This is a genomic window from Sulfuriferula multivorans, assembly GCF_003851125.1.
Taxonomy (GTDB): Bacteria; Pseudomonadota; Gammaproteobacteria; order Burkholderiales; family Sulfuriferulaceae; genus Sulfuriferula; species Sulfuriferula multivorans.
The window spans coordinates 57672-113397 of record NZ_BGOW01000010.1; the positions used below are offsets into that span (position 1 = coordinate 57672).

The following is a 55726-nucleotide window of genomic DNA, read 5'->3' on the forward strand; positions in this document are numbered from 1 at the left end:
ATGCATGGCTGCGCCGGACGCTGGATCCGCTGGTAATGCGCATCCGTGACCATAAAACCCAGCTGGAACTGCGCGTCGATAACATACGCAAGGTGCACGACAATCTGGATAACCTGCAGGCCAAAGTCGCAGAGTTAAAACAGCAATTCGACGACCTGGGAAAACAGCATCAGGAAATCAATTCGATTCTCCGGACATTTTCACGCCATGCGGGCAGTGCAGTGAAGACGGCTTCCCCTCCCTCATTGCATATAGTGCAGGCAGTTGCATGAGACGGGATAAATATCCACAGCCTAAATATCTGGCCCCGCGCTTGTTGGCTGCGGCCTTGCTGGGTATGGGTATCGGGTCATTCAGTCTGTCCGGTCATGCGCTCGGCCTTGGGCCGGCGCAGGTACGTTCCGGTATTGGCCAGCCCCTGCGTGTGAAGGTCCCCGTATTGGCGGATTCGTCCGAGATGGCTGGAGGGGAAGAGTGCTTCCGTTTGGTGCAAGGGCCGCACCAAGGTGGCGCCGACTTGCCCACGCTCAGGCGTGCCGTTGTCAAGCTTGTACAAGGCGCGCAGGGTAAGTATTTGCTGTTGACCACCGCTTACCCTGTCAACGATCCGGTGCTGGATTTCAGCCTGGAGTCGGTGTGTGATAACTCGTTGCGTCGCGATTACACTGTACTGATAGACGTCGTTCCGAATTTGGCTGAAGAATCCAGCTTTGCACCCGTGACGGCAGCCGCCTCTATAGCGAAGCAACCGGTGGTGCGTGAGGGAAGTAATGCTGCGGTCATGCCATCCTCCAGGCGTGAGCATAAGGATGTGGCTGCGCGGCATCGCTCTTCCCGGTTACTGTCTGTGAACAATACCGCGAAGCAGGCAGAAAAAACCATCTCGGCGGCGCCTCGGAAAGCTGTTCCAATATCCGCTGGTCATGCCCCGGCAAGCTCGGGCGATCACTTTGCTTTGCACATCAGCACCAGCCTGAGTGCTTGGCCGGGGCAGCGCGGGCAGATATCCGATGCCAGCCAGACTGCACAACCGCTTGATAACGGCGCCAGGCTTGTTCAGGCAGATGCTTTGCAAGATGATATGGTTGCGTTGCAAAAGCAATTGGCCGAAACTAGGGCGACCGTGGCGATACTCCGCAAACAAATTGCTGCCATGACAGCCGCCCCCATGCCTGCAGCATTACCTTCCGGGTCATTGAAACAAGATTCGGCGAGTTGGCCAGCCTGGTATATGTATCTGGTGGGTGCGTTGACCGCGGGCGCTGCGGGTCTGTATTTACTACGCAGGCAGCGTCGTTCAAATCCCCCGGTCGTTACTGATGTATTGCCTGATGCCGTTGCTGTTAACATCACCGATCCCTGGACGGAAGCCTTCTGGGAGAAGCCGGAAGCTCGACAGCCCATTAGCGGCGACATCGACGGGCAGGCTCAGCCAGGCGTCGATACACCTCGGCGTGCAACCACTGAGCGGTTCGCGTCGCAGTCAGGTCGCAAGGAAGATGATTTCCTGGTGTCGACGGTAAATCAAATCACCGAAGAGGCTGCTGTGTTCGTGCACCTTGGCTATCCCGAACGCGCCATGACGTTGTTGACGGAACATATTGCCAGCCATGAGCGCAGCCACCCAGCTGTGTGGTACCTGCTCTTCGATCTGTATCGCGATAACGGCCAGCGGGCGGAATTTGAACTGGCGCAGATGAGGTTCAGGGGGCGTTTCAATCTTGTTGCGCCGCAATGGCAAAACAGCCCGGAGAGTGAAGCTGATTCTGTAGGCATACTGTCGTTCCCCCATGTGCTGGAATGCACAGCCAGACTGTGGCCGACTAGCGCCTGCCGGACGTATCTGGAAGGTTTGTTGTACGATAACCGGGGCGGTGAGCGTATGGGATTCAGTCACCAGACTTACCAGGACCTGGTGTTTCTGATTGGCTTGCTTGAACATGAGCTTGAACTTGTGCAAGCACCCGGGGCACAGGAAGCGCAGCCGGAATCGGCGGCTCCAGAGGGGCGCCTGCGCTTGATTCAAGGCGGGTCTGCCTGACCGGGCAGGTATTTAAATCAGAATCACGTCGTATTGTTCCTGGGTATACAAGCTTTCTACCTGTAGCGATACCGGCTTGCCGATGAAATCGCCGAGTTGCGCCAGGCTTTGCGATTCTTCATCCAGGAACTGATCGATCACTTGCTGTGATGCCAGTATCCTGAATTCGCGCGCATTGAACTGGCGTGCCTCGCGCACAATTTCGCGCAGGATCTCATAGCACACGGTTTGTGCAGTTTTGACTTCGCCGCGTCCCTGGCAGGTTGGGCAGGGCTGACACAACACATGAGCCAGGCTTTCGCGGGTACGCTTGCGCGTCATTTCCACCAGACCCAGCGATGAAAAATCATTCACCGTCATGCGCGTATGGTCGCGTGCCAGCGCCTTCTTGAATTCGGAAAATACTTCGTTGCGGTGACCGTGATTATCCATGTCGATAAAGTCGACGATGATGATGCCGCCCAGGTTGCGCAGCCGCAATTGACGCGCGATGGATTGCGCGGCCTCCAGGTTGGTCTTGAAAATGGTATCGTCGAAATTGCGTACACCGACGAAACCGCCGGTGTTTACGTCCACAGTGGTCAGCGCTTCGGTCTGGTCGATAATCAGATAGCCACCGGATTTCAGATCCACACGTCGCGCCAACGCTTTTTCGATCTCATCTTCAATGGCATACAAGTCAAACAGCGGGCGTTCGGCGGCATAATGGTTGAGTTTATCGACCACGCCACCACTATAATTCTCGGCAAAACTCATCATCTTCTGATAGGTTTCGCGTGAATCCACCAGAATACGGTCGGTTTCATCGTTGGCAAAATCACGCAACACGCGCAGCGACAGATTCAGTTCCTGATACAGCAGCGATTTCAATGGCGCGGTTCGAGCCTGCTGTTGAATATCTGCCCACAATTTGCGCAAGTATTCAATATCCGCCTGCAATTCGCGTTCTTCAGCCTGTTCCGCCATGGTGCGGATGATAAAACCGCCGTGTTCATCCTCTGGCAACAACTGTTGCAGCTTCTGGCGCAGCGATTCGCGTTCGGCTTCATCTTCGATTTTTTGCGAGATGCCGATGTGCGTTTCCTGCGGGAGATACACCAGAAAGCGCCCGGCAAAACTCACTTGGGTAGACAGTCGCGCGCCCTTGGTGCCGATCGGATCCTTGATGACTTGAACCAGCACACCCTGCCCTTCGAACAGAATGCGCTCAATCGGGCGTTCCTCGCCCCCGGCATGGCGTTCTTCCCAGATATCGGCGACATGCAGAAACGCGGCACGTTCCAGGCCGATGTCGATAAATGCGGACTGCATCCCCGGCAATACCCGGCACACCTTGCCGAAGTAAATGTTGCCGACCAGGCCAAGCTGACTGATGCGCTCGATGTGGAGTTCCTGCACTACACCCAGATGCATCACTGCGACGCGGGTCTCCTGGGGGGTAACGTTGATGAGAATTTCTTCACTCATGATGCGCGTTTACCTTGGGGCTTATTCGAAAAATTTCATGTTGAAGCGTTCCAGCAGCTGCGCTGTTTCAAACAGCGGCAGGCCCATTACGCCGGAATAGCTGCCCTCCAGATGTTCAATGAAAGTCGCTGCGCGCCCCTGTATGGCATATCCTCCCGCCTTGTCAAAGGGCTCGCCGCTACTGGTATAGGCGAGAATTTCACGTTCGCTGAGCGGTTTGAATTTGACTGTCGACGTGCTCAGTAGCGCCTCGCATCGATCTTCATATGTCACTGAGACCGCAGTGACAACCTGATGACTGCGACCAGCCAGTTTGCCCAGCATGTCAATCGCCGCATTCAGGCCCAGTGGCTTGCCGAGAATTTCGTCATCCAGGATTACCGTGGTGTCAGCGCCGAGTACTGGATAGTGCGGAATATGGCGTTCTATGACGCGCTGCCAGCCAACGTCGGCCTTGGCGCATGCGATGCGCTGTGCATAATCCTGTGGCGATTCGCCAGGTCGCGGTGTTTCATTGACGTCGAGGCGGCCGCCGGATTCACGTAACAGCAACACTTCGTGACGCACGCCAATCTGACGCAGCAACTCGCGGCGGCGCGGCGAACGGGAGGCGAGATAAATGCGTGAATCAATATGCGCCATGTTAGGTCTTATTCCCGGTGGTAAGGGTGGTTTTGTGTCACGCTCCAGGCGCGATATAGCTGTTCCGCCAGCATCACCCGCACCAGTCCGTGCGGCAGGGTAAAGCGTGACAGCGCAACCAGTTTATCGGCACGTTGCTTGATATCTTGATGCAAGCCGTCAGCGCCCCCTATGACGAAAGCCGTGTCGCGCCCGGCGCCTTGCCATTCACGCAGCGCGTCGGCCAGTTCCAGTGTGGTGAGCTGACTGCCATGCTCATCCAGTGCCCACGCTGTGGCGTCTCGCGGCAGCGCAGCGAGGATACGGTCGCGCTCGGCTTCCTTGATCTGCTCATCGGTCTTGCCGCCGGCGCGTTTCTCCGGCTTGAGTTCAATCAGCTCGATGCTGTTCTCGCGCGGCATGCGCTTGGCATATTCGGCAAACCCGGTCTCGATCCACGCCGGCATTTTCTGTCCCACCGCGATGATGCGCAGCTTCATGGAAAGGTTCAGCCGGCTGCGTTGCGTTTATTGCGCTGATCCTGCGCCGCGCTCCAGAGTTCTTCCAGGTTGTAGTACTGGCGTACGGCAGGTTGCATCACATGCACGACGACACTGCCCAGATCGAGTAGCACCCACTCACCTGACTCCATGCCTTCAATGCCCTGGTCGGGGATGCCTTTTTCCTTGAGTTTTTCCTGCACGTTGTGTGCCAGTGCCTTGGTTTGACGCGTGGAATCTGCGCTGGCGATGACCATGCGCTCAAACATGGCAGTGAGTTGGCTGGTGTCGAGTACCACAATGTCCTGGCCTTTGATGTCTTCCAGTGCGTCGACGACTGCAGCAGTGATTTCGTTGATATCCATTAATTTTCCGGTAAATATAGTTGGTTGGCCTGAATATAGTCGAGAACCACGTTAGGCAGCAAATAACGTGGGCTGCGTGCGGCACGCAAAGTGTCACGGATGTGCGTGGCGGAGATATCCAGCGCGGTGATCGGACGCGTAACCAGCAGCCCCGCCGCAGCGCTGGTCAGGTCTTGCGGGTGCGCCATGCGCGCTTCCAGTTCGGCGCGCAGCACCTCGGGCATGGCGTCTTTCCAGGTGCTTTGCGGAAAGCCGGGACGATGCGCCACTGCGATGTGCGCCAGTGCGAACAAGTCCTGCCAGCGGTGCCAGGTGGTCAAGCCCAGGAACGCATCAGCACCCAGCAGCAGGCACAAGGGCTGTGTGGTGCCCAGTTCGTCACGCAATGAGGCGAGCGTCTCCACCGTGAAAGACAAACGCGGCAACCCGACTTCGCGGTTGTCCAGCACAAAACGCGGATTGCCGGCAATTGCCAGCTGCACCATCTGCAGCCGGTGATGCGCGTCGGTGCGCGGACGAGTGCGATGCGGCGGTGTACCCGCCGGGATGAAATGCACCGTGGCGAGTTCCAGCGCCTCGGCCATTTCCTCCGCCAGACGTAAATGACCGAAGTGGATCGGGTCGAAAGTGCCGCCGAAAATGCCGATGGGTTTCAATGGCTGTGCGTGAGGCTATGCATCTAAAGGCGATTTGCCACAGAGAGCACAGAGGGCACCGAGCGTGATGTAGGCAGCTGTTCTCTGTGAGCTCTGTGTCCTCCGTGGCATGAAGTGCTTTGGGTTTTTATTCGCGCACATGGCCATCGCCCAGCACCACCCATTTCTGCGAAGTCAGCCCTTCCAGTCCGACCGGCCCGCGCGCGTGGATTTTGTCGGTGGAAATGCCGATTTCAGCACCCAGGCCGTATTCGAAGCCGTCGGCGAAACGGGTGGAGGCGTTCACCATCACGCTGCTGGAATCCACTTCGCGCAGGAAGCGGCGCGCGCGCGTGTAGTCCTCGGTGACAATCGCATCGGTATGCTGCGAACCATACGTGTTGATGTGCTCAATTGCCGTGTCCATGCCGTCCACCACGCGGATGGAGATGATGGGGGCGAGATATTCGGTGACCCAGTCCTCATCCGTCGCCGCATTCATCGCCACAATCCGGCGCGATGCCTCGCAGCCGCGCATTTCCACGCCCTTGGCGGCGTAGATGGCGGCGATCTTTGGCAATACCGTGGTTGCTACTCCTTGAGCCACCAGCAGCGTTTCCGTCGTATTGCAGGTGCCATAACGGCTGGTTTTGGCGTTGTCGGCAATGCGCACCGCCTTGTCGGGGTCGGCGCGGTCGTCGATATACACATGGCACACGCCATGCAAATGCTTGATCACCGGAATGCGTGCATCGTTCATCAGGCGCTCGATCAACCCCTTGCCGCCGCGCGGCACGATCACGTCTACATAATCCCTCATGGTAATGAGTTCGCCCACTGCTGCGCGATCGGTGGTTTCGATGACCTGGACTGTAGTTTCCGGCAATCCGGCGGCGGCGAGTCCTTCGCGCACGCAGGCGGCAATCGCCTGGTTGGAGCGGATTGCTTCGGAACCGCCGCGCAGGATGGCGGCGTTGCCGGATTTCAGGCACAGCCCGGCGGCATCGGCGGTCACATTGGGCCGCGCTTCATAAATGATCCCGATCACCCCCAGCGGCACGCGCATTTTGCCCACCTGGATGCCGGAAGGGCGGTATTTGAGGTCGCTGATTTCGCCTACCGGGTCGGGCAATGCGGCGATTTGCAACAGACCTTCCACCATGCCGGCCACTGATTTGGCATTCAGCGCCAGGCGGTCGAGTAACGCCTCGTCCAGCCCCTGGGCACGCGCAGCGGCCATATCCTCGGCATTGGCGGCGAGCAGTTTGTCGGCGTCGCGCTGGATGGCTTGCGCCATGACGGTGAGCGCCTTGTTTTTGGTATTGGTATCGGCGCGAGCTACAGCGCGCGAAGCGGCGCGGGCAGCACGTCCCATATCCTGCATGTAGGTTTTGATGTACATATCAAATCCAGAGGTAAATGTCGAACCCGGATTTTAACCCGGAACCGCAATACGGTGCTTGGGTGACTTGGGCAGGGGCTGCGCAGTGACCGCTGAATGATTATGGAAAAGCAGTTAGTCCACGAAAAACACGAAAGGCACGAAATAAATCAATAGCTTGTACAGGCTTGGTCATTCACCCATCGGGTAACGATCTACGGCCTGATATTTCGTTGAATATTTTGCGAGCTTTGGTCTAACGGCGAAATGCCTGCTTACCTCATTTCGTGCCTTTCGTGTTTTTCTTGGACCAATAGCCGTTTTTAGGATGATGGCTCACTCAAGCAAAAATACGGGTTCCTGATCGGCAGGCATCTGCGCCAGTTCCCCCGGGGTGAGCCGCGCATAAATCTCGATCAGATAGCCACTCGGGTCGCGCAGCCACAGTTCATGCAGCGGTGTGCCGCGCCAGGTGGTGCGCGGCGGTTTGACGATTTCGGCGCCGGCTTGCCGGGCGCTGTGGGCAGCCGCAATCACCGCAGCCTTGTCGGCCACGCCCAGCCCCAGATGATACAGGCTATAGGTGTCCAGTGCCTCGCCCCGGTCATTCACCAGCAGCACCATGTTCAGGTGCAGATGCGGCACGATGAAGGTGCTGAATCGGGCCGTACGGTCTTTCGGCTCGACGCCGAAAAACGCAGTATAAAATTTCGTGCTGTGTTCCAGATCGGCGACGCGCAGGCTGAGATGGAACTCATGTGCGGAGGGAAACCGGCTCGTGTCAGGCATGTGATTGACCTCTACTAATGGGCAGGGGAGAGACGCGCGGATCTGGTTGGCGGCGCGATTTTCAACGCCAGTTGACCGAGCGCATCCCACACATCGCCGCTTTGCAAACCTTTGATGGTGCGGTCTATCGCGGCGGCATCGTGCAGCGCCTGGGTGAGCGTGGCCAGACTGACGCGGGCGAGCGCCTTGTCCACCAGCGCTTGGCGCGACTCCCATACCCCGGCTTCGCGCATCAGTTGGGCGGCGGGCTGGCCGCTGGCGTGGCCGGCCTTGATGCGGGTCAGGATGCGCAGTTCACGGGTGAGAGTCCACAGGATCAGCACCGGCGTTTCACCTTCATTGCGCAGGCCGTCGAGCATGCGCATCAGGCGCGGCACATCGCCCGCCAGCAGCGCATCGGAAAGCTTGAAAACATCGTAACGCGCCACATCGAGCACGGCTTCGCGCACGTTCTCGAAAGTGATGTTGCCGGGCGGAAACAGCAGCGCAAGCTTGCGGATTTCCTGTTGGGCGGCGAGCAGGTTACCTTCCACACGTTCGGTCAGAAAACGCAGCGTCTGGCTATCGGCTTGCAGGTTTTGCGCGGCCAGCCGCGTACCGATCCAGCGCGGCAGTTGGTCGATGGTTACCGGGTTCACGCCGACCACGACACCGCTGGCATCCAGCGCAGTGAACCATTTGGCGTTGGTGGACTGGCGGTCGAGCTTGGGCAGCGTGATGAGCGTGATGGTGTCTGCAGGCAGCCTGGCGCAATAGGCTTGCAGGGCCTTGCCGCCTTCCAGACCGGGCTTGCCGGAGGGAATGCGGATATCGGCCAAGCGCAGGCTGCCGAACAGGGAGAGATTGTCGCCGGCGGAAAGCAGGTCGTTCCAGTTGAAACGGCCTTCCACGGTGTGCACTTCACGTTCGCTGTAGCCAGCGGAACGGGCGCTCGCACGCACCATGTCCGCGGCCTCCAGCGCCAGCAGCGGCTCGTCGCCGTATACCGTATAAAGCGGCTGGAGGCCGCGTGCCAGGTGCTGGGCGAGTTGCTCCGCCTTGACGCGCATGCTTATTTGGCGCTGGCGATACGCTGCATGATCTGCTGTGCAGCGTCTTTCTGCATGTCGCGGTAAAGCAGTTGCTCTTCTGCGGCCTTGGCTAGAACCTGGGCATCGTTATAAGTCATGTCGCGCGCCAGCAACAGACTGGCGGGCGCCAGGATAACTTTGCCCTTGGGCGTGATGAGCTGGTATTGCACGCGGTATTGCAGCTGGAATTCGCGCACCCGGCCGATGCCGGACAGGGCCACGATCACCTTGCTGTTCTGCACCGACATGATATCGATCACGCTTTCCGCCTTTTCCGCACTGGGCGCCAGGCGACCGGCATGGCCGAGGCGCAAGGCGGCTTGCAGCGCAGCCGCCAATCCATCCTGCCCGCCCTGCACGTAAACGGATCGATATGGCAGTTCTATTTGCCCGCGCAGATGAAAGCCGCAGCCGGCGATGAATATGACGCTAAGGACCACCAGCCATAGCCGGCCGGGAAGAATGTTTTTCATGTTGTCTCCAATTGAGTTCAGACTACGATATTGACCAGTCGTCCCGGAACCACCACCACTTTTTTCGGAGCTTGCCCGGCCATGAATTTTTGTGCTGCCTCGTGCGCCAGCGCCAGTTGTTCGATGACCTCGCGGCTGGTGGATTTGGCGACTGTGATCTCGCCGCGCAGCTTGCCATTGACTTGCAGCACCAGGGTGATTTCATCCTGCTCCAGCGCGGATTCGTCCACTTTCGGCCAGGCCTGATCGAGTAACCGGGTGCCCGGTTGCAGTGCTGTCCACAACGCTTCGCATGCATGCGGCACGATGGGCGTGAGCATCAGCACTGCGCCTTCCAGTACTTCCTGCGCCACGCTGTGTGCAGCCGAACTGGCATCAGTCATTTTACTCAATGCATTGAGCAATTCCATGACTGCGGCGATGGCGGTGTTGAACGTCTGGCGCCGGCCGTAATCATCGCTGATTTTTTTGATTGCACTGTGCAGCTGGAATCGCAGCGCTTTCAGTTCGGCGGATAATTCACCGCCGGTATAGGCTGGCACTACCCCGGTGCTGACGTGATCATGCACCAGCTTCCACAGCCGTTTCAAAAAGCGGAATGCACCTTCCACGCCTGCATCCGACCATTCCAGGCTTTGCTCCGGCGGCGCGGCAAACATCATGAACAGACGCGCGGTATCCGCACCGTAGCTGTCGATCAGCAGTTGCGGATCGACGCCGTTGTTTTTTGATTTGGCCATTTTTTCGGTGCCGCCGATGACCACCGGCAGGCCGTCGGCCTTGAGCACGGCATCCAGCGGACGGCCGCGCTCATCCATGCGCACGTCCACCTCGGTCGGATTGATCCAGTCCTTTTTGCCGTCGCCGGCGTCGCGGTAAAAGGTCGGCGCGATGACCATGCCCTGGGTGAGCAGGCGCGTAAACGGTTCGCTCGATTGCACCAGGCCCTCATCGCGCATCAGCTTGTGGAAAAAGCGCGCATACAGCAGATGCAGAATGGCGTGTTCAATGCCGCCGATGTACTGATCCACCGGCAGCCATTTGTCGGCACGCGCATCCAGCATGGCGTTGCCGCAATCGTAGCTGGCGTAGCGCGCGTAATACCAGCTCGACTCGACGAAGGTGTCCATGGTGTCGGTTTCGCGCCGCGCCGGCTGGCCGCATTTCGGGCAGGCGCATTGGTAAAACTCGGGCATTTTCGCCAGCGGCGAGCCCGCGCCGGTGACTACCACATCTTCCGGCAGCACCACCGGCAACTGGTCGTCGGGCACCGGCACATCGCCGCAGGTGGCGCAGTGAATGATCGGGATCGGGCAGCCCCAGTAGCGCTGGCGCGAGATGCCCCAGTCGCGCAGGCGGAACTGGGTGCGTTTGCTGCCCAGCCCTTTGGCCTGCAAGTCGGCAGCGATGGCTTCCAGCGCAGCATCGAAATCCAGACCGTCGTATTTGCCGGAATTGAACAACGTGCCGTGGTTGGTAAAACAAGGTTCCCATTTTTGCCAATCAAATATCAAACTCTTCTTGTCTTGCGCTCCATGCACAACAGGAGGGACTAAATGAATATTACCTGTGTTGTTATAGCTAGCGATCGTATGCTCTGATAACAGTTCGTAACCTTCTGGAATTACAACTGGTTTGATAGCTGGTAGTTGGTCTTTGTAATTCTGCGCAAACTCAAAATCGCGCTCGTCGTGCGCCGGTACCGCCATCACTGCGCCTTCGCCATAACCCATCAGCACGTAATTGGCGACCCATACCGGGAGTTTTTCGCCGGACAGCGGATGGGTGACGAACAGGCCGGTGTCCATGCCTTTCTTGGCTTGCGTGGCGATGTCGGCTTCGGCCACGCCGCCGCGTTTGCATTCGGCGATGAACTCGGCCAGCGCCGGATTGCCGGCAGCGGCGCGGGCGGCGAGCGCATGTTCGGCGGCAACCGCCACATAGGTTGCGCCCATCAGCGTATCCGGACGCGTGGTGTAGACCTTGAGCACGCCGGGCTCGCCGATGCTTGCAGCGTCGTAGGGGAAATGCACTTCGCAGCCGAAACTTTTGCCGATCCAGTTGCGCTGCATGGTTTTGACCTGCTCCGGCCAGTCCGGCAGAGTATCCAGGCCGCTCAGCAGTTCATCAGCGTAGGCGGTGATGCGCATGAAGTACATCGGGATGTCGCGCTTTTCCACCAGCGCGCCGGAACGCCAGCCGCGTCCATCGATGACCTGCTCGTTGGCGAGCACGGTGTTGTCCACCGGATCCCAGTTGACCGAAGCGGTTTTCTTGTAGATCACGCCTTTTTCGAACAGGCGCGTGAACAGCCACTGCTCCCAGCGGTAATACTCGGGCTTGCAGGTGGCGAGTTCGCGCTCCCAGTCGATCGCCAGGCCGAGGCTCTTCAGCTGGGTGCGCATGTGATCGATGTTGGCGTAGGTCCATGCGGCAGGCGGCACGCCGTTTTTCAGCGCGGCGTTTTCCGCAGGCAGGCCGAACGCATCCCAGCCCATCGGCTGCATCACGTTATAGCCCTGCATGCGGTGGAAACGCGCCAGCACATCGCCGATGGTGTAGTTGCGCACGTGCCCCATGTGCAGCTTGCCGGAAGGGTAGGGGAACATCGACAGGCAGTAGTACTTGGGCTTGTCGGAAGTCTCGACAGCCTTGAACGCGGCGGATTCAATCCAGCGGCGCTGGGCGTCCGCTTCGATTTTCTGGGGTTGGTATTGGGCTTCCATGAGATGCGATAAACGGCGCTGGCAAAAGTCCGATTATACCCTGCCGAACTGGCGGTGCGTGGACAGCGGGACAGCTTAAAAGCTATACTGCCGCGATTATATTCGGCTTTTTTCATAGTTCTTAACTGGAGCGCATCATGTCCAAGAAACACCCCGTTATCGCCGTGACCGGTTCTTCCGGCGCAGGTACCACCACCGTCAAGCGCGCGTTCGAGCACATTTTCCACCGCGAGAACATCAGCGCCGCAGTGATCGAAGGCGACAGCTTTCATGCCCTCAGCCGTACGGAATTCAAGGCGGCGATGAAAAAAGCCGAAGCTGCCGGCAACAACCATTTCAGCCATTTCGGCCCGGAATCCAACCATTTCGACAAGCTGGAAGAACTGTTCAAAAGCTACGGCAAGAACGGCAAGGGCAAAAAACGGTATTACCTGCATAGCGATGAAGAAGCGGCACAGCACAACCAGCGTCTCGGCACCAAGCTATCCGCCGGTGAGTTCACGCCGTGGGAAGATGTACCTTCCGGTACCGACCTGCTGTTTTACGAAGGCCTGCACGGCCTGGTTTCACATGGCAAGGTGGATGTATCGAAATATGTGGATCTGGGCGTGGGCGTGGTGCCGGTGGTCAACCTGGAATGGATCCAGAAAATTCACCGCGACGCGGCCGAACGCGGCTACTCCGCCGAAGTCATCGTCGACACCATCATGCGCCGCATGCCCGACTACGTGAACTACATCACCCCGCAGTTCTCCCATACCCATGTCAATTTCCAGCGCGTGCCCACGGTGGATACCTCCAACCCGTTCATCGCGCGCGACATCCCCACGCCGGACGAGAGCCTGGTCATCATCCGTTTCAGCCACCCCAAAGGTGTGGACTTCCCCTACCTGATCAACATGATCCCCAACTCCTTCATGTCGCGCGCCAACACCCTGGTGGTACCTGGCAGCAAGATGGGTTACTCGATGGAGCTGATCCTCGGGCCGATAATCGAAGACATGATCGCTGCCAAGAAAAAAGCCTCATAACAGCGCAATTTGCAAATGGTGTGTCGCAATAAAAGCCGGGTTCGCCCGGTTTTGTCATAGGGAGGTACGAGTTTGTAGTAAACGTTCGATGGGTGGTATGCAGATTACCCGGATGATGTGTGAATGGCCGATTTTAACTAAAAAAGACAGCTATGAGATTTCTCGCTGTAGGTCGGTTCTGCAGCAGGCGAAGGTTGTTTGTTAACCCTTGAGTGTTATTTTTCATTCAAGGCAAGCTGTTCCGCGGTTGATTACCTACCCGGGTCCTTCGAAGAAAGATGCATGCATGAAACCACCGTCATCAAAATATCCCATCGACATGATTGAACAACAACTGTTGTTCCTGGCGATTGCGATGCGTAACTTCCGATGAACCAAACCAACGCGACCCCAGCGAGACGCTCCATGACAAGACATTGGTCGGTTCGCGCGCATTTGTTCGCGCTGGTATTCGCAGTCGTCGTTCCCCTGGTCGCCTTGCTCAGCTATAACCTGTATCAAGATACGAAAAAAAACGCGCAGCAAGTCAATGCAGCGAGCCTGGCGCTGGCACAGATCACAGCCTCCGACACGGAACATTTCCTCAACGATGCAGTAGAATTGATGCAGCGCATTGCCCGGCGTCCTCTGGTACGCGACGTTGATCCACAGCATTGCGATCCCGTCTTTGCGGAATTGCATGACTTGAATCCAAAGTATGCCAACATCGGCGTGATTAATACCTCGGGTAAGGTTATCTGTTCGGCGGTCATCCAACCAGCAGGAAAACAGGCATCCGTCGCTCATACCGAGTGGTTCCAGCGCGCCATGGGCGAAAACCGGCTGGTGTTGGGGAAGCCCTTTATCGGCCCCATCACCGGCAAATGGGTGGCGGTGATGGCCTTGCCGCTGCACGATAAATATGGAGTGATCAAGGGCGTGCTCGCGCTGCCCATCGACTTGGTGAATTTTACCCCGGTCGTGCGTAACGCGGCGCTGCCCGCGGGCACCATGATCGGCATCATGGATTCCGCAGGCATGGTGATTGCCCGCTCCAAAGACCCGGAAAAATGGGTAGGGAAAAACATCCGCGGCACCCCCATCGTCGAGATCATACTCGCGCGTAAAACCGGTGAGGCCGAGGTCACTGGCGTGGACCATGTCAGCCGCCTTTACGGCTTTACCACCATCCGAGGCACGGACTGGTTCACCGCCGCCGGCATTCCAAGTGATGCGCTGTCTTCCAGCGTCAGCAACTATGCCTTGCGTAATACAGTGATCGGTTTGGCCATTATGCTGGTCGTCGCGGCATTGGCATATTTTTTCAGCCGACGAATAGAACGGCCAATACGCGCCATTTCCGATGCTGCCAAGGCTATCGCACAAGGGCAACTTGATACCCGCGTCGCGGTGGATGGGCCGGAAGAAATCGCCGATGTTGCCAACCAGTTCAACGTCATGCTGGATGTCCGCAAAGAGGCGGAGGAACGTCTTTCTTATCTGGCCCAGTACGATGTACTGACCGGGCTGCCAAATCGCAATATGTTCCGCGATCGATTGGAGCAGGCCATGGGGCGCGCCAAGCGCAACGAGACTCTGATGGCGGTGATGTTCATTGATCTGGATCGCTTCAAGGAAATCAACGACACTCTGGGACACTCCGTTGGAGATCGCGTGTTGCAAGGGGTGGCGGAACGCCTGAAGCATTTCTTGCGTGATGTGGACACTATCGCGCGCCTCGGTGGGGACGAATTTACCGTCGTTCTCGAAGGAGTGCATGATGCGTCACAAATTACCGCTGCCGCTCAGAAAATCCGGGATGCCTTGGCCCAGCCATTGTTAGTTGATGGTCGGGAAATATTTGTCAGTGCCAGCATCGGAATTAGCGTTTATCCGACCGATGTGGAAGAAATTGACGATCTATTGAAAAATGCCGACATTGCCATGTACCAAGCCAAACAGAACGGAGGCGATGCTCACCACTTTTTCGTAGCGGAGATGAATGCCCATACCACTGAGCGCCTGGAACTGGAAGGCCGCCTGCGGTACGCTTTGGCTCACCAGAAGTTCACACTGGATTATCAACCCCAGGTGGATATCCGAAGCGGGCGCATTATCGGCGCGGAAGCTTTGATTCGGTGGCACGATGAACAATTGGGATCCATTGCGCCGGCACGTTTTATCCCTCTGGCAGAGGAAACCGGTTTGATCATGCCCATCGGAGAATGGGTTCTGCACACTGCCTGCGCGCAAAACAAGGCTTGGCAAGACACGGGATGCGCACCTATCTCGGTAGCGGTAAACATTTCGCCGCGCCAGTTCAGACAGGCCAATCTATTGGAAACAATTACGCAAGCGCTGGCAGACACCGGGTTGAATCCATGCTTTCTGGAACTGGAAATTACCGAGAGCACTATCATGCATCAAGCAGAAAAATCCATCATCACCCTGGAGAAGCTGCACAAGATGGGGGTGCGTCTGTCCGTTGACGATTTTGGCACTGGTTATTCCAGCCTGAGCTACCTGAAACGTTTTCCGGTGCACAAGCTCAAGATCGACCAGTCTTTCGTACGTGACATCAACGTCGACCCGGACGATGCTGCCATTGTCACTGCCGTGATCGCCATGGCGCGCAGCCTGAACGTGCTGACCATTGCAGAAGGCGTGGAAACCGGAGGGCAACTGGCATTTCTGGATTCCCTCGAATGCGGGGAATATCAGGGCTATTATTTCGCCAAACCGATGTCGGCCGATAAATTCTTCGCGCTGCTGCGCAACAACCAGACTGAGCTGCCAGAGCTTTGACAGGGTCAATTTTCCGGCGAACCTTTTACTCGAGGGTTTACCGTGCTGAGAACTGACTAAAATCGGTTTTTGCGAAGAGGATTACGGAGTTGCTCAACTGGGTTGTAGTGTGGCGAGTCAATTGGTTGTTTCCAGTGCGCACTTAAACTTTCTGGTTAGTATCAGGCCCGCTCCGCGTCAGCATGAACACCAGCGTCACCAGCAGCGCCGCTGCGCCGCCGTTGTGGGCGACGGCGATAGGCAGCGGCCATTGCAGCAAAATGTTGGATAGCCCGCTGGCGAATTGCAGGGCGATCAGCGCCAGGAGTATGAGGGCGGGCCGGGTCAGCGTCAGGCTGCGGCGGGCGCGCAGGCCGAGCCAGCTCAGATAGGCGATGACGACGACAGCGAACACGCGGTGGGTCCAGTGGATGGCGACCAGTGCGTCGTGGCTGAGGAGCGCGCCGCTGGCGGTTTTGCCGAGCGCGCGCCACAGCGTGAAGCCGTGCCGGAAGTCCATAGTCGGGATCAGCTGGCCGTTGCATAACGGGAAATCGGTGCAGGCGAGTACCGCGTAGTTGGTGCTCACCCAGCCGCCCAGTGCGATCTGCACTGCGAGCAATACAATGCCGAGCGCGATCCACGGGCTGAGCCGGTTGGCTGCGGCATCGTGTGAGGCTGCCGGCTGGCTGCGCGCGGCCAGCCAGGCCAGCGACCCGAGCAGGGTCAACCCGAGCAGCAGGTGCAGGGTGACGATCACCGGCTGCAGTTTGAGCGTCACCGTCCACGCGCCGAATGCGCCCTGCACGCACACCAGTATGAACAGCGCGGTGGCCGGCCATGGCGATTGGCGCAGCTCGCGCCGTTTGAACCACGCCAGCCCCATCAGCGCGATAATCAGTACGCCCACCATCATTGCCAGGTAGCGATGGATCATCTCGATCCAGGCCTTGGCCCAGGTCACCGGCCCGCTCGGCATCAGCGCCTCGGCAGCGTGGATGTTGGCATGGGCTAAAAATGGATTGGCAGTACCGTAACAGCCTGGCCAGTCCGGGCAACCCAGGCCGGAGTCGGTGAGCCGGGTGAAGCCGCCGAACAGGATCAGATCGAAGGTGAGGAACAGGGTTAGCCACACCAGCTGGCGGTAGCGATCGCGGCGGCCCTTGACCCAGGCGTAACTCAGCGGCAGCAACGCAACCATGAGTCCGGTCAGCGCCAGTTGCAGCCATTGCTGGTCCGACGCCATGCCCATCCCTGCGCCCATTATTAGCCCACCATGAAAGCGACGAAGGCGACTTCGTCGCCGTCCTTGAGCTGGCTGTCAGCGTCCACAAACTGTTTATTGACGGTGATCTTGAGTGACTTGTTGTCGATCAGAGCGCTGTGCCAGACAGCGCCGCGCTGTGCCAGGGCAGCGCACAGGCTCGCCACGGTGGTCTGGGATGACGGCAGTTCGAAATCCTCGGAGGCGCTGCCGAGCGCATCGACCAGATGGCCGAAATACAGAATGTGCAGCATGTTATGACTCCAGTTCCAGGCCTTCGGCTTCCCAGCATTCCAGTCCGCCGGCCATATTGTAGACATGCTCAAAACCCATCTGCTTCAGCACCCAGGTCGCCATCGCCGAGCGCCCGCCGGCCTGGCAGTAGAGCAGGATGGTTTTGTCGCGGGCGTTGCACAGGCGCGGGTCGCGATGCTTGTAGCTCGGGTCGGCGGCGCCTTCGAGCAGGCCGCGCGGAATGTTGATGGCACCGTGTACGTGGCCTTGTGCGAATTCGTCGGCTTCGCGCACGTCCACCACCAGCACGTCGCCGGCTTGCAGATTTTCATGGGCGGATTCTGCATCCCATTCTTCGATATGGCTGCGCGCTTCTTTTATAAAGCAGCCGAGTTGCTTGGGCATATATAATCCTTTGTTACCGAATGAATCTGAAAAGTGTGCTCAGCGCGCCCTGAATAACAGCGCTGGGCGAATTTTTTAGAATAATCGCCATCTGAAAGTTTAACATGACCTCCCTACTCGACGGGCTCAACCCCGAGCAACTTGCCGCCGTGACCCTGCCGGGCCAGTCGGCGCTGATTCTGGCCGGGGCCGGCAGCGGCAAGACGCGCGTGCTCACCACGCGCATCGCCTGGCTGATTCAGACCGGGCAGGTCTCGCCGCTGGGCATCCTGGCGGTGACCTTTACCAACAAGGCGGCGAAGGAGATGCTGACACGCCTGACCGCGATGCTGCCGATCAACACGCGCGGCATGTGGGTGGGCACTTTTCACGGTCTGTCCAATCGCCTGCTGCGCACCCACCACCGCGAGGCGGGGCTGCCGCAGCTGTTCCAGATACTGGATACGGCCGATCAGCTCTCCGCGGTCAAGCGCCTGCTCAAGTCGCTCAATGTGGACACCGAGAAGTTCGAGCCGAAGAAGGTGCAGTACTTCATCAGCGGCAACAAGGAAGCCGGCCTGCGCCCGCAGCAGATCGAGGTGTTCGATCCTTACACGCGGCGCCTGGTGGAGTTTTACGCCGCCTACGACGAGCAGTGCAACCGCGAGGGCGTGGTCGATTTCCCGGAACTGCTGCTGCGTTCCTACGAGCTGCTGGCCCGCAACGACGTGCTGCGCGCGCATTATCAGGAGCGCTTTCGCCACATCCTGGTGGACGAGTTTCAGGACACCAACCGCCTGCAATACCGCTGGCTGAAGCAGTTCGCCGGGGCGCAATCGGTGCTGATGGCGGTGGGCGACGACGACCAGTCGATCTATGCCTTCCGTGGCGCGCATACCGGCAACATGAACGAATTCCAGCGCGATTATGCCGGCGACAACGTGATCAAGCTGGAGCAGAACTACCGCAGCCACGGCAACATTCTCGACGCCGCCAACGCGCTGATCACGCAGAACCAGTCGCGGCTGGGAAAAAACCTGTGGACAGCGGAAGGCAGCGGCGAGCCGATCCGCGTGTTCGAGGCGTATTCCGATCAGGAAGAAGCCGGCTTCATCGTCGAGGAAGTCAAGGCGCTGCAACGCGAAGGCACGGCGCTGGTGGACATGGCGCTGCTGTATCGCTCCAACGCGCAATCGCGGGTGCTGGAGCACGCTCTGTTCAGCGCCGGGGTGCCGTATCGCGTGTACGGCGGGCTGCGATTTTTCGAGCGCCAGGAGGTCAAGCATGCGCTGGCCTATTTGCGCCTGCTGGCCAACCCGGACGACGACGGCGCGTTCAGCCGCGTGGTCAATTTCCCCACCCGCGGCATCGGCGCGCGCACGCTGGAACAATTGGCCGACGCCGCCCAGGCTGGCGGGACGAGCCTGTGGCAGGCCGCGCGCGCCAAGGCCGACGCCAGCAAAGACAGCGCCAAAGGCTTGCCCGGCTTCGTCGCCTTGATGCTGGCCATGCAGGAGGGCACGCAAGGGCTGCCGTTGCCGGAAGTGATCGAGCACATGCTGCATGCCAGCGGCCTGGCGGCGCATTACCTGGCCGAAAAAGAAGGCGCCGACCGGCTGGAAAACCTGAACGAACTGATCAACGCCGCGACCGTATTCGCCAACGATCCGGAAGCGATGGCCGAGCTCGACGAGGTCGGCGGTCCGCTGGCGAGCTTTCTTGCTCACGCTGCGCTGGAAGCGGGCGACCACCAGGCCGGTGCGGGCACCGATGCGCTGCAATTGATGACTGTGCACGCCGCCAAGGGACTGGAATTCCATGCGGTGTTTCTGGGCGGACTGGAAGAGGGCCTGTTCCCGCACGAGCAGTCCATGAACGAGCAGGACGGCATCGAGGAAGAACGCCGCCTGATGTATGTGGCGATCACCCGCGCGCGCCGCAGGCTGTATTTAAGCCATGCGCAAAGCCGCATGCTGCACGGGCAAACGCGCTATGGCATCGTTTCGCGCTTTATCGGCGAACTGCCGCCGGCACTGCTGAAGCTGGTCAACACCCGGCGCAATGCAGCCGCCCCGGCTGGCTATGACAGCTACGTGGCACCCGCATCCAGTGTGCGCAGCAACACCTCGCCCTGGCGCATCGGCATGAACGTGCGCCACGCCAAATTCGGCGTCGGCGTAGTGGTCAACGTGGAAGGGCAGGGCGACGACATGCGGGTGCAGATCAACTTCGGCGGCGCGAACGGGATGAAGTGGCTGGCGCTGGAGTACGCCAAGCTGGAACCTGCCTGAAGGGGCGGCGGCAGTTTTCGGGACGCCTTGCCGACACGCTTGACGTGCGCGCCTATCGGGATAAGAAATAGCCGGCCCTCGCTATCCAATCCGCCTTGTCGGGAACCACCCGGCTATCTGCCACACTAATTTCTTACCCATCTGGAAAAATAGGGGGAAAAATGCAGCTGGCTTATTTATTAAAGGACGTCCAGGCCTATCCGTGGCTGACTTTCGCATTGGTGACGATGGGCGTTGTGGTGCTGGCGTTGATTGCTTATGCGGTCATTTATGCGATGTTGCGCCGTCTCACGCGCTCTAACACCGTGAGCAGCGTGGTAGTGGATTACACGGCCTGTCCAGCCAAGCTGGTGCTGCCCTTGCTTGCCGTGAAACTGGCCCTGCCTGCGGCGCTCGACGGATTGCGCCATCAACAGATTTTCAGTGACCTTGTGGCGATGTCATTGACGCTGTCAATCACCTGGCTGGTGATGCGCGCCATTGCCGGGGTGGGAGAAGCCGTGATACGGCTCCACCCGACGGATACCAGCGACAATATGCATGCGCGGCAAATACAAACCCAGACGCGGGTGCTGGCGCGCACGGTGATGTTTTTTGTGCTGCTGATCGGGCTGGCTTCGGCGCTGATGGTGTTGCCGGGCATGCGGCAGATCGGCGGCAGTCTGCTGGCGTCGGCAGGGGTTGCCGGCATTGCCGCGGGTCTCGCCGCTCGCCCGGTGCTGGGCAATCTTATTGCCGGCCTGCAAATCGCGTTGACGCAGCCCATCCGTCTCGACGATGTGGTCATCATGGAAAATGAATGGGGCCGTATCGAGGAAATTACCTCGACTTACGTGGTGGTGAAAATATGGGATGAGCGGCGCCTGGTTGTGCCGCTGCAATGGGTCATTGAACATCCGTTCGAGAACTGGACACGTAGCACATCGCAATTGCTCGGTACGGTATTTTTGTGGCTCGATTACCGCTTGCCGCTCGCACCGTTGCGGGCAGAACTGATACGCGTATGCAAGGCAGCACCGGAATGGGATCAGCGCGTGTCAATGATCCAGGTAGTCGACAGCAACGAACATGGCATGCAGATTCGGGCTCTGATCAGCGCTGCCGACGCATCGCGTCGATGGGATTTGTGTTGTCGGGTGCGCGAGGCGTTGATTGATTTTGTGCAACGCGAATATCCGCAATGCTTGCCGCGTGTCCGCGCCGAGATTGACCGGGCCGAACGCCACCCGGCATCGACCCAGCCTGCTCCGCCGCCAACACGGGCAGGGTTGGGCGACTCAACCGCAATCAAGCAGCCTGCCGGTCCTGAAGCGCCTGCTGCGGCGCCTTGATAGATTGACTTTGTCACGCTGGAACCGGCCTGACCAACCAGACACCATCCCTGCCCGCGACCTGCTGATCGCGGAAGCGGGGGCCATCCACATCAGGCAACCAGTTCAAGCCATCCGGGCTATAACCTTAGAGTAGTGACTCGGGCACGGGAAATCCCGCAGGCCCGGTAAAGGAGACCCGAATGGAAGCCGTCTGGCTGCAGCACTACCCCCGAGGCGTTCCGGCGGAAGTCGACATCTTCCGCTTCGCTTCGCTCAAGGACATGCTCGAACAGAGTTGCGGGCGGTTCCGCGAGCGCCCCGCCTTCACCAACATGGGTGTCACCCTGAGCTATGGCGAACTCGATCGCCTGTCCCGGGATTTCGGCGCCTACTTGCAGCAGGTGGCCGGATTGCGCAAGGGCGAGCGGGTGGCCATCATGCTGCCCAACCTGCTGCAATACCCGGTGGTGCTGTTCGGCGCGCTGCGCGCCGGCATGGTGGTGGTCAACGTCAATCCGCTCTACACCGCGCGCGAACTGCAGCATCAGCTGGCCGACTCCGGTGCGGTGGCCGTGGTGGTGCTGGAGAACTTCGCGCATACCTTGCAGGAGGTCGTCGCGGCAACCGCCGTGCGCCACGTGATCACCACCCGGGTAGGCGACCTGTTCCCGCCGGTCAAGGCGTGCCTGGTCAACTTCGTCATCAAGCGGATCAAGCGCATGGTGCCGCGCTGGAGCCTGCCGGGCGCGGTGGCCTTCAACACCGCGTTGAAACTCGGCGCGCGCCACACGCTGAGCGATGTGCCGCTCACGCACGCGGACATCGCCTTTCTGCAATATACCGGCGGGACAACCGGCGTAGCCAAGGGCGCGATGCTGACCCACGGCAACCTGCTGGCCAACGTGGAGCAGACCTCGGCCTGGATCGGCGGCACGCTCAAGGAAGGCGAGGAGGTCATCATCACGCCGCTGCCGCTCTACCATATCTTCGCGCTCACGGCCAACCTGCTGCTGTTTGTGAAGTGGGGCGCGAACGACGTCCTCATCACCAATCCGCGCGACATTCCGCGCTTCGTGCGGGAACTGCGCAACACCCGCTTCACCGCCATCGTCGGCGTCAACACCCTGTTCAATATGCTGCTCAACGCGCCCGGCTTCGACAAAGTGAAGCAGGCCAACGCCGGTGCGCTCAAGGTGGCGGTGGCGGGAGGCATGGCGGTGCAGCGCGCGGTGGCGGAGCGCTGGCAGCAGACGATGGGAGTGGCGCTGATCGAGGGCTATGGCCTGACCGAGGCCTCCCCCATCGTCTGCGCCAATCCGCTCGACGCCAAGGCGTTCAGCGGCAAGATCGGCATGCCGATCCCCTCCACCCGGGTGACGATGCGGGACGAGGCGGGGCGCGAGCTGCCGCTGGGCGAGGAGGGCGAACTCTGCGTGCAGGGGCCGCAAGTGATGCGCGGCTACTGGAACATGCCGGAAGAAACCGCCCGCGTCCTCGGCACCGACGGCTGGCTGCGTACCGGGGACATGGGCGTGATGGACGCGCACGGCGTCATCCGCTTCATCGACCGCTGCAAGGACGTGATCGTGGTGTCGGGCTTCAAGGTCTACCCCAACGAGGTCGAGGAGGTGGTGATGATGCATCCCGGCGTCAAGGAAGTGGGCGCGGTGGGCGTCCCGGATGAGAAGAGCGGCGCGGCGGTCAAGGTCTTTGTGGTGAAGAAGGATGCGGCGCTCACCGCCGCCGCAGTGATTGCACACTGCAAGGCGAACCTGACCGCGTACAAGGTGCCCAAGCAGGTGGAATTTCGTGACAAGCTGCCCAAGTCCGCCATCGGCAAGATTCTGCGCAGAGAGCTGAAACAGGAGCACGCCGCCTCCGCCAGCGCCGCCCCCCGAGCCTGCGATGCCTGAGCGCAGCCAGGGCCGGCAAGCGCCCCCCTGGCTGGCGCGCGGCGTGCTGGCCGTGGCGCTGCTCGTCCTGCTGGCGGGATGCGCGCCGCAGCGCTACTACGAAGCCGCGCTGGTGCTGCAGGATTTTGCTGCGGCGCAAGGCCCTTCACGGCTCAAGCAGACCACCGCTGCGCCGCTGCGGCGCAGCATTTCCTACACGGTGTCGGGGCGCTTGCACCACGCCGACCTGTACCTGCCGGGTTCGCTGGGCGGTTGTGTCTCCCGGGCCGCTGTTGAACCACGGGATGCGGCCGCGCGCGGCAAGCACTGTCCGCGCGCGGCCATCGTGGTGGTGCCCGGCGCGGTGCCGCAGGGCAAGGACGACCCGCGCCTCACCGCTTTCGCTGCGACCCTGGCGCGCGCCGGCTTTGCGGTGCTGGTGCCCGACCTTGCCGGTTTTCGGGAATTGCGCATCCGCCCCGCGGACGCGCGCGAGATCGCGGATGCGTTCGCCTACCTGGTCAGCCGCCCCGAACTTGCCCCCGGCGGCCGCGCCGGTATGTTTGCCTTCAGCTATGCAGTCGGCCCCACGCTGCTCGCCGCGCTGCAACCCGACATCCGCGAGCAGGTGCGCTTCATTGTGGGTGTGGGGGGTTACTATGACTTGCCGCGCGCAATGCGCTTCTTCACCACCGGCTGGTTCGAGCATGCGGGCAAGTGGCACCACATTACCCCGGACGACACCGGCAAAATGGTGCTGCTCTATTCCAGCCTGGGCTACCTGGCGGACCAGCGCGACGGCGCGGTATTCGACCGCATGGTGACGTGGCGCACCCGGGATCCCCACGCCGACCTGACGCCGCTCGCCGCGCAGTTGAGCGCCGCTGGCCGGGCGGTGTATGCGCTGGCAGCCAACAGCGATCCCGCACGCTTTCCGGAACTGCTGGCGCAACTGCCGGCGGCCATGCGCACGGACATCGCGCGCCTCGACCTGTCGCGTCACGATCTGAAGCGACTCAAGGCGCGGCTCATCCTGGTGCACGGAAAAAATGACAATCTCATTCCCTATACGGAAAGCCTGGCGCTCGCCGCCGCCGCGCCAAAGGGACAGGCCACGGCGTTTATCATCCATCGTGTGCTCGGGCATGTGGACCTGAGTATTCCGCATCTGCTGTCGTGGCGTTTCTGGAGCGAGGATCTGCCCGACCTGTGGCGGCTGTGGCGGGTGATCGACCTGCTGCTCGCGCAACGCCAGGAGGCAGCATGAGCGGATGGCGGCATGCCGACCCACGCGCCAAGGCGCTCGGCCTGTGGCTGCTGGGTGCGGCACCATGCGCTATAAAACAGGCATGATGGAGGCAGACATGACGATTTCCAACCACGCCGAGACGCCGCAACTGCTCGACATCGTACGCGGTCTTGCGCACGAACTGCGGCCGGGAGCGAATGGCATCGACCGCCTGGGTCTGGATCATGCGCTGGAGCGCGATTTCGGCCTGGACAGCCTGGCGCGCGTGGAACTGCTCGCCCGCATCGAGCGCGAACTGGGCGTCAGGCTTGGCGAGGCAGCGTTCGCCGAGGCTGAAACACCGCGCGATCTGCTGCGGCAAATGGCGGGTGCTGCCGCTAGCGGGGCGCCCGCTCCGGCCGAGATACCGGCGACGGCTGCGGTAGGGGTCGAGCCTGCGCCGCAAACTGCCGCCACGCTGATCGAGATGCTCGACTGGCATGTCGCGATGCACGGCGAGCGGACGCACATCACGCTCTATGTCGAGGACGAGCGCAGCGAGGACATCAGCTATCGCATGCTGCAGGCAGAAGCTCAGGCGCTGGCTGCCGGGCTGCTCGCCCATGGCCTGGGCGAAGGAGGCCGGGTCGCCTCGGGTTCAGGTGCTGGCGACCGGGTCGCCATTATGCTCCCCACCGGACGCGGGTTTTTCGCCGCATTTTATGGCGCGCTCTACGCCGGCTGCGTGCCGGTGCCGCTGTACCCGCCGGCGCGTCCTGCGCAAATCGAGGATCACATGCGGCGTATCGCCGGCATCGTCGCCAATGCCGAGGCCGCCATGTTCGTCACCGACGACCGTGCCAAGCTGCTCGGCCACCTGCTGCGTGCGCAGTGCGCCTCGTTGCGCGCCGTCGCGACCGTCGCGGATCTGTCCCTTCCCGGCGCGGTGCCACCCTTGCCGCGCGTGGACGCGCAGGATATCGCCTTGCTGCAATACACCTCCGGCAGTACCGGCAACCCCAAGGGGGTGGTGCTGACCCACGCCAACCTGCTCGCCAACCTGCGCGCGATGGAGCGCGCCTCGGGGGTTACCGCTGCCGACATTTTCGTGTCCTGGCTGCCGCTGTACCACGACATGGGGCTGATCGGCGCCTGCATGGGCAGCCTCAGCGCCGGATTCCGGCTGGTGTTGATGTCGCCGCTCGCCTTCCTTGGCCGGCCGGGGCGCTGGTTGTGGGCCATCCACCAGCATCGCGCCACCGTCTCGGCGGCGCCCAATTTCGCCTATGAACTGTGCGCCAACAGGCTCGATGATCGCGACCTTGATGGCCTCGACCTGAGCTGCTGGCGGCTGGCCTACAACGGCGCCGAGCCGGTCAGCCCCGAGACGATCGCGCATTTCGCCGCGCGCTTCGCCCGCTTCGGCTTCCGTCCCGATGCCATGACGCCGGTCTACGGCCTGGCGGAATCCTCCGTGGGGCTGGCGTTTCCGCCGCCCGGCCGCGGTCCGCTGATCGACCGCGTGGACCGCGGCGCGCTGTCGACCGCAGGGATCGCCCGTGCCGCGCTGATGGACGATGCGCACGCGCTGCGCATCGTTTCCTGCGGCCTGCCGCTGCCCGGCCACGACATCCGCATTGTCGATGGCGACGGAGGCGAACTGCCCGAACGCACGCAGGGACGCGTGCAGTTTCGCGGGCCATCCGCGACAGGCGGCTATTTCCACAACCACGAGGCGACGGCGCGCCTATTCGACGGGCCGTGGCTCAACAGCGGCGACCTGGGCTATCTCGCAGCAGGCGAGCTCTATCTTACCGGGCGCGAGAAGGACATCATCATCCGCGGCGGGCACAACATTCATCCGCAGGAACTGGAAGAGGCGGTGAGCCAGGTGCGCGGCGTGCGCCGTGGCGGTGTGGCGGTGTTCCCGGCGACCGACGCGAACCAAGGCACGGAGCGGCTGGTGGTGCTGGCCGAGACGCGTGCGCCGGTTGCATCCGAGGAACGCAGCCGGATACTGGCAGAGATCAATCGCCTCGCCGTCGACCTGATCGGCATGCCGGCCGACGACATCGTGCTGGCGCCGCCGCGCACCGTGCTGAAGACCTCCAGCGGCAAGATTCGCCGCGCCGCTTGCCGCGAACGCTACGAACGCGGCGAATTGATCAGCGCGCAGCGCGCGCCGTGGCGGCAACTGGTGCGGCTGGCCTGGGCCGGAGCCGTGGCACAGACTGGCCGCCTGCTGCGGCGTGGCGCCGAGTCGGCGTGGAGCGCCTGGGCCTGGATGGTTTTCGTCGCCATCGTGCCCCTCGCCTGGCTGTTGATCGTGCTGGCCCCTACCCTGGCGCTGCGCCGCCGCAGCGCCAGGGCGAGCGCGCGCCTTGCGCTGGCGCTGACCGGCCTGACGCCGCGGGTGCAGGGATTGCACTACCTCGCCGGCCGCGGCCCGGTAATCGTGGTGGCCAACCACGCCAGCTACCTGGATGCGCTCATCCTCACCGCGGTGCTGCCGGCCCGATTCGCCTATGTGTCCAAACAGGAGTTGCTGCGCAAGCCGGCCGCCGGCATTCCGCTGCGCCGGCTCGGCAGCGCTTTTGTCGAGCGTTTCGACAGCGTGCGCAGCGTGGAGGATGCACGCGGCCTGGAGGAGCGCGCGCGCGCTGGCGAATCCCTGGTCTTCTTCCCCGAAGGTACCTTCCAGATCCAGCCGGGGCTGCTGCCGTTCCGACTCGGCGCGTTCGTCGTCGCCGCACGCGCTGGCACGCCCGTGGTACCGGTCACTCTGACCGGCACCCGTACCCTGCTGCGCGGCGAAGCATTACGGCCGCATTACAGCGCACTCCAGGTGCAGGTCGGCGCGCCGTTATCGGCTGCAGGGAGTGACTGGCAGGCCGCGTTGCAATTGCGCGATAGCGCACGCCGCCGGATACTGGCGCAACTGGAGGAAGCCGACGCGGCCGCCTGACGCAACAGGTGGGGCAATACGCCGGTCAACCATGCCAACATTGCCGCCATTTTGACGATCAGTGCCGATCCTTGACTTCCTTGCCCTGCTCGCGCGTCACCAGACGGGAGAGCGCCCCCAGTTCCTCCGCCAGCAGTTCGAGCAGATCGTCCAGCGCCAGGATGCCGACCAGGCTGCCATCCTCACCCACCACCGGCATGCGGCGCACTCCCTGGTCACGCATGTAGCGGATGGCCTCGAACACGCCGGTTTTTTCCTGCACGGTCGCCAAGTCCGGCACCATGATGTCTCCCACGGTGAGCGTGGCGGGATCAAGTCCGGTGGCGACCACTTCCACTACCACATCACGGTCGGTCACGATGCCGACCGGTTTGCGGCGCCCATCTTTTTCCGTGACCACGACCACGTCGCCGACATGGTGCTGGCGCATGAGCCGGGCCGCTTCGCCGATCGTGGTTTCCGGCGCTACGATAATGACTTCGCGGTTGCAGAGTTCTCCAATGGCCATGATGATTTCCCTTCCTTCAGTGTGACTGTGTCGCTTCCTGCCGCAGCCAGGAAGCGTTCCTTGACCAGGCGCAAATTTTGCGAACATCCGCGATGCGGATTGCCTGCTTGAACCATTTCGCTACGATACTTCAAGCCCGGCAGGCTCCCGGGCGGCGTAACGCGTCCTAATGCAGTTCTTCGTCTTCATCATGATGGAAAAGCAACTCTCCCAGTTCGACCTTGACGGGTTCGCCCAGCGGCTGTTCGCGCACGTCCAGCGCCTGGAACAGCCACTGGCTGTCCTCCATCCAGCAGTGGCCGAATTGTTCCTGGAAAAAACATTCCTTGGGTTCCATGGCCTCTCCTTTCGTATGGACATACTCTATGATTCAGTCTGGCACATTATGAAAATTACGCCATCACCCGCGAAAAGCGAGGAGACAGTTCGATGACTCTGGATGATCTTTGCCTGTTTGCCCTTGATACCAGCCGCCCATACGGCGAGCGGGTGGCCAAGGATCTTGGGGTAGCGCTTTGCGCGCATGAGGAACGCGAGTTCGAGGACGGCGAACACAAGGCCAGGCCGCTGGAAAACGTGCGCGGCAAGGATGTGTATGTGATCCAGTCGCTCTACGGAGAGCCGGGCATGAGCGTCAACGACAAGCTGGTCCGCCTGCTGTTTTTTATTGGCGCAGTGAAGGACGCTTCCGCTGCGCGGGTCACCGCCGTCTGCCCCTATCTGGCCTATGCCCGCAAGGACCGCAGGAGCAAGTCGCGCGACCCGGTCAGCAGCCGCTATGTGGCCCAGCTGTTCGAAACGCTGGGCACGGACCGGGTGCTGACCCTGGACGTGCACAATCCGGCCGCCTACCAGAATGCCTTCCGCATCCCGGCCGAACACTTGGAAGCCAGCGGGCTGTTCGTGGCCTGGTTCGCGGCACGGCTGCAGGACGAAGCTGTTGTGGTGGTTTCGCCGGACGTGGGCGGGGTGAAGCGGGCGGAAGCCTTCCGTCAGGCCCTGGCCCGTGCGCTCGGCCGACCCGTTGCTTCAACCTTCATGGAGAAGAGCCGCAGCGAAGGCGTGGTTTCCGGCGCGGCCGTGGTCGGCGAGGTAGGCGGCAGGACGGCCATCATCATCGACGACCTGATCAGTACCGGCACCACCCTGGCGCGGGCAGCCGCCGCCTGCAAGGCGCTGGGGGCGAAGCGGGTGTATGCCGCAGTCAGCCACGGCGTGTTCGTCGGCGCGGCGGGCCAGGTGTTGGCCGACCCGGCGCTGGACAAGGTACTGGTCACCGACGCCATCCCCCCGTTCCGGCTGCCGCCGGCGCTGCTGGGTAGCCGGGTGGAGGTGCTGGCGTCCGCCCCCCTGTTCGCCGAGGCCATCCGGCGCCTGCACAGCGGGGGTTCGCTGGTCGAACTGCTGGCAGGTGCCTAGCGTCAGCTTGCTGCCGCTGCCGCATGCCGCTGCGCCAGTTCCAGGTATTCCATGGTGGTTTCCACCCATTTTTTGTGGGGGTGGCGCCCGTCATCGCGCAGGTGCCAGATGGCGAGCGTGGCACGCAAGACCGCCCGCCAGCTCTGGTAGAAATGGAGCAGGGCGGCGGGCGGGACGTCGCCACTCGCTTCGGTATAACTTTCCAGCAGCCAGCGGCCCACTTCCGGCGCGTGCAGCCGCTCGCACTCCAGAGCCAGATAGCCTAGTTCGTCCGCCGGATCGAGGATGCGGTATTCGCGGTTGAACTCCAGACAATCGATGACGACCGGTTCGGGCAACAGGCACACGTGCTCCGGCCTGAGATCACCGTGGCCCTCGACGATGCGGCCCTGGCGCACGCGGCTATCGAACAGCCCGGTGTGGGTTTCCAGGAAGCCGAGCTGGAAGCGGGCGAGACGCTCCGGCACGTCTTTGTCCAGTCCGAATTCCGCGCTGGTGAGCTCCCGCAGATTAGCTTTGATGCGCTTGGCCAGGTGCTGTCGATACGCCTCAGGCGTGATGGCATCAGCCGCCGCTGCGGCGTAGAAGCGCGCGAGCCGGCGAGCCAGCAGGCTGATTTCCGCTGGTTTGACCGTCCCGTTGCGGATCAGATGATCAAGCATGCGTTGCGCAGGCAACCGTCGCATCTGCACCAGCCAGTCCACCGCCTCCCCCGGCCCGCCGACGCTCAAGCAGCCCCCCGCGTCGAGTACCAGTGGGATCACGCCCAGATAGACATCGGCAGCCAGACGGCGGTTGAGCCGCACCTCCTGCTCGCAGTCCAGGCGGCGCGCCTCAACGGTGCTGAAGTCCAGGTAGTCGTAGCGCACCGGTTTCTTCAGCTTGTAAGCATGGGTATCGGTGAGGAAGACCCAGGACATGTGGGTCTCCACCGCTTCCACCCGCGCGGGCGCCTCAGGGTAAGCGCCCGGCCGTCCCAGGAACGCGACCTTGGCCTCCAGCGTGGGGGAGGAGGTCTGCTCTGGCCGGGATGGCGGGTGTGGCATGCGGCTTTTTTCCATCGGTCAATGATAAGCGATTTGCGCGCCAATCCCCACTGCCTGGCCATCGCACTATCGCCAGCTTGTAATTCGCTACACCAAAGCACTCAACTGCCATTTTCCGTTGCCCAGCAGCGTCAATTCCTGGGTGTGAAATTCCAGCAAACTACTGCGGTGTCCTACGCTGACCAGAATGGATTTGGGCAGCACCTGACGCAGGAGTCGGTACATGGCGTGTTCCAGGCCTTCGTCCATGGCAGAGCTGGCTTCGTCGAGGAACACCACCTGCGGCTGGCTCAACAGTGCGCGGCCGATGGCCAGGCGTTGCTGTTCGCCCAGCGACAGGATGCTGCCCCAGTCGGCAGTTTCATCGAGCCGGCTGGCAAGGTGGCCGAGATGACATTGCTGCAGCACATGGGCGGCCTGATTGCCCATCAGTGGGCTTGCCGGGTAATACAGAGCACCGCGCAGGGTGCCGAGCGGCAGGTAGGGTTTTTGCGGCAGGAACAGCGCCTGTTGTTCAACCGGGCGCGTCACGCTGCCGTCCACATAAGGCCACAGACCCGCGACCGCGCGTAACAGGGTGGTTTTGCCGATGCCGGAGCGGCCGCGTATCAGCAGCGCGGTATTGGCGGTCAGGCTGAGGTTGAGGTTTTCCACCAGCGCAATTTGTGCAGGGGTGCGTACGGTGAGCGCTTCAATGGTAACGCTGTGCTGGCTGGGTACGATGTGTGCGGAAGGGAGCAAGGCGGCGGCATCCATGCTGTCGAGAAAGCCGGTGAGACGAATGAGTACGGCACGGTAGCCGGCGAATTCGTCGTACGAACTGCGCAGGAAGGACAGCGCATCCTGCACCTGACCGAACGCCTGTGCAGTCTGCATCATGTCGCCCAGGGTGATCTTGCCTGCAAGCAGGCGCGGTGCCTGCACGATGAACGGAAACACCACGGCGGCCTGGCTGATGGCGAGATTGAAGCCCTGGAATTTGAGCGAGCGATAAACGATCGCCCACATATTCTGGATCACGCTGGCAAAGCGCGTTAGCAGATTGCCGCGCTCCACGGTTTCACCGCGAAAAAATGCGATGCTCTCGCCGTATTCGCGCAGGCGGATCAATGCATAGCGGAAGTTGGCGTTAAGCTGTTCGCTGAGAAAGCTGAGGCGGATCAGCGGACGCCCGATCCATACCGCAAACACCGTGGCCACAATCACATAGAGATAGACCAGGAAAACCATGGCGCGAGGAATCTCGACCCCAAACAACGCCAGTGCACCCGACAGCCCCCACAGAATGACAGTGAACGCAAACAGCGAGACCACCGCGTCGAGCAGGCCCATCGACAGGTTGAGCGAGCCGCTGACAAAACTCTCCACGTCCTGCTGGATACGCTGGTCCGGATTGTCGGGGGCATTGGGCACATATTGGCTACGATGGTAGCCTTGATGCGCCAGCCAGCGTTCGACCAGATTGTCGGTCAGCCACGCGCGCCAGTGAATCAGGAAAGCCTGGCGCAGATAAAAGTTGAACAGCGTGCGCGTCACGTGCACCGCCGCCAGTACCGCGAACACCAGCAGCATGAACCAGAACGCCTTGGCATCGAGTTTCTGCATGGCGGTATAAAAACCGTTGTACCAGAACGAAAACAGCACGTTCATGCGCACGGAAAACAGCGTCATCAGCACAATCAGCGTCAGGCCGGCGAGCGGCAACAAGCTGCGTTTCGGGCTGAAAAACGCCCAGGTGAGGCGGCGGAACTGCCGTCCCCAGACCGTGAAGATGCCGAGCAGCGCAACGCTTACAGTCATGCCCAGCATGCTGATGGCAAACGCCTTGCCGAGCCAGACGATACTGTCGAGGAGTTCGTGGTTCCAATCCATATTTTATTCCTTAGCGTCGAGACGTTTCATGGCTGCCGAAGCAGCAGACAACAGCGCTGCGGTAAAGATTCAACTGCTATCGAACATGTTGCCTGTAAACCGGTCACACAAATGCAGCCCGAGCGGGTTAAAATCAGCTTTTTGAACATCAGGAAATCCAAATGAGCGAGCAAGACCAGCAGCAACCCGTTTTCGGGATCGAAAAACTCTACGTCAAGGACATGTCGGTGGAGGTGCCCAACGCGCCGCAAATTTTTCTCGAGCGCGAAGCGCCGCAGATCGATGTGCAGCTTGCCACACAGAACAGCAACGTGGGGGAGGGCGTGTTCGAAGTCGTGCTCACCGCCACCATTACCGCCAAGCTCAGCGAGAAGGTCATGTTCCTGGTAGAGGCTGCCCAGGCAGGAATTTTTCGCATCGAAAACGTGCCCGCCGATCAGATGGATGCAGTACTGGGCATAGGCTGCCCGAATATCGTGTTCCCGTATTTGCGCGAGACCATTTCCGATGTAGTGAGCCGTGCCGGATTCCCCCCCGTTATCCTCAATCCGGTCAATTTCGAAGCCATGTACATGCAGCAACAGCAGGCTCCGGCCCCGGGCACGCCGCTCAACTGATATGAAACGACTGCGCCTGATATTCGCCCTGTCTGCGCTGTTTGCGCTGCCCGCGCAGGCGCTCGATTATCGTTCGGTTTCTGTGCCGGCCGCGATTTTGTACGATGCACCTTCCAGCATGGCCAAGAAACTGTTCGTCGTCGGCCGCGGCTATCCGGTGGAGGTGGTCGTGAGCGTGGACAACTGGCTGAAAGTGCGCGATAGCAGCGGCGCGCTGGCCTGGATAGAGGCCGGCCAGCTGGCTGCTACCAGCAAACATATGCTGGTGGTGAAAGCTGCGCAGGCCGAAATACGCAGCGCTGCGGAGGATAGTGCGCCCATTACCGCGCGGGCCGAAAAAGGTGTCATGCTGGAATGGCAGGAAACCCTGCCAAGTGGCTGGGTGCGAGTGCTGCTGCCCAACAATAGTAGCGGTTACATTAAACTCAGCCAGGTGTGGGGGGTATGAACATCACCGTCCTCGGCGCCGGTGCCTGGGGTACCGCGCTGGCGGTGGTGCTGGCTTCCCGTCATGCAGTCACGCTGTGGGCACGCGATGCCGATCAGATCGCCAGCATGAATGCGACACGCAGCAATCCGCGCTACCTGCCCGGCGTGACGTTACCGGATCAGCTTGGTCTCAACAACGATCTGCCCGCTGCGTTGGCGCACGCGGAGCTGGTTCTGGTCGCAACGCCCAGCGGTGCATTTCGCAGTGTGTTGAAGCAATTGTCAGCACTTGATCAGCGCGCGCCGCTGGTCTGGGTATGCAAAGGCTTTGAAGCGGGCACCATGAAACTGCCGCACCAGGTCGCGCAGGAAGAGCTGCCCGATGAGGTGGCGCGCGGCGTATTATCCGGCCCCAGCTTTGCCCAGGAAGTCGCCGCCGGTTTGCCTACTGCGCTCACCCTGGCAACAAACGATGCGTCAGCATTGCGTGAAGCGGCCGCTGCGTTGCACGGTGGCCGTCTGCGCGTGTATACCAGCAATGACGTGATCGGCGTCGAACTGGGCGGCGCATTGAAGAATGTCATCGCCATCGCCGCCGGCATTTCCGATGGATTGCATTTCGGACATAACGCCCGCGCCGCGTTGATTACCCGTGGTGTGGCTGAAATCAGCCGCCTCGGTCTGGCGTTGGGCGGCCGCATGGAAACCTTCATGGGACTCACCGGCATGGGCGATCTGATTCTGACCTGTACCGGCGACCTGTCGCGCAACCGTCAGCTTGGCTTGCGCCTGGCCGCTGGCGAGAGCCTGGAAGCCATCTTGCGGGCCCTCGGACACATCGCGGAAGGCGTTACCACCGCACGCGAAGTGGGCAGGCTGGCCACCACGCTGGGCGTCGACATGCCCATTACCCATGCGGTGTGCCGGGTGCTCTACGAAGGTGTGGCGCCGCGCGCCGTCGTCGACGATTTGCTGAACCGCGACCGCAAGGCGGAGAGCCTGCAGTAAACGGGCCATGACAGGCCAGCCCAAAGCGGGGGAGTGGGCGTATGATCAGGCGCATGCTGCTGCGAACAACCGCCGTTCATGGCGGCAGGAAACCCGGCAATAGTGCGCGGCCGGGCCGATGCAAGTTGCGCATCCATAACAGAGAAGGAGACATAAAAAATGAAAATCAGACTGATCGGCGTGGCTGTCGCCGCAACATTTGCCCTGGTGCCTGGGCAACAGGTTTTTGCTGAAGCGTTTGCGCCCTACGGCACCGCCAAGGTAGACATGCACGCGATGCCGGTCACCGACACGGTGTTCGACGTCAACTACGATGACCCGCAGAAGCTGAATCTTCTTTACAACTATATCAAGAATACCCAGAAGGTCACGCATGGCAAGGTCGTGGTGGTGACCCATGGCCCCGAGTTGCGCGCGTTTGCGAAGGAAAATTACGAAAAATACCAGGGCATTGTAGACAAGATGGCGGAACTGGCGAAAGACGGGGTGGAGTTCAAGATGTGCAATAACGCCATGCATGCTGCCGGCTTCAATGCCGAGGACATGCACGGTTTCATTACCGTGGTGCCGGCAGGATTTCCCGAAATCGCCTACTGGGAAGGACGCGGGTACAAATATATCAACCCGCTTCCGCTCTCCACCAAAGACGTTCGTTACATCGACCAGCCGCAACTGAAAAAATAGTCCGTTTATTGCGAAACTGAAACCGGCCCGTAGCGGGCCGGTTTCAGAATTTCCGGGCAGCTTATCGTTCCGCCAATCCCTGGCGTTTGAGAAATTCCAGCAAAATTTTCAGACGCGTCATGCCGTCGTTCATTTCCAGCAAATCCTGCCTGGCGGAGGACTTGATCGGCAGGGCCTCCGCCAGGCGATAGCCAACCCAGGTGGCATTGTCCATTTGCAATGGGGTAAAGTGTGATTCGCCCAGTTCTTCAATAATGTGCCGCAACACATCCTGGCAGGCAGCATATTCGGCCGGTATCGACTGGGCGGTTTCCTGGGACAATACGCTGACTTGAGCGCTGATCAGGCCATTCGCACCGACCTTGCTGTCTTCGATCAGAAAACGCTGTTCGCCGCGTGCGGTAATCTGCAATATCCCCAACTGCGGCATATCCCAGTTGATGATGCGCGCCAGCGTGCCGACGGCATGGGGGGTCGCCGGCGCACCGACTTCTTCACCGGCCTGAATCAGACACACACCAAACGGCAGATGGTCTTTCATGCAGGCTTTGGCCATGTCCATGTAGCGCTGCTCAAAAATTTTCAGCGGCAACAGACTGTCGGGATAGAGCACCGTATTCAGTGTGAAAATCGGAATTTCCAGGGTTTGCACGTTATGTATCCGATCAAATATAAGCGGCAGATTTTTCTTTAACCAATTCAAGCCGGATCACCCTTCGCGTCTCCCCAGCGCGGCATCAGTTCGTGCGTAATATGGAGATGGTCGAGGATGCGCGCCACCACGAAATCAACCAGATCCTCAACACTCCCGGGATGGTGATAGAAGCCGGGATTGGGCGGCAGGATGATCGCACCGAGCCGGGCCAGCTTCAGCATGTTTTCCAGATGCAATGCGGAATAGGGCGTTTCGCGCGGTACCAGGATAAGTTTGCGCTGTTCCTTGATGGCCACGTCGGCAGCGCGCTCGATGAGGTTGTCGGCCAGCCCCTGGGCAATGGCTGCGAGTGTGCCCATGGTGCACGGGCAAACTACCATGGCATCCGCCGGATTCGAGCCGGAGGCGACCGGCGCAAACCATTCCTCGCGGCCGAATGCGCGCAGCTGACCGGGTTGGGCGTGATAGCGCTGGCCGAGAAAAGACTCCAGTTCGGCGGCGCGTGCGGGCAGCGTGAGATCCAGCTCCTGTTTGGCGACGATATGTGCGGCGCTGGAAGTCAGCAGGTAAACCTGTACATCTGCTTGCAGCAGACATTCCAGCAGACGCAGGCCGTAAGGCATGCCTGAGGCGCCGGTCAGGGCGAGCGTGACGGTACGTGGGGGATTCATGCGGGCTCCTCGGAGACGGTGGCCGGGAGCGGCGTCGCCAGCAGGTGCGCTGCAACCAGCCCGTTGACCAGGCCGAATACCAGTGCGGCAGCGGCGAATACAGGCGTAAGGTAGAGCACGCCCGATGTGGGGATCAGCCAGAAATAAACGATCGCCATTTGCCCGGCGATATGTGCAAAAGCGGCAAGTATGCTCAGGCTGACCGCGCCGAACAGCTGTTCAGGCAGGCGCTGCGCCAGCCACAGCACGGCCAGGCTGGCCATTGCGCCGCCTGCGCTGAGAAAAAATCCGGGCGTCAGGAAGCTGCCCAACAACAGGCTGCCTGCCACCACCCGCAACGCCGATACCCACGCTGCGGTGCGCATGCCATGCTGTTTCAGTACCAGTAAGGTGACGATGTTCGCCAATCCGGGTTTGACGCCGGGCAGCGGGGAGGGCAGCGCTGCTTCCATCAGGGTCAGCCCGATCGCCAGCGCCGCCATGCGCGCGATGCGGTGATCCTCCGGGCTGGCATTCAGCTTAATAGTTGAGGCTGTCATAGCTTTTGACGCGTCCTGTGATTTCCACACTGACCTGATTGGGCAGGCAGATGGCGGCCTGCCCGGCACGGCTCAACCAGCCCTGATGCACGCACAGCTGGCGCGGGCCGGGGTCGGACAATACCCGCGCGCGCTTGTCTTCGATCTCGACGCGGGTGGTGCCCAGCGGGCCGGGCACATCGATAGTGCGCGGATGGTTGAGCGAGGTTTCCAGAAACAGGTGGCCGCCGCGTTTGATGACCAGACGCTGCCCGGGCGCGCCAAACCAGAATGCGAGCGCCAGGCTGGCGACGGTGACGCCGCCCGCTGCCAGCACCATCCAGTCGCCGGGGCGCAACAGGTGATGATATTTCAAGCCAGCTCCCGATGGCGTACCAGGGTTTGCTGGGTGGCGACAAAATGCGCGGCAAGATGCTCGGCAAAATACACCGAACGATGCTGGCCGCCGGTGCAACCGATGGCGACGGTGAGATAGGCGCGGTTGTCGGAAATGTAGCAGGGCAGCCATTTGGCTACATAGGCGCGAATGTCGGCAAGCATGTCGGAGACCGCGGGCACGCCATCAAGGAATGCGATGACATCGGCGTCGCGTCCGGTTTGCGGGCGCAGTTTAGGGTCGTAGTGCGGATTGGGCAGGCAGCGTACGTCGAATACCAGGTCGGCATCGAGCGGGATGCCGTGCTTGAAACCGAACGAAGCGAAAAGTAGCGTGAAGCTGGCATTTTCCAGCGCGATAATATCCTTGATCCAGGCGCGCAGGCTGTTGGTGGAAAGATCGCTGGTGTCGATGCGTTGGCCGAGTTCGGCAATGTCGCCGAGCAGGTCGCGCTCGTGCACGATCGCCTCGCGCAGCGAACGCGTGTCGCTGCTAAGCGGATGGCGGCGCCGCGTTTCAGAAAAACGCCGCACCAGCGTTTCAATTTTGGATTCAAGAAAAATCACGCGCAAGTCCACCTGCTTGCGCAATTCGGTGACCAGGCCGGGCAGCTCCAGGAACGATTCGCCGCTGCGTGCATCGACGCTGATGCCCGCCTTGTCGTATCCATGTTCGGACAGGAATTGGATGGTTTCAGGCAACAGATTGGCGGGCAGGTTGTCGATGCAATAATAGCCTGCGTCTTCCAGTACATTCAGCGCAATACTCTTGCCGGAACCGGACAGGCCGCTGATCAATACCAGGTGCATCATGGGTTATCGTCCATGAACTGTTGCTGGCGGGTGACGAACTGCTCGGCACTGTTGATGCCGCGCATGCGCAGGATGTGATTGCGCGCCGCAACTTCCACCAGGACTGCCAGATTGCGCCCGGCGGCAACCGGGATGCGTACCTTGGGCACGGTGACGCCAAGGATGACTTCGCTGGATGCATGCATGTCGAGGCGTGAAATATTTTCACTCCCGTCTTCTTCAGGGGCTTTCAGGTGCACGATGAGCTTGAGGTTTTTTTGCAGCTTGACGGCCGTGTCGCCGAACAGGGTGCGGATGTTGAGAATGCCCAGGCCGCGCACTTCAAGAAAATCCTGCAACAGCGGCGGGCAATGGGTTTCAAGCGTTTCGGGCGCGACTTTGTACATGTCCACCATGTCGTCCGCGATCAGGCGGTGGCCGCGTGTGATCAGCTCCAGCGCCAGCTCGCTTTTGCCCACTGCCGCGTCGCCGGTAATCATTACGCCGATGCCGATGACTTCGAGCATGACCCCGTGCACGCTGGTGGATTCAGCCAATACCTGGGTAAGGTAGTGAGACAGTACCGGCATGAGTTGCGGACTGGGTTGTGGTGAGGTAAACAAGGGCGTCTGGCTGGCTCTGGAAGTTGCCAGCAGATCCGGCGGCACCGGTTCGCCATTGGCCACAATAATCGCGGCCAGCTCGGTGGAAAACAGGCTGCGGATGGCCTGGGCCATGGCATCCTTGTCGAGGCTGCGGAGATAGTCCATTTCCGCACAGCCAAGAACCTGCACGCGGTTCGGATGGACGAAATTGAGATGGCCAACCAGTGCCAGCGAGGGCTTCTGCACGGTGTCGCTAGCCAATAGCCGCTCGCCGCCCTGTTTTCCGGATAGCCAGTGGAGTTCCAGAGTCTGGCGCATCGCCTCATACATCCGGCTGACCGGAATCGAGGCTATCATCAGGCGCTCCAGGCTGCGATCAAAGCATGCACGGACGCCGCATCGGGAGCCGTCACCAAGGCTTCGAGCAAGTGCCTGTCACTGAACATTTGTGCCAGTTCGCCGAGGATTTGCAGATGCTGGTCATTGGCCTGCACGGGGACCAGCAGGGTGAACAGGATGGTGACGGGTGCATTGTCAGGGGCATCAAATTCAACCGGTGTACGCAGGCGCAGCAGTGCACCACTGGCCTGTTTGAGGCCCTTGATGCGGCCATGCGGGATGGCAATGCCATGGCCGAGTGCGGTTGAGCCGAGTTTCTCGCGCGCCAGCAGGCTGTCGAAAATCGTAGCGTGCGGCAGCGCGATACTTGTTTCAAACAGCGCAGCGATGTATTCGAACAGGCGCTTTTTGCTGCTGACCTCTACATCCAGCTGGATGTGTGAAGGTGGCAGCAGCGGGAGAATCAGATTCATGTTGTCCGGTTATTCGGGTATGTCAGAAGCTTGATGTTTGACGGCACCTTGCGCCTGATGGACATCGCCGTGTTTTTCCTTGTGCCTGACTACCTGGCGGTCGAGTTTGTCGGTGAGGCCGTCAATCGCTGCATACATGTCGGCATCTTCGGCCTGCACGAAAATATCCTTGCCGCGCAGGTGAACGTTGGCTTCCACGATATGTTTGAGTTTCTCCACAGTCATGATGACGTTGATGTCGATGACATGATCGAAGTGACGTTTGACTTTATCCATTTTGGAGACAACATAGCTGCGAATGGCGGGGGTGATTTCCAGATGATGACCGGTGATGGTGAGGTTCATGTTGTTCCTTTCATGCGGTTAAAGCGACTTGCGCTGACTGGCGGGCGATATTTGCAGGGACTCCCGGTATTTGGCAATGGTGCGGCGTGCCACCACGATGCCTTGCTGGCCGAGCAGGTCTGCAATCTGTCCGTCGGATAAGGGTTTCTTGCTGTTTTCAGCGGCGACCAGCTGTTTGATCAGCGCGCGGATGGCGGTGGCAGAGCAGGCGCCGCCGGTCTCGGTACTGACATGACTGCCGAAAAAGTATTTAAGTTCATAAATGCCACGCGGCGTCATCATGAATTTTTGCGTGGTGACGCGTGAAATGGTGGATTCGTGCAGTTCCACGACCTCGGCAATCTCGCGTAACACCAGAGGGCGCATGGCCACTTCGCCGTGCTCGAAAAAATGGCGCTGGCGGTCAATAATGCTTTGCGATACTTTAAGGATGGTGTCGAAACGTTGCATGACGTTCTTGATCAGCCATTTGGCTTCCTGCATCTGGCTGGCCAGGTGCTGATGGCTGCTATCGCGGTTGCGCGACAGAATGTCAGCGTACATGCGGTTGATGCGCAGTTTGGGCATGGCGTCGGGGTTGAGGCTCGCCACCCACAGACCTTTGACTTTTTTCACAATGACATCCGGCACGATGTAGCGCGTATCCGATTCGCCAAAGCACGCCCCCGGTTTGGGATTGAGATGCGTAATCAGGTCGCGTGCCACGCGTAGCTCATCATCATCGCAATGCAGCTTGCGTTTCAGCCCGCTATAGTCGCGCGATCCCAGCTCGTTCAAATGCGTGCTGGCTATGGTCAGCGCACAATCGCGATGCGGCGTATCCTCCGGCAGCGCCAGCAATTGCAGAGTCAGGCATTCCGACAGGTTGCGCGCGCCGATGCCGGTGGGCTCGAGATTTTGTAGGTTTTTAAGCGCGATCTGCAGGTCGTCGAGCTCGATTTCCAGTTCGGGCGGCAGCATTTCGAGAATGTCCTGCAGGCTTTGGGTCAGATAGCCGCCATCGTCCAACGCATCGATCAACAGCAGCACCAGGCGCTTGTCGCGCTCCGACAAGGGGGTGAGATTCAGCTGCCAGGACAGATGGTCGCGCAGCGAAGTGGCCTCCAGGGAGGGTTGCTGATAATCGCGGTCTTCGTCGTCGTCATCGGGCGTACCGTAATTGCCCTCGCTTTCCCAGTCCATGTCGCCTAGTTCGCGTGTTTCCGGCTCCGGAGTATTGTCGGCCACGCTGCTGGTTTCGGTAGGCGCTTCGCTGCGCAGCTCGGGATCGCTGCCGTTGATATGGGTTTCACCGTCATCCAGATTGTCCACGCGCTCCAGCAACGGGTTGTCCTGGAGCATTTGCTCCAGCTCCTGGTTCAGCTCAAGCGTGGACAATTGCAACAGCCGGATAGACTGCTGCAGCTGTGGCGTCAACGTGAGATGCTGTGATAGCTTGAGTTGTAAACTGTGTTTCATGATTGGGTATCAGGTCCCAAGCCTGCTGCGTACTATTAAGATTATCTACGGAATAGTTGCTGTTTACTTGAGGAAAGCGGAGATCACAGGCGGAAATGCTCGCCCAGATAAACCTTTCTTACATTTTCATTGTAAATGATTTCATCGGGCTTGCCAGCAGCCATCACGGTACCTTCGTTGATAATGTAGGCGCGGTCGCAGATGCCCAGCGTTTCACGCACGTTGTGGTCGGTGATCAGGACGCCAATGTCGCGCTCGGTCAGAAAGCGGATCAGTTTCTGGATATCCAGCACGGCAATCGGATCAATCCCCGCGAAGGGTTCGTCGAGCAGGATGAAGCGCGGATTCATCGCCAGCGCGCGGGCAATTTCCACGCGCCGCCGTTCGCCGCCGGACAGGCTGATGGCGGGGGCGTCGCGCAGATGGGTGACGTGCAGGTCTTCGAGCAGGTTGTCGAGATGGGTATCGATCTCGGCTTCGGAATAATTCTTGAGCTCGAGGATGGCGCGGATATTTTCCGCCACCGTGAGCTTGCGGAAAATGGACGCTTCCTGAGGCAGATAGCTCAAGCCCAATGCGGCGCGGCGGTGGATCGGCATGGCGCCCAGATTATTGTCGTCCAGGCTGATATGTCCGGCATCCAGCCGTACCAGGCCGACGATCATGTAAAAACAGGTGGTCTTGCCGGCCCCGTTGGGGCCGAGCAGGCCGACGACTTCGCCGCTGTGCACTTCCAGTGATACATCCTTGACTACCAGGCGCGACTGGTAGCTCTTTCTGAGGTGTTCTGCCTTGAGTTCGCTCATGGGTTCTTCTGTATGCCATTGGTCGGTTTGGGTGGCAGCGGTACTGTAGCGGGGGCTGCCGGGCCAGGTTTGGCAGGTTTCGGCTGGATTACCGCGCTTACCCTGCCCTTGCGGCCGGACGGTGAGCCGGCGGTATTGTTGCCGCCTTTGACTTCAAAAAATTCCGTATTGGAATTGTAGGAGATATAGCTGCCGCGTAAATCGTCGGCGCCGCGCTTGAGATGGGCGTTGTCAAATAGCTGCAGCGTGCCGAGTTTGCCATCGTATTGCATGCGATCGGCATAGCCCTCGATATATTCATCCACACCATCGCGCTTCTGGCGGAAACTGACCGGGTTGCCATAGGCGGTGGCGCTGTTGAAGCCCTCCGCATCCTGATGCACCACAATCTTGTCGGCGTGCAAGGTCATGGTGCCTTGCACCAGCACTACATTGCCGAGATAAACGCTGACCTTGCGCAGATCATCCACGGTGACGCTGTCTGCTTCGATGTTGACGGGTTTGCTGCGGTCGGCCTTTTCGGCCAGCGCAGGACCACCCGCCAGAAGCAGGGTCAGCAGCAGCAATACGGCTGCGAACGGAGATTTAATGGATGGGTTCATAGTGGGTTTTGACGTGATGAGAGAGTAGCAGTTCGCGGGTTTGACTATTCAATTGCAGGGCGCCGGCATGGATGAGGATATTTTTTCCTTGTACCACGGTAGGGCGATTGGACAGCATCAGGTGCTGCTTGGGTATCACCTTGAGGTATTCCGTGGTCAGGGTAAGCGGGCCTTGTGCATCGTGCAGGTCGCGCACCAGTATCACTTTGCCGGTAAAGATGATGATGTCGCCCTTGCTGGACACAAACCCATGTGCGGATCGTACATTCACGGTGCCGCCTTGTTTGTCGAATGCAGTAAAGTCGGGCGCTTCCAGTTGCGTGGTATCGTCGTCAAGAAAATGTTCGGTTTTGCGCGCACTTAGCGTATTTTCCGGCTTGCCGGCGAGGTCGGTACGCGTGGCATTGAAATTCTCCACAATATAATCGGCAATGTGTTTACGGGTAAGGGGGGTTCCGGCATTGGGTGCCTGCAGCGCGTATTGCAGCCAGAGCGAGAGACCCGCCAGGGCTGCAAGTAGACCAATGGGAAACCAGAAGGCAGCACGATAATTCATTGCAGGTAATGGGCGATGACTTGTGCGTAAGTATCCTGTGCCTGCATGATGAATTCGCAGGCTTCGCGCACCGCGCCGCAACCGCCGCCCAACAGGGTGGTGAAATGCGCATGCTGCTTGACCACGGCCGGCGCTGCCGGCACCGTGATGGCTAGGCCGCAGCGGATCAGCACCGGCAGATCGATGACGTCATCGCCCATATAGGCGGTTTGTGCTGCCGACAGGCCCAATTTCTCCAGCAGATGCAGGTAGGCCTCCAGTTTGTTGTCCACACCCTGGTATACATGAGCGATGCCCAAGTTGTGCGCACGGTGGGTCACCACTTGCGAACTGCGCCCGGTGATGATGGCGGTATCCACACCGGTGCTTTTGAGCATTTTCAGGCCGTGACCATCGAGCGAATTGAAAGCCTTGTATTCGCGTCCGTCATCGTCAAAAAACAGGCTGCCATCGGTCATCACGCCGTCTATATCGAAGATCGCCAGCTTGATTGGCTGGGCGCGTTGGTGTGCGATATCCAGGGTATGTTTTTGCATCAGACCACGCCTGCGCGCAGCAGGTCGAGCATGTTGAGTGCGCCAATGAGCCGGTTATCCTCATCCACCACCAGCATGCCGTTGATGTTGTGGCTTTGCATTTTTTCCACCGCGGCGACGGCCAGCGCATCGGCGCCGATGCTGCGCGGGTTGGCGGACATCACCTGATGGATGGGGGTGATGCGGATGTCGATGGCTTTTTCCAGCACGCGGCGCAAATCGCCGTCGGTCAGGATGCCGATCAACCGGCCGTTGTCGTCTTCCACCGCCGTCATGCCCAGTCCCTTGCGGGTCATTTCCAGCAGTGCCTCCGGTAACAAGGCATTGGCAGTTACATGCGGCAGCGCATCGCCCGCATGCATCACATCGCGCACGTGCACCAGCAGCTTGCGCCCCAGCGAACCGCCGGGGTGGGTGCGTGCGAAGTCGTCGGCGCTGAAACCGCGTGCCTCCAGCAAAGCGACCGCCAGCGCATCGCCGAGTGCCAGCGCCGCGGTGGTGCTGGCGGTCGGGGCGAGGTTGAGCGGGCAGGCCTCCTGCGCCACGCTGGCGTCGAGGTGCACGTCGGCTTCGCGCGCCAGCGTGGAGTTGGGGTTGCCGGTCATGGAAATGAGGCGCGCGCCGCGCCGTTTGATCAGCGGCACGATGCTGGTGAGTTCGGCGCTCTCGCCGGAATTGGACAATGCGATGCACACGTCTTCAGCGGTGATCATGCCCAGGTCGCCATGGCTGGCTTCGCCCGGATGCACGAAAAAAGCCGGCGTGCCGGTACTGGCCAGGGTGGCGGCAATCTTGTTGCCGACGTGCCCGGACTTGCCCATGCCGCTGACTACCACGCGTCCCCGGCACGCCAGGATCAACGTCATGGCTGCAGTGAAGCTGCTGTCCAGGCGATCGCGCATGGCTTGCACCGCGTCCGCCTCGATGCTGAGTACGCGGCGCGCCAGCGTCAGGGCGGCGGCATGGTCGAATTTGGGCGGAGAGGTATCGTGCATGACGGTCATTATGTTGTTTTGGCGACGTTTCGAATACTGGTGGAGTATACAAGACGCCCCCGCTATTGCGGTAGTTGCGCGTAGCCCCTAATCTTGAGGCTATGCATACTACCCTGGGCTTCGTCCTGATTCTGCTCGCTGCCGCCGTGATCGTTTCGGCGCTGTTTCGCGCGTTACGCCTACCCTCCATGCTGGGCTACCTTCTGGTGGGTATCCTGGTGAGTCCGCACGCCTTCAGCTGGATACCCGACAGCCAGGAAACGCGCCATCTGGCCGAATTCGGCGTGGTGTTCATGATGTTCAGCATCGGCCTGGAGTTCAGCCTGCCCAAGCTGAAAGCCATCCGCACCACGGTATTCGGATTTGGCGGCGCGCAGGTCATGGTGTCCATTTTGCTGGTGATGGCAGTGGCCTGGGGAGCCGGGTTGCCGTGGGCGGCCGGACTGGCGCTGGGCGGTGCGCTGGCGATGTCGTCCACCGCCATTGTCAGCAAGATGCTGGCAGAGCGGCTGGAACTGCAATCCCAGCATGGCCGCCAGATGATCGCCGTGCTGCTGTTTCAGGACCTGGCCGTGGTGCCGCTGCTGATCCTGACGCCGACACTGGCGGCAGGCAGCGAAAACCTGTGGGTGGATCTGGGCTGGGCGAGCGCCAAAGCCGCCGTGGTGCTGTTCGTGCTGCTGTTCGTCGGGCAAAAATTGATGCGCCCCTGGTTCAGCATGGTGGCCGGTCACAAATCCTCCGAGCTGTTCATGCTCAACGTGCTGCTCATCACCCTCGGGCTGGCCTACCTCACCGACCAGGCCGGATTGTCGCTGGCGCTGGGCGCATTCCTGGCGGGCATGCTGATCTCGGAAACCGAGTTTCGCTATCAGGTGGAAGACGACATCAAGCCGTTCCGCGATGTGCTGCTCGGCCTGTTTTTCGTCACCATCGGCATGCTGCTGGATTTGCGTGCAGTGTGGGCGTATCTGGGCTGGGTGGTGCTGGTGCTGGCCGCGCTGGTGTTGTTCAAGGCCGCGCTGGTGTGGGGGCTGGGGCGCCTGTTCGGCAACGAGTCGCCTGTGGCCATGCGCACCGCGCTGGGCCTCGCGCAGGGCGGCGAATTCGGGTTCGTGCTGCTGGCGCAGGCGGGGAGCCTGAACCTGATTCAGGGCGCCGCCCTGCAAATCGTGCTGGCCGCGGTGGTGCTGTCGATGATGATCGCGCCCGTCATTATCCAGTATACCGATACCATCACCGGGCGCTTGTGCGGCGGCGAATGGGCGGGCCGTGCCAGGGAACTGCACGACATCGCAGTGAAAAGTTTTGCTGCCGACGCGCACCTGATCATTTGCGGTTATGGCCGCAGCGGGCAAAGCCTGGCGCGCCTGCTGGAATCCGAGGACATCCCCTACATTGCGCTGGACGTCGACACCACCCGCGTCAAGGCGGCGGCTGCAGCGGGCGAGAACGTGGTGTTCGGCGACGCGGCGCGGCGCGAAGTGCTCAAGGCCGTCGGGTTGAATCGCGCACGCGCGCTGGTGGTCTCCTTCGCCAACCTGCCGGCGGCGATGAAAATCCTCGCCGTGGTGCAGGAGCTGCGCCCCGACCTGCCGGTGATCGTGCGCACCGTGGACGACACCGATCTGAATGCGCTGAAACAGGCGGGCGCCGCCGAAGTCGTGCCGGAGGTGCTGGAAGGCTCGCTGATGCTGGCTTCCCACGCCCTGCTGCTGCTCGGCGTGCCGCTTACCCGCGTGCTGAAAAAACTGCGCGGCGTGCGCGAACAGCGCTATGGATTGCTGCGCGGATTCTTCCGCGGCGCGACCGACGAGGAGGCGGAGCTGTCGGAAATCGCCCAGCCGCGCCTGCTGTCGGTGCTGATTACCGAGCAGGCGGCGGCGGCCGGCAAAACCCTGGACGAAACCGGCGTGCTGGAACTGGGCGTGGAAGTCATCGTCGTGCGCCGCCGCAATATTCGCGGCCTCGACCCGCACCCGGAAACGCAAGTGCTGGCGGGCGATGTGCTGGTGCTGCGCGGGATACCCGAAAATCTGGCGGCGGCGGAGATACGATTGTTGCAGGGGTGACCAAGTAAGTCTGGAAAAGCATTTAGCCACGGAGAACACGGAGGAATGCGTTGGAGGGCTACAATTTATGCGCACTTCTACGAGGGACTGCAATAAAAAAGCCCGCCGAAGCGGGCTTGAGTCACACTGGTTTACTTGTATTAAACGCCCATGCACACCAGGTAAGTAGTGTCGTCAACAATACCTCCGGTGCCCGTAGTGGGAATCGGCGTTCCGCCAGTAGTGGTACCAGTTGCAGTTACCATCATGGAACCAGTGGCAGTATTGCCGTCATCCATAGTGGTATCAAGTTGTTTGGCGAATTTTCCGGATATTCCGTCTGAACAGATGATGTACGACCCTTTTAACCCAGTAATCGGGGAATTGGCCGCGTTGGTTATTCCGATTTGTCCGCCCACTGCGTTTCTGGGTATGTAGTCAGTGGCACCAGTTATTGTTGAGCCTGGAGCCAGACCAGCAAGGCGAATATGCTGCCAGAACAGGTAAGACTCGTCTGTGGTAGTGGTGCTATTCCAGTTGCCGTCGATCAAGCCGTTGCCCTGTGAGTTTGCTGGTGTGGTGGCCAAGGTGCCACCTACATGAGCGACCGCCCCGGCATCATCCCCTGGCAGCGCCTTGAATTTGTCCTGATAGCCGTAGATGAACACGGGAATGTTCCTGAAGTCAGTCGCGAGGTTTTTTACCTTCGCGCTATTGATCAACTCCTGGCCTTTCATTACGCCTCCCAGCAAAAGGCCGATGATCACCAGCACGATGGCGATCTCGATCAGTGTGAATCCGTTCTGTTTTTGCATGTTTTTCATTGGTATATATCCCGGCTATATGATGGGTGATAAATTTCCCTGCAAGAATCACGCCATATTGTGGCGGCCATGATGTTTTTAACAGGCTGTTTTTAAAGTGAATTTATTTGTATTTTTAAGGCAAGCTCTGTACGGATGGGTGCGATTGCCGAGTTCTCGACAGGTGTGGCGAAAAATTGTCAAAAATCTAACGTATCATCCAGCCCATTCCCCTGCTAAGCGCAGTCATCCAGAGACCATGCCGATAAGGTTTGGGGTGATAGAATGCGTTAAAAACCCTCTGATGAAAAATTGGACCTGCGATGAGAAAAATCCAACCTCTCAAAATGCGCTGTATTCAACAATCATGGACTGGGGAAGGGTCAAGCGACCCCAGAGAACAAGGTTACCCGACCTCTCAAGTAGTTTTTCTACAGCCGTTAGATACTTAAAATATGGCTACGCACCAGCTTGATCTTCTGGAAAATGCTCTCGACAGCCTCGCCGAAGCGTTGGGCAAGTACGAGGAAGGTGAAAGCGGAGAACACAAGGCGTACAAGTTCGCTGTTCTTCACATGTCGCACTTTGTCGAATTGATCTTCAAGTATCACGTTGCGGAGAAACACCCTCTTCTCATCTACAAAGATCCTTTTTCGCAGAAGCTTGACCGAACAAAGACGATTACGCTGTGGGACGCTGTCAATTTCATCAACAACGAATCTGCCGACGCTCTCAGCAAAGCGTTTCGGGCAGATCTTGAGTGGCTAAAGCGCCTTCGGAACGACATTGAGCACCACAAGTTCTCAATGGATGTGCCAGAAGTCCGAACAACGATCGGACGACTGTTTCGATCATTAATGGAATTCATCAATGAGTACACAAATGTTGATATTGCGTCCTCTATTCCAAAGCGCATTATTGCTACCTTCACCGTTCTATCCAACGAGTATGAGTTTCGACTTCGTGAGGCAATCAAGGAAGCCGAAGAAATCGAAGATGCAAACACGCCGCACTACAGTTCGGGAGACACCACTGTCGTACGGTTAGAGTGCCCAAGCTGTGGAAACCCAACACTCGTTGTCAACGATCAATCGACAACAGGCTTTAAATGCACGTTCTGTGGTAACGAGGAAAGCGACGATATTCCAGCCACATGCGACATTTGTGGAGTCGAGTCAATTGTGGGTGAGCTCGATTACTGGGAAACCGAGGATGGTCAGATGGAGTCGCGTTGCTACTACTGTTCAGGCAGGCATCACGCCGAGAAAGATGATTAGCCCGGTAGGGCGCAATAACCAACGGGCATTGCGCCGCATGTCTCACGCCGCGATACTGCCGACATGCCTGATTATCGTCGCGCCTGGCATCCGGGCGGCACTTATTTTTTCACCGTCAACCTGCTGCAACGGCACGGCAATGACTTGCTGACACGGCATGTCGATATGCTGCGCGAGGTGGTTCATTCGGTACGAACACGTTATCCGTTCCTGATTCACGGCTGGGTGGTATTACCCGATCATTTGCATTGCGTGATTGAACTGCCGCCGCAGGATGCGGATTTCGCGACGCGCTGGCACTTGATCAAGATGGGATTTTCCAAGGCGCTCCCCCGTACCGAGAGACTATCGAAGGTGCGCGCCGCACGCGGTGAGCGGGGCATCTGGCAGCGGCGCTATTGGGAACACCTGATCCGGGACGAGGCGGATTTTCGGGCGCACATGGATTACGTACATATCAACCCGCTGAAACACGGCCTGGTCAAACGCGTGGCGGATTGTTGGCCTTACTCGACGTTTCACCGGCTGGTGGAGAAAGGCGTCTATCCGCAGGACTGGGCGGGCGGGGACGAGGCCGGGGTGAATTACACCGATTGACATGCGGCGCAATGCCCTTCGGTTATTGCGCCCTACGCGCTGCCGGTTATGGGCAGCGTTGGGGGTTTAGATCACCCGGGCGTAGAATATCGCCTTGAGCAAAAACGTCGGAAGCAGGATCATGAATTTCACTATAGTGCACGAACAGGAAGATGACGGACGTTGGCTGGCTGAGGTGCCAGAGCTGCCAGGCGTCCTGGCTTATGGCGCTAACGCTCAGGAAGCCATGTCCAAGGCCGAGGCGCTCGCACTCCGCGTTATCGCAGAGCGTCTTGAGCATGGCGAAAGCCGGGCGATCGCAATTAATATTTCCATCCCTGTTGCTGCATGAGCCAGTGGCCCTCGGCCAAAGCAAAGCGAGTTCTCTCTGCCTTGTTGCGACTCGGCTGGGAAATCAAACGCCAGTCAGGTTCTCACAGAACGCTTAGCCGTCCTGGATTCACCGACTATGTGTTTGCCTTTCACGATGGTGAAGAGATTGGTCCCAGGATGTTGGCTCGCATCGCAAAGCATACGGGGCTGTCTCCTCGCGACTTATAGTCCCAACCCGGTATTCAGCCGGACGCTCAGCCCGGTAGGGCGCAATAATCGAAGGGCATTGCGCCGAATGCCTGGCGGTTTTTCAAGGGTAAGGCATGACAACCGTTCAACGTCGACTCGCGAACGATATGCTGTATGCGCCCCATGTCTGTTGACATACCATATGTAGGATATACATAATATGATATGTGGCGAATCGAAGAACACCGCCGGGTCGACAAACAGCTTTCGGGCAGCGTGCCTATTGATGTACTCAAGAGGTACGAGAAATGGAAAGACATTGCCCGGCTTTCGGGTCCACCCGGATTACGAGTGATCACGGGGTTTCACGACGAGGCACTGTCCGGTGAGTGGAAGGGGCACCGCTCTTCCCGGCTCGGGCTCCAATGGAGAGTGATTTATAAGGTTGCTGCCGGCGTGCTGCTGATTCAGGTTGTTCAAGTTACTGCCCATGATTACCGGAGGCCCTGATATGAAGAATTATCGTCCTGCCAAGAAACGAGTGGAAGTTTCTGTCGGTGAATCCGTCCGTATCCTGCGCGAACTCCAGGAACTGAGCCAAAGTCAGCTTTCCGAACTCACGGGCATTCCTCAAGCCACCATTTCCGCGATTGAGAACGGCCGGGTTAATCTCGGCGTCGAGCGCGCCAAGGTTCTTGCCCGCGCCCTCAAGTGCCATCCCGCAGTGCTGGTTTTCCCTGGTTGGGAGGTTCCTGTTGAGGTTGCCGCATAACTCAATTGCCCTACGCGCTGGAGAAGAGGCTTCGGTTGGCATGCATGGGCGCTACGCCATGCACATATGCTATTTTATAAATAGCGAATCCGATTTCTAATTTTCTTTGTGGCACAACGGCTGTGCCTCATTCAGGAAAGGGTGGCCACCATGTCAGGGAACGGAACAAGGGAAGGTGAAAGGCGTGAAACAATTGACGAATTGTCTGATCTGTTTGTCGTTGTTCAGGAGATGGGACGAAGGCTTGCCAATGAAACTCACGGGAATTTATATTCCCAGGTAAGCCAGCTTAATGAACTCCTTCATCAAGCACGTATCCAATTGAACAAGATTAAAGATGGCACCGTCGAAGGTGGCTAACTGTCCAAGCCCAACCCATCATTCCAGTCCAAGTAGGGTGCATGCTTTTCGGTTATTGTGCCCTACGCGCTATCCCGGATAGCAGGCTCAACGCCACCTTTTCCCCATACGTTTATATGGCAACAACTGTTGTCCTGTGCTAGTCATGAACCCATGAAGAAGACCCGGTTTGAGTGGGATGCAGACAAGGATGCAGAAAACCAGAGCAGACACGGGGTATCGTTTTCTTTGGCCCAGTATGCTTTTGCCGATCACAACCGGGTCATAGCGGAAGACCTTGCACACAGCAAAAGCGGGCAGCGTTATTTTTGCTTCGGCGAGGTTAACGGAGGCATTCTCACGGTCCGTTTTACTTATCGTGGCGGCGTTATTCGCATCTTTGGCGCCGGCTATTGGCGGAAAGGAAAGGCAATTTATGAGCACGAAAACGAGTAAAGCGGGTTCCGCTAAAATCAAATACACCAGCGAGCCTATCGAGGCCAAGGTTGTGCGGGACTTTCTCCCCCCGCCGGAAGAACTGGCGTTCCGCGAAGAAGGGGTAAAGGTCACCATTGCTTTAAGCAAGAAAAGTGTCGACTTTTTCAAGTCCGAGGCTTCAAAACACCACACGCAGTATCAGCGCATGATTCGGAAGCTCATCGACACTTACGTGGATACTTATGCAGAACCCCTAACCCCTCGCCCGACACGGGCCGCTCGCAAGCCCGGTAGGGCGCAATAACTAGCGGGCTTGCGCCGAACGCCTCACCCCGCGATACTGCCGGAATGCGAGAATGGAGCCGGAACAATCATGCATAACATGAAAAAATCAGTTAGCCACAGAGAACACGAGTTCACAGAGGCGCTGGGGTTCGCAGGGAGGGGTGTTTTGTCGCCCAACACGCATAACGATTGGCTGCCGTAAATATTCTCTGTGCCCTCTGTGGCTTGAATTGCGATTTTCAGGATGAATGGTCTCAAGATTATGGTGTCGCTAATTGACTGAACAAGCCGCAAAGCCCGTGTCGACGCGTTTCCGCCTCGCCACTCAGCTGCCCGACATCCATCCCAACCTCTGGCTTGGATTGATGTTGCTGATGCTGCATTTTTCTGTGGTGTTCGGTAACGACGCTTACTGGACCCGCCCCTTTTTGCTTGCGCATTACGGTTTGTTTCTGCTCTGGCAACCCCTGGTTGGCGGAGACAAGAAGCTGGATCCCCGTATTGCCGCGCTGATTTTCGCTGCGGCGATGCTGCTGGTGTTCTGGAGCTGGTGGATACTGGCGTTGTGGGTGGCGGTATTGATCGGCCTGGTGGGTTCCAATGCCACCAGCGTCGAGTCGCGCCCCCAGCGCCTGGTTTATCTGCTGGCGCTGACCTACCTGCTCGCCCTGTTGCTGGCCTGGGTCATGCCGCACGTATTCAGTACCAATCAGTTGCACTCGGCAGTGGCGGTCGTCGTGCGTTACGGGCTGATTCCACTGCCGCTGGCGATCGTGCTGATTCGTCCCGGTGCACGACAGGTGCAGCAGATCAGCGTGGTGGATTTGTTCTACGGCTTGATGTTGTTCCTGATGGTGCTGGTGTTGGTGCTGGGCAGCTTTGCGGTGGTTGCGGTGACGCAAACCGATTATCTGATCGCGCTGGCCGAGATGCTGATTGCAATGGCCATGCTGCTGGTGGTGCTGAGCTGGCTGTGGAATCCGCGCGCCGGGTTTGGCGGGCTGAGCCAGTTGCTATCGCGATACCTGTTATCGGTCGGGCTGCCGTTCGAACAATGGATACAGCACCTCGCGCGGCAGGCAGAATATCAGCACGACCCCGAGGCATTTATCCGCGCTGCGGTGGCCAGTCTCGACGACCTGCCCTGGCTGGCAGGCGGAAGCTGGGCCACTGCCAAAAGCAGCAGCAATTTTGGCACGCAGACAGCGCATGTGCTCAACTTCACTTACCACGGACTGGAACTCCACTGGTACACCCAACGCCCGATTTCACCTGCGCTGCAAATTCATGCCAGTCTGCTGTCGCAGTTGCTCGGTTATTTTTATCAGGCCAAATTGCGCGAGCAGAAATTGCAGCACAACGCTTACACCCAGGCGATTTATGAGACCGGCGCGCGCCTCACGCATGATGTCAAGAATCTGCTGCAATCCATGAAGACCCTGGTGGCCGCCGCGCAGAACAGCGACCCGGAACAAGCCGAAGCACTGCAAGCCCTGATGCAGCGCCAGTTGCCGCAAATGACCCAACGCCTGCAAGGCACCCTGGACAAGTTAAAAGCCCCGCAGCAGGCCGACGACAGCCTGATCGGCGCCGCCCTGTGGTGGGAACGCGTGCTGCAGCACTATGCGCGCGACAACATCGAATTCGTCATGCATCCTGCCGCCCTCGGCTGTTCACTGCCGCAGGACCTGTTCGACAGCGTGCTCGACAATTTGCTTGGCAACGCGCTACGCAAGCGCCAGGAAGATAAATCGGTCAGCATCAGCGTGCGTCTGGAATGCGCGGAGCAGATCACGTTGAGCGTATGTGATAGTGGCGAGGCGGCACCCGATGCGGTGGCGGCGCATCTGTTCGATGCCCCGGTAGGTTCGGAACATGGTCTGGGGATAGGCCTGTACCAGGCTGGGAAGCAAGCGGCACAACTTGGCTACATGCTGCGGCTGGCGAGTAATCGGGATGGTGAAGTATGCTTTACGCTGAGCAATCAGTCGCAGTAAAACCTAAGTCCGGTAGGGCGCAATAACCGAAGGGCATTGCGCCGCATGTCTCACCCCGCGATACTGCCGGCATGCCTGATTATCGTCGCGCCTGGCATCCGGGCGGCACTTTTTTTTCACCGTCAACCTGCTGCAACGGTACGGCAATGACTTGCTGACCCAGCATGTCGATGTGCTGCGCGAGGTGGTTCGTTCGGTACGAAAACGTCATCCGTTCCGGATTCACGGCTGGGTGGTATTGCCAGATCACTTGCATTGCGTGATTGAACTGCCGCCCGGGGATGCGGATTTCGCGACGCGATGGCGCTTGATCAAGATGGGGTTTTCCAAGGCGCTTCCCCGTACCGAGAGGCTATCTAAGGCGCGCGCCGCACGCGGTGAGCGGGGTATCTGGCAGCGGCGCTATTGGGAACACCTGATCCGGGACGAGGCGGACTTTCGGGCGCACATGGACTATGTGCATATCAATCCGCTGAAACACGGCCTGGTCAAACGCGTAGCGGATTGGCCTTACTCGACGTTTCACCGGCTGGTGTCGGAAGGCGTTTATCCGCGAGACTGGGCGGGCGGGGATGAGGATGGCGTGGGTTATGTAGATTGACTCATGCGGCGCAATGCCCTTCGGTTATTGCGCCCTACGCGTTGCAGAGTTTCGGAAAGCTCAAGCCGCCTCAAGCTCGACATGCACACGGCAGCCGAGTGCGGTAGCGATGTTCACCAGCGCATCGAGCGAGAAACGCGAAATACGGCCACGCTGCAAATCGCTGATGCGCGGTTGAGTCACACCGCAACGTTTCGCCGCCTCAACCTGCGTCCAGCCGTTTTCTTCAATGAGCGCGGTGATCTTGTCCATCAGTTCGGAGCGAACCCGCAAGTTCGCCGCTTCCTCGGGCGTATCGGCAATCGCATCCCACACGCTGGCGTAGCTTTCGGTCTTGGGCTTGCTCATTTCTCACCTCTCATCAGTTGGGCGAAGCGCACCTTCGCGATGTCGATATCTCGTTTCGATGTGGCTTGCGTCTTCTTCTGAAAAGCATGAAGAACATACACCGCATCGGTCAGACGTGCCGTGTAAATCACCCGGAACGTGCCTGCGTCATCCCATATTCGTATTTCTTCGACCCCTTTGCCAATTGACGGCATCGGTTTGAAATCATCCGCTTGCTTGCCGCGCTGTACCTTGTCCAACTGACGTCCCGCATCCTGCCTTGCGTCGCCCGGGAAATCGCGCAGACTTTTAAGGGAGTCACCGAGGAATTGCACAGGTTTCATGAGGCAATTATATCTGTTTGGATATGGTGCACAAGGGCTGCGTGATGCAGCTGATAAGTAACCGTGAAGGTTTACGCTGGGCAATCAGCCGCAGTAAAACCTATGGCAACTTGCCGGCAGCGACCATGCGATTGTAGAGGATGTTGGGGGAAATCCAGACAACCATGTCGTCGAATTCACCGCCGACTGTCGCGGCTGTGCCAGCTGGGGCTGGAGTGCGGCTAAAGTAGGTGAGAGAACCAGAGGTTATATTCTGGTTTTCGTCCAGATTGCTGGCTGGCACACTGCTTTGGGCAATGAAATCGGCACTCAGCGCACCGTAACCATTCTTGCCTAGCGAAAACACAGTCGCCGGTATTGTTGAGCTGATCGTGACTATTGTTCCGGTTGTATCGCGAGTCTGAATAGTGATCGTATTAGTTGAGTTAAGTGATGTGGTATCCAGCGTAAAGGGGTTGCTGGTATCGGCAAATTTTGTAGCGACTGCGTACCGGATTAAATTATTCCAGGCGTCCTTGTTATTTACACCTAACGTAACCCAGGGAATATAGCCTGTTGCAATGCCATACGTAGAAAGCCCGCATTTCGTATTCAGGTTTGCGTTGCCATCCGGTATTCCAGCAGAGACAGT

Annotated in this window: 61 protein-coding genes (2 of these 61 only partly in view); 26 read left to right on the forward strand and 35 right to left on the reverse strand. The window is 59.6% G+C overall.

Annotation, left to right across the window (positions count from 1 at the left end; translation table 11 throughout):
* Nucleotides 1–272, forward strand: the final stretch of a protein-coding gene (locus EI185_RS05875) for a dynamin family protein (protein WP_124704202.1). The gene continues 1696 nt to the left of window position 1, outside the view; the window shows 272 of its 1968 coding nt (coding positions 1697–1968); the start codon falls outside the window, past its left edge; its stop codon occupies nt 270–272.
* Nucleotides 269–2041, forward strand: a complete 1773-nt coding sequence (locus EI185_RS05880) for a type IV pilus assembly protein FimV (RefSeq protein ID WP_124704203.1) — start codon at nt 269–271, stop codon at nt 2039–2041. The genes EI185_RS05875 and EI185_RS05880 overlap by 4 nt, the downstream gene beginning before the upstream one ends.
* A 12-nt stretch (nt 2042–2053) precedes the next feature.
* On the opposite strand, the gene rng is transcribed toward EI185_RS05880, so the two are convergent.
* The 10 genes from rng to leuS all read right to left on the reverse strand — a co-directional run bounded on the left by rng (nt 2054) and on the right by leuS (nt 12068).
* On the reverse strand, nt 2054–3508 hold the full coding sequence (gene rng / locus EI185_RS05885; protein WP_124704204.1) for a ribonuclease G: 1455 nt from the start codon (nt 3506–3508) through the stop codon (nt 2054–2056).
* A 21-nt stretch (nt 3509–3529) separates the two neighbouring features.
* A complete protein-coding gene (locus EI185_RS05890; protein WP_124704205.1) occupies nt 3530–4150 on the reverse strand; it encodes a Maf family protein in 621 nt (206 codons plus the stop codon).
* A gap of 8 nt (nt 4151–4158) precedes the next feature.
* Nucleotides 4159–4629: a 23S rRNA (pseudouridine(1915)-N(3))-methyltransferase RlmH gene (gene rlmH, locus EI185_RS05895; RefSeq protein ID WP_124704206.1), complete on the reverse strand. Its 471-nt coding sequence runs from the start codon at nt 4627–4629 to the stop codon at nt 4159–4161.
* An 8-nt stretch (nt 4630–4637) separates the two neighbouring features.
* A complete protein-coding gene (gene rsfS, locus EI185_RS05900) occupies nt 4638–4994 on the reverse strand; it encodes a ribosome silencing factor (RefSeq protein ID WP_124704207.1) in 357 nt (118 codons plus the stop codon).
* Complete coding sequence (nadD, locus tag EI185_RS05905; protein WP_124704208.1) at nt 4994–5650, reverse strand: nicotinate-nucleotide adenylyltransferase; 657 nt, start codon at nt 5648–5650, stop codon at nt 4994–4996. Before nadD ends, rsfS begins: the two co-directional genes overlap by 1 nt.
* A gap of 127 nt (nt 5651–5777) precedes the next feature.
* Nucleotides 5778–7031, reverse strand: a complete 1254-nt coding sequence (locus EI185_RS05910) for a glutamate-5-semialdehyde dehydrogenase (protein WP_124704209.1) — start codon at nt 7029–7031, stop codon at nt 5778–5780.
* 315 nt (nt 7032–7346) lie between these two features.
* Complete coding sequence (locus EI185_RS05915) at nt 7347–7799, reverse strand: VOC family protein (RefSeq protein ID WP_124704210.1); 453 nt, start codon at nt 7797–7799, stop codon at nt 7347–7349.
* A 14-nt stretch (nt 7800–7813) separates the two neighbouring features.
* The gene (gene holA, locus EI185_RS05920; RefSeq protein ID WP_124704211.1) at nt 7814–8848 is read right to left on the reverse strand and encodes a DNA polymerase III subunit delta; all 1035 of its coding nucleotides are present in this window, start codon (nt 8846–8848) and stop codon (nt 7814–7816) included.
* A 2-nt stretch (nt 8849–8850) separates the two neighbouring features.
* Complete coding sequence (locus tag EI185_RS05925; protein ID WP_124704212.1) at nt 8851–9342, reverse strand: LPS-assembly lipoprotein LptE; 492 nt, start codon at nt 9340–9342, stop codon at nt 8851–8853.
* Nucleotides 9343–9359: 17 nt separating this feature from the next.
* Nucleotides 9360–12068 carry a leucine--tRNA ligase gene (gene leuS / locus EI185_RS05930; protein WP_124704213.1) on the reverse strand — a complete coding sequence of 903 codons (2709 nt, stop codon included), beginning with the start codon at nt 12066–12068 and terminating at the stop codon, nt 9360–9362.
* A gap of 137 nt (nt 12069–12205) precedes the next feature.
* Here leuS and EI185_RS05935 point away from each other — a divergent pair, with 137 nt between their 5' ends.
* Both EI185_RS05935 and EI185_RS05940 read left to right on the forward strand, forming a co-directional pair.
* Nucleotides 12206–13099 carry a phosphoribulokinase gene (locus EI185_RS05935; RefSeq protein WP_124704214.1) on the forward strand — a complete coding sequence of 298 codons (894 nt, stop codon included), beginning with the start codon at nt 12206–12208 and terminating at the stop codon, nt 13097–13099.
* Nucleotides 13100–13504: 405 nt separating this feature from the next.
* On the forward strand, nt 13505–15883 hold the full coding sequence (locus EI185_RS05940; RefSeq protein ID WP_189836306.1) for a bifunctional diguanylate cyclase/phosphodiesterase: 2379 nt from the start codon (nt 13505–13507) through the stop codon (nt 15881–15883).
* A gap of 142 nt (nt 15884–16025) precedes the next feature.
* On the opposite strand, the gene EI185_RS05945 is transcribed toward EI185_RS05940, so the two are convergent.
* The 3 genes from EI185_RS05945 to EI185_RS05955 are packed head-to-tail and all read right to left on the reverse strand — an operon-like array spanning nt 16026 to nt 17765.
* Nucleotides 16026–17126: a COX15/CtaA family protein gene (locus EI185_RS05945; RefSeq protein WP_223247698.1), complete on the reverse strand. Its 1101-nt coding sequence runs from the start codon at nt 17124–17126 to the stop codon at nt 16026–16028.
* A 2-nt stretch (nt 17127–17128) separates the two neighbouring features.
* On the reverse strand, nt 17129–17380 hold the full coding sequence (locus EI185_RS05950; RefSeq protein ID WP_189836307.1) for a MoaD/ThiS family protein: 252 nt from the start codon (nt 17378–17380) through the stop codon (nt 17129–17131).
* A gap of 1 nt (nt 17381) precedes the next feature.
* Entirely contained in the window at nt 17382–17765 is a 384-nt protein-coding gene (locus EI185_RS05955) for a rhodanese-like domain-containing protein (protein WP_124704217.1), read from the reverse strand.
* A gap of 104 nt (nt 17766–17869) precedes the next feature.
* Here EI185_RS05955 and EI185_RS05960 point away from each other — a divergent pair, with 104 nt between their 5' ends.
* The 5 genes from EI185_RS05960 to EI185_RS05980 all read left to right on the forward strand — a co-directional run bounded on the left by EI185_RS05960 (nt 17870) and on the right by EI185_RS05980 (nt 27433).
* Nucleotides 17870–20035 carry a UvrD-helicase domain-containing protein gene (locus EI185_RS05960; protein ID WP_124704218.1) on the forward strand — a complete coding sequence of 722 codons (2166 nt, stop codon included), beginning with the start codon at nt 17870–17872 and terminating at the stop codon, nt 20033–20035.
* Nucleotides 20036–20196: 161 nt separating this feature from the next.
* Nucleotides 20197–21366 (forward strand): mechanosensitive ion channel family protein, encoded by a 1170-nt coding sequence (locus tag EI185_RS05965; protein WP_124704219.1) that lies wholly within the window; start codon nt 20197–20199, stop codon nt 21364–21366.
* Between the two features lie 182 nt (nt 21367–21548).
* Nucleotides 21549–23261 carry an AMP-binding protein gene (locus EI185_RS05970; protein ID WP_124704220.1) on the forward strand — a complete coding sequence of 571 codons (1713 nt, stop codon included), beginning with the start codon at nt 21549–21551 and terminating at the stop codon, nt 23259–23261.
* Nucleotides 23254–24507: an alpha/beta hydrolase family protein gene (locus tag EI185_RS05975; RefSeq protein WP_223247699.1), complete on the forward strand. Its 1254-nt coding sequence runs from the start codon at nt 23254–23256 to the stop codon at nt 24505–24507. The genes EI185_RS05970 and EI185_RS05975 overlap by 8 nt, the downstream gene beginning before the upstream one ends.
* A 97-nt stretch (nt 24508–24604) precedes the next feature.
* The gene (locus EI185_RS05980) at nt 24605–27433 is read left to right on the forward strand and encodes an AMP-binding protein (protein WP_124704221.1); all 2829 of its coding nucleotides are present in this window, start codon (nt 24605–24607) and stop codon (nt 27431–27433) included.
* 58 nt (nt 27434–27491) lie between these two features.
* On the opposite strand, the gene EI185_RS05985 is transcribed toward EI185_RS05980, so the two are convergent.
* Together EI185_RS05985 and EI185_RS17980 are read right to left on the reverse strand one after the other, a co-directional pair.
* Entirely contained in the window at nt 27492–27941 is a 450-nt protein-coding gene (locus tag EI185_RS05985; protein ID WP_124704222.1) for a CBS domain-containing protein, read from the reverse strand.
* 166 nt (nt 27942–28107) lie between these two features.
* Nucleotides 28108–28278, reverse strand: a complete 171-nt coding sequence (locus tag EI185_RS17980; protein ID WP_189836308.1) for a hypothetical protein — start codon at nt 28276–28278, stop codon at nt 28108–28110.
* 92 nt (nt 28279–28370) lie between these two features.
* Between EI185_RS17980 and EI185_RS05990 the strand changes: the two genes are divergently transcribed.
* Entirely contained in the window at nt 28371–29360 is a 990-nt protein-coding gene (locus EI185_RS05990) for a ribose-phosphate diphosphokinase (protein ID WP_124704223.1), read from the forward strand.
* A gap of 2 nt (nt 29361–29362) precedes the next feature.
* On the opposite strand, the gene EI185_RS05995 is transcribed toward EI185_RS05990, so the two are convergent.
* Together EI185_RS05995 and EI185_RS06000 are read right to left on the reverse strand one after the other, a co-directional pair.
* Nucleotides 29363–30421, reverse strand: a complete 1059-nt coding sequence (locus tag EI185_RS05995; RefSeq protein WP_124704224.1) for a hypothetical protein — start codon at nt 30419–30421, stop codon at nt 29363–29365.
* A gap of 72 nt (nt 30422–30493) precedes the next feature.
* The gene (locus EI185_RS06000) at nt 30494–32278 is read right to left on the reverse strand and encodes an ABC transporter ATP-binding protein/permease (protein ID WP_124704225.1); all 1785 of its coding nucleotides are present in this window, start codon (nt 32276–32278) and stop codon (nt 30494–30496) included.
* Nucleotides 32279–32439: 161 nt separating this feature from the next.
* On the opposite strand from EI185_RS06000, the gene secB reads away from it, so the two are divergent.
* The 4 genes from secB to EI185_RS06020 all read left to right on the forward strand — a co-directional run bounded on the left by secB (nt 32440) and on the right by EI185_RS06020 (nt 35016).
* Entirely contained in the window at nt 32440–32895 is a 456-nt protein-coding gene (gene secB / locus EI185_RS06005) for a protein-export chaperone SecB (RefSeq protein WP_124704226.1), read from the forward strand.
* Nucleotide 32896: 1 nt separating this feature from the next.
* A complete protein-coding gene (locus EI185_RS06010) occupies nt 32897–33343 on the forward strand; it encodes an SH3 domain-containing protein (RefSeq protein WP_124704227.1) in 447 nt (148 codons plus the stop codon).
* Nucleotides 33340–34332 (forward strand): NAD(P)H-dependent glycerol-3-phosphate dehydrogenase, encoded by a 993-nt coding sequence (locus tag EI185_RS06015; protein ID WP_124704228.1) that lies wholly within the window; start codon nt 33340–33342, stop codon nt 34330–34332. Before EI185_RS06010 ends, EI185_RS06015 begins: the two co-directional genes overlap by 4 nt.
* Before the next feature lie 159 nt (nt 34333–34491).
* Nucleotides 34492–35016, forward strand: a complete 525-nt coding sequence (locus EI185_RS06020) for a DsrE family protein (protein WP_124704229.1) — start codon at nt 34492–34494, stop codon at nt 35014–35016.
* A gap of 61 nt (nt 35017–35077) precedes the next feature.
* Here EI185_RS06020 and EI185_RS06025 read toward each other — a convergent pair whose 3' ends face one another.
* The 14 genes from EI185_RS06025 to EI185_RS06090 all read right to left on the reverse strand — a co-directional run bounded on the left by EI185_RS06025 (nt 35078) and on the right by EI185_RS06090 (nt 44763).
* Nucleotides 35078–35668 carry an LON peptidase substrate-binding domain-containing protein gene (locus EI185_RS06025; RefSeq protein WP_223247700.1) on the reverse strand — a complete coding sequence of 197 codons (591 nt, stop codon included), beginning with the start codon at nt 35666–35668 and terminating at the stop codon, nt 35078–35080.
* A gap of 47 nt (nt 35669–35715) precedes the next feature.
* Nucleotides 35716–36342, reverse strand: coding sequence for a flavin prenyltransferase UbiX (locus EI185_RS06030; RefSeq protein ID WP_124704230.1), 627 nt, complete (start codon nt 36340–36342; stop codon nt 35716–35718).
* Nucleotides 36339–36881, reverse strand: coding sequence for a Gx transporter family protein (locus tag EI185_RS06035; protein WP_124704231.1), 543 nt, complete (start codon nt 36879–36881; stop codon nt 36339–36341). Before EI185_RS06035 ends, EI185_RS06030 begins: the two co-directional genes overlap by 4 nt.
* Nucleotides 36862–37236, reverse strand: a complete 375-nt coding sequence (locus tag EI185_RS06040) for a NusG domain II-containing protein (RefSeq protein ID WP_223247701.1) — start codon at nt 37234–37236, stop codon at nt 36862–36864. Before EI185_RS06040 ends, EI185_RS06035 begins: the two co-directional genes overlap by 20 nt.
* Nucleotides 37233–38066 carry an RNase adapter RapZ gene (gene rapZ / locus EI185_RS06045; protein WP_124704272.1) on the reverse strand — a complete coding sequence of 278 codons (834 nt, stop codon included), beginning with the start codon at nt 38064–38066 and terminating at the stop codon, nt 37233–37235. Before rapZ ends, EI185_RS06040 begins: the two co-directional genes overlap by 4 nt.
* Complete coding sequence (hprK, locus tag EI185_RS06050; protein ID WP_124704273.1) at nt 38066–39007, reverse strand: HPr(Ser) kinase/phosphatase; 942 nt, start codon at nt 39005–39007, stop codon at nt 38066–38068. The genes rapZ and hprK overlap by 1 nt, the downstream gene beginning before the upstream one ends.
* A 2-nt stretch (nt 39008–39009) precedes the next feature.
* The gene (gene ptsN, locus EI185_RS06055; protein ID WP_124704232.1) at nt 39010–39465 is read right to left on the reverse strand and encodes a PTS IIA-like nitrogen regulatory protein PtsN; all 456 of its coding nucleotides are present in this window, start codon (nt 39463–39465) and stop codon (nt 39010–39012) included.
* A gap of 9 nt (nt 39466–39474) precedes the next feature.
* Complete coding sequence (gene hpf / locus EI185_RS06060; protein WP_124704233.1) at nt 39475–39810, reverse strand: ribosome hibernation-promoting factor, HPF/YfiA family; 336 nt, start codon at nt 39808–39810, stop codon at nt 39475–39477.
* Between the two features lie 18 nt (nt 39811–39828).
* A complete protein-coding gene (locus tag EI185_RS06065) occupies nt 39829–41268 on the reverse strand; it encodes an RNA polymerase factor sigma-54 (RefSeq protein WP_124704234.1) in 1440 nt (479 codons plus the stop codon).
* An 83-nt stretch (nt 41269–41351) separates the two neighbouring features.
* On the reverse strand, nt 41352–42074 hold the full coding sequence (gene lptB / locus EI185_RS06070; protein WP_124704235.1) for an LPS export ABC transporter ATP-binding protein: 723 nt from the start codon (nt 42072–42074) through the stop codon (nt 41352–41354).
* On the reverse strand, nt 42071–42676 hold the full coding sequence (lptA, locus tag EI185_RS06075; protein ID WP_124704236.1) for a lipopolysaccharide transport periplasmic protein LptA: 606 nt from the start codon (nt 42674–42676) through the stop codon (nt 42071–42073). Before lptA ends, lptB begins: the two co-directional genes overlap by 4 nt.
* Entirely contained in the window at nt 42660–43232 is a 573-nt protein-coding gene (lptC, locus tag EI185_RS06080) for an LPS export ABC transporter periplasmic protein LptC (RefSeq protein ID WP_124704237.1), read from the reverse strand. The genes lptA and lptC overlap by 17 nt, the downstream gene beginning before the upstream one ends.
* A complete protein-coding gene (locus EI185_RS06085; protein WP_124704238.1) occupies nt 43229–43768 on the reverse strand; it encodes a KdsC family phosphatase in 540 nt (179 codons plus the stop codon). The genes lptC and EI185_RS06085 overlap by 4 nt, the downstream gene beginning before the upstream one ends.
* A complete protein-coding gene (locus tag EI185_RS06090) occupies nt 43768–44763 on the reverse strand; it encodes a KpsF/GutQ family sugar-phosphate isomerase (protein ID WP_124704239.1) in 996 nt (331 codons plus the stop codon). Before EI185_RS06090 ends, EI185_RS06085 begins: the two co-directional genes overlap by 1 nt.
* A gap of 101 nt (nt 44764–44864) precedes the next feature.
* Here EI185_RS06090 and EI185_RS06095 point away from each other — a divergent pair, with 101 nt between their 5' ends.
* On the forward strand, nt 44865–46835 hold the full coding sequence (locus EI185_RS06095; RefSeq protein WP_124704240.1) for a monovalent cation:proton antiporter family protein: 1971 nt from the start codon (nt 44865–44867) through the stop codon (nt 46833–46835).
* Nucleotides 46836–46975: 140 nt separating this feature from the next.
* Here EI185_RS06095 and EI185_RS06100 read toward each other — a convergent pair whose 3' ends face one another.
* Nucleotides 46976–47629, reverse strand: coding sequence for a type II secretion system protein (locus tag EI185_RS06100; RefSeq protein WP_124704274.1), 654 nt, complete (start codon nt 47627–47629; stop codon nt 46976–46978).
* A gap of 443 nt (nt 47630–48072) precedes the next feature.
* On the opposite strand from EI185_RS06100, the gene EI185_RS06105 reads away from it, so the two are divergent.
* The 11 genes from EI185_RS06105 to EI185_RS06155 all read left to right on the forward strand — a co-directional run bounded on the left by EI185_RS06105 (nt 48073) and on the right by EI185_RS06155 (nt 54424).
* On the forward strand, nt 48073–48894 hold the full coding sequence (locus EI185_RS06105; protein ID WP_124704241.1) for a hypothetical protein: 822 nt from the start codon (nt 48073–48075) through the stop codon (nt 48892–48894).
* A gap of 63 nt (nt 48895–48957) precedes the next feature.
* Nucleotides 48958–49491, forward strand: a complete 534-nt coding sequence (locus tag EI185_RS06110; protein ID WP_124704242.1) for an REP-associated tyrosine transposase — start codon at nt 48958–48960, stop codon at nt 49489–49491.
* Nucleotides 49492–49612: 121 nt separating this feature from the next.
* Entirely contained in the window at nt 49613–49822 is a 210-nt protein-coding gene (locus tag EI185_RS06115) for a type II toxin-antitoxin system HicB family antitoxin (RefSeq protein ID WP_124704243.1), read from the forward strand.
* Nucleotides 49819–50031, forward strand: a complete 213-nt coding sequence (locus EI185_RS18395; RefSeq protein WP_124704244.1) for a type II toxin-antitoxin system HicA family toxin — start codon at nt 49819–49821, stop codon at nt 50029–50031. The genes EI185_RS06115 and EI185_RS18395 overlap by 4 nt, the downstream gene beginning before the upstream one ends.
* A gap of 186 nt (nt 50032–50217) precedes the next feature.
* Nucleotides 50218–50502 (forward strand): type II toxin-antitoxin system RelE/ParE family toxin, encoded by a 285-nt coding sequence (locus EI185_RS06125; protein WP_124704245.1) that lies wholly within the window; start codon nt 50218–50220, stop codon nt 50500–50502.
* 1 nt (nt 50503) lies between these two features.
* Complete coding sequence (locus EI185_RS06130; RefSeq protein WP_124704246.1) at nt 50504–50764, forward strand: helix-turn-helix domain-containing protein; 261 nt, start codon at nt 50504–50506, stop codon at nt 50762–50764.
* Nucleotides 50765–50905: 141 nt separating this feature from the next.
* Nucleotides 50906–51124 carry a hypothetical protein gene (locus EI185_RS06135; protein ID WP_223247702.1) on the forward strand — a complete coding sequence of 73 codons (219 nt, stop codon included), beginning with the start codon at nt 50906–50908 and terminating at the stop codon, nt 51122–51124.
* A 153-nt stretch (nt 51125–51277) separates the two neighbouring features.
* Nucleotides 51278–51559 carry a BrnT family toxin gene (locus EI185_RS06140; protein WP_124704248.1) on the forward strand — a complete coding sequence of 94 codons (282 nt, stop codon included), beginning with the start codon at nt 51278–51280 and terminating at the stop codon, nt 51557–51559.
* The gene (locus EI185_RS06145) at nt 51540–51845 is read left to right on the forward strand and encodes a hypothetical protein (protein WP_124704249.1); all 306 of its coding nucleotides are present in this window, start codon (nt 51540–51542) and stop codon (nt 51843–51845) included. The genes EI185_RS06140 and EI185_RS06145 overlap by 20 nt, the downstream gene beginning before the upstream one ends.
* A 256-nt stretch (nt 51846–52101) precedes the next feature.
* Nucleotides 52102–53823, forward strand: coding sequence for a sensor histidine kinase (locus tag EI185_RS06150; protein ID WP_124704250.1), 1722 nt, complete (start codon nt 52102–52104; stop codon nt 53821–53823).
* 151 nt (nt 53824–53974) lie between these two features.
* Complete coding sequence (locus EI185_RS06155) at nt 53975–54424, forward strand: REP-associated tyrosine transposase (RefSeq protein WP_223247703.1); 450 nt, start codon at nt 53975–53977, stop codon at nt 54422–54424.
* Between the two features lie 60 nt (nt 54425–54484).
* Here the strand turns inward: EI185_RS06155 and EI185_RS06160 are convergent, their stop codons facing one another.
* From EI185_RS06160 to EI185_RS06170, 3 genes are all read right to left on the reverse strand, one after another.
* Entirely contained in the window at nt 54485–54772 is a 288-nt protein-coding gene (locus EI185_RS06160; RefSeq protein WP_124704251.1) for a helix-turn-helix domain-containing protein, read from the reverse strand.
* Nucleotides 54769–55095, reverse strand: a complete 327-nt coding sequence (locus EI185_RS06165) for a type II toxin-antitoxin system RelE/ParE family toxin (protein ID WP_124704252.1) — start codon at nt 55093–55095, stop codon at nt 54769–54771. The genes EI185_RS06160 and EI185_RS06165 overlap by 4 nt, the downstream gene beginning before the upstream one ends.
* 100 nt (nt 55096–55195) lie before the next feature.
* Nucleotides 55196–55726: the 3' portion of a type II secretion system protein gene (locus EI185_RS06170; protein WP_124704253.1), read on the reverse strand. Its footprint extends 234 nt past the window's final position; only the last 531 of its 765 coding nucleotides appear in the window; its start codon lies beyond the right edge, outside the window; the stop codon is at nt 55196–55198.

Coding starts and splice junctions, on each gene's coding strand:
- EI185_RS05880 (WP_124704203.1), top strand. CDS start 269: ATGAGACGGGATAAATATCCACAGCCTAAATATCTGGCCCCGCGCTTG.
- rng (WP_124704204.1), bottom strand. CDS start 3,508: ATGAGTGAAGAAATTCTCATCAACGTTACCCCCCAGGAGACCCGCGTC.
- EI185_RS05890 (WP_124704205.1), bottom strand. CDS start 4,150: ATGGCGCATATTGATTCACGCATTTATCTCGCCTCCCGTTCGCCGCGC.
- rlmH (WP_124704206.1), bottom strand. CDS start 4,629: ATGAAGCTGCGCATCATCGCGGTGGGACAGAAAATGCCGGCGTGGATC.
- rsfS (WP_124704207.1), bottom strand. CDS start 4,994: ATGGATATCAACGAAATCACTGCTGCAGTCGTCGACGCACTGGAAGAC.
- EI185_RS05910 (WP_124704209.1), bottom strand. CDS start 7,031: ATGTACATCAAAACCTACATGCAGGATATGGGACGTGCTGCCCGCGCC.
- EI185_RS05915 (WP_124704210.1), bottom strand. CDS start 7,799: ATGCCTGACACGAGCCGGTTTCCCTCCGCACATGAGTTCCATCTCAGC.
- holA (WP_124704211.1), bottom strand. CDS start 8,848: ATGCGCGTCAAGGCGGAGCAACTCGCCCAGCACCTGGCACGCGGCCTC.
- EI185_RS05925 (WP_124704212.1), bottom strand. CDS start 9,342: ATGAAAAACATTCTTCCCGGCCGGCTATGGCTGGTGGTCCTTAGCGTC.
- leuS (WP_124704213.1), bottom strand. CDS start 12,068: ATGGAAGCCCAATACCAACCCCAGAAAATCGAAGCGGACGCCCAGCGC.
- EI185_RS05935 (WP_124704214.1), top strand. CDS start 12,206: ATGTCCAAGAAACACCCCGTTATCGCCGTGACCGGTTCTTCCGGCGCA.
- EI185_RS05940 (WP_189836306.1), top strand. CDS start 13,505: ATGACAAGACATTGGTCGGTTCGCGCGCATTTGTTCGCGCTGGTATTC.
- EI185_RS05945 (WP_223247698.1), bottom strand. CDS start 17,126: ATGGGCGCAGGGATGGGCATGGCGTCGGACCAGCAATGGCTGCAACTG.
- EI185_RS05950 (WP_189836307.1), bottom strand. CDS start 17,380: ATGCTGCACATTCTGTATTTCGGCCATCTGGTCGATGCGCTCGGCAGC.
- EI185_RS05955 (WP_124704217.1), bottom strand. CDS start 17,765: ATGCCCAAGCAACTCGGCTGCTTTATAAAAGAAGCGCGCAGCCATATC.
- EI185_RS05960 (WP_124704218.1), top strand. CDS start 17,870: ATGACCTCCCTACTCGACGGGCTCAACCCCGAGCAACTTGCCGCCGTG.
- EI185_RS05965 (WP_124704219.1), top strand. CDS start 20,197: ATGCAGCTGGCTTATTTATTAAAGGACGTCCAGGCCTATCCGTGGCTG.
- EI185_RS05970 (WP_124704220.1), top strand. CDS start 21,549: ATGGAAGCCGTCTGGCTGCAGCACTACCCCCGAGGCGTTCCGGCGGAA.
- EI185_RS05975 (WP_223247699.1), top strand. CDS start 23,254: ATGCCTGAGCGCAGCCAGGGCCGGCAAGCGCCCCCCTGGCTGGCGCGC.
- EI185_RS05980 (WP_124704221.1), top strand. CDS start 24,605: ATGACGATTTCCAACCACGCCGAGACGCCGCAACTGCTCGACATCGTA.
- EI185_RS05985 (WP_124704222.1), bottom strand. CDS start 27,941: ATGGCCATTGGAGAACTCTGCAACCGCGAAGTCATTATCGTAGCGCCG.
- EI185_RS17980 (WP_189836308.1), bottom strand. CDS start 28,278: ATGGAACCCAAGGAATGTTTTTTCCAGGAACAATTCGGCCACTGCTGG.
- EI185_RS05990 (WP_124704223.1), top strand. CDS start 28,371: ATGACTCTGGATGATCTTTGCCTGTTTGCCCTTGATACCAGCCGCCCA.
- EI185_RS05995 (WP_124704224.1), bottom strand. CDS start 30,421: ATGGAAAAAAGCCGCATGCCACACCCGCCATCCCGGCCAGAGCAGACC.
- EI185_RS06000 (WP_124704225.1), bottom strand. CDS start 32,278: ATGGATTGGAACCACGAACTCCTCGACAGTATCGTCTGGCTCGGCAAG.
- secB (WP_124704226.1), top strand. CDS start 32,440: ATGAGCGAGCAAGACCAGCAGCAACCCGTTTTCGGGATCGAAAAACTC.
- EI185_RS06010 (WP_124704227.1), top strand. CDS start 32,897: ATGAAACGACTGCGCCTGATATTCGCCCTGTCTGCGCTGTTTGCGCTG.
- EI185_RS06015 (WP_124704228.1), top strand. CDS start 33,340: ATGAACATCACCGTCCTCGGCGCCGGTGCCTGGGGTACCGCGCTGGCG.
- EI185_RS06020 (WP_124704229.1), top strand. CDS start 34,492: ATGAAAATCAGACTGATCGGCGTGGCTGTCGCCGCAACATTTGCCCTG.
- EI185_RS06030 (WP_124704230.1), bottom strand. CDS start 36,342: ATGAATCCCCCACGTACCGTCACGCTCGCCCTGACCGGCGCCTCAGGC.
- EI185_RS06035 (WP_124704231.1), bottom strand. CDS start 36,881: ATGACAGCCTCAACTATTAAGCTGAATGCCAGCCCGGAGGATCACCGC.
- rapZ (WP_124704272.1), bottom strand. CDS start 38,066: ATGCACCTGGTATTGATCAGCGGCCTGTCCGGTTCCGGCAAGAGTATT.
- ptsN (WP_124704232.1), bottom strand. CDS start 39,465: ATGAATCTGATTCTCCCGCTGCTGCCACCTTCACACATCCAGCTGGAT.
- hpf (WP_124704233.1), bottom strand. CDS start 39,810: ATGAACCTCACCATCACCGGTCATCATCTGGAAATCACCCCCGCCATT.
- EI185_RS06065 (WP_124704234.1), bottom strand. CDS start 41,268: ATGAAACACAGTTTACAACTCAAGCTATCACAGCATCTCACGTTGACG.
- lptB (WP_124704235.1), bottom strand. CDS start 42,074: ATGAGCGAACTCAAGGCAGAACACCTCAGAAAGAGCTACCAGTCGCGC.
- lptA (WP_124704236.1), bottom strand. CDS start 42,676: ATGAACCCATCCATTAAATCTCCGTTCGCAGCCGTATTGCTGCTGCTG.
- lptC (WP_124704237.1), bottom strand. CDS start 43,232: ATGAATTATCGTGCTGCCTTCTGGTTTCCCATTGGTCTACTTGCAGCC.
- EI185_RS06085 (WP_124704238.1), bottom strand. CDS start 43,768: ATGCAAAAACATACCCTGGATATCGCACACCAACGCGCCCAGCCAATC.
- EI185_RS06090 (WP_124704239.1), bottom strand. CDS start 44,763: ATGCACGATACCTCTCCGCCCAAATTCGACCATGCCGCCGCCCTGACG.
- EI185_RS06095 (WP_124704240.1), top strand. CDS start 44,865: ATGCATACTACCCTGGGCTTCGTCCTGATTCTGCTCGCTGCCGCCGTG.
- EI185_RS06100 (WP_124704274.1), bottom strand. CDS start 47,629: ATGCAAAAACAGAACGGATTCACACTGATCGAGATCGCCATCGTGCTG.
- EI185_RS06105 (WP_124704241.1), top strand. CDS start 48,073: ATGGCTACGCACCAGCTTGATCTTCTGGAAAATGCTCTCGACAGCCTC.
- EI185_RS06110 (WP_124704242.1), top strand. CDS start 48,958: ATGCCTGATTATCGTCGCGCCTGGCATCCGGGCGGCACTTATTTTTTC.
- EI185_RS06115 (WP_124704243.1), top strand. CDS start 49,613: ATGAATTTCACTATAGTGCACGAACAGGAAGATGACGGACGTTGGCTG.
- EI185_RS18395 (WP_124704244.1), top strand. CDS start 49,819: ATGAGCCAGTGGCCCTCGGCCAAAGCAAAGCGAGTTCTCTCTGCCTTG.
- EI185_RS06125 (WP_124704245.1), top strand. CDS start 50,218: ATGTGGCGAATCGAAGAACACCGCCGGGTCGACAAACAGCTTTCGGGC.
- EI185_RS06130 (WP_124704246.1), top strand. CDS start 50,504: ATGAAGAATTATCGTCCTGCCAAGAAACGAGTGGAAGTTTCTGTCGGT.
- EI185_RS06140 (WP_124704248.1), top strand. CDS start 51,278: ATGAAGAAGACCCGGTTTGAGTGGGATGCAGACAAGGATGCAGAAAAC.
- EI185_RS06145 (WP_124704249.1), top strand. CDS start 51,540: ATGAGCACGAAAACGAGTAAAGCGGGTTCCGCTAAAATCAAATACACC.
- EI185_RS06160 (WP_124704251.1), bottom strand. CDS start 54,772: ATGAGCAAGCCCAAGACCGAAAGCTACGCCAGCGTGTGGGATGCGATT.
- EI185_RS06165 (WP_124704252.1), bottom strand. CDS start 55,095: ATGAAACCTGTGCAATTCCTCGGTGACTCCCTTAAAAGTCTGCGCGAT.